Origin of the sequence: Barnesiella sp. ET7 (assembly GCF_024733785.1) — a bacterium.
Classification (GTDB): Bacteria; Bacteroidota; Bacteroidia; order Bacteroidales; family Barnesiellaceae; genus Barnesiella; species Barnesiella merdigallinarum.
Genome location: NZ_JANRHM010000002.1, coordinates 173,015 through 230,685, shown reverse-complemented (window position 1 = coordinate 230,685; position 57,671 = coordinate 173,015). Strand labels below are relative to the sequence as shown.

The following is a 57,671-nucleotide window of genomic DNA, read 5'->3' as shown; positions in this document are numbered from 1 at the left end:
TTTTGTCGCTCTCGCGTTTGATGTCGGCAAAGGTAAAGTCGATGCGTTCGCCCCGGTCGTTGGTCCAGAGCAGGGCCTGCTTGTCGGGCTCGATGCGGGCCCATTCGTCTACGACGTCATACCCGAAGTTGAAATTCTCGGGTACCTTTACCTTGAAATTCTGCATGAAGTCTTCCTGCGATGAGAAAGAGGTCTTATCTAAAAAGCGTTCTAACATAATCGTGTATATGAGAGAGGAATGTCCCCTTCGATTTCGTTTTGATGTTTATAAATAAATAGGTCGTTTCGTGGACCGTCAGAAGATGATGGCCAGAAACTTGACCGGCTTTTCGCCAATAGCTTTCATGCCGTGTGGCCGGGTGGAGTCGAAAATAATGCTGTCGCCCTCGTGGAGTACCAGCTCTTTTTCACCGATGCGCAGGTGCATGCTCCCCTCCATCACGATGTTGAACTCCTGTCCCGGGTGGGTGTTGAGGGTGAAAGGCGCTTCGGGAGCCGTAGGCTCTACGGTCACCATGAAGGGGTCGGCCTTGCGGTTGGCAAACCCGGCTGCCAGCGACTGGTACTTGTAGGCTTTGGTGCGCTCGATGGCTACCCCTTTGTCTTTACGGGTGAGGAAATAGGCGTTCATGCGGGGCTCGTATCCAAACATGAGTGCCGGCAATTCCACGCCGTAGTGGCGGGCTATCTGGTGCAGAAAACTCACGGGAATATCTTTTTCGCCCGACTCGTAACCGCGGTAGGTCTCCACGTCGACGTGGCAGGCGGCGGCTATCTCTTCGGGCGTGAGGTCGAGTGCATCTCGCAGCCCTACCAGCCGTTCGGCTATCTGTTTTATCTCTTCGCTCATAGTGCAAATGTTTAAAAGAGGATTAAATAACTCTTACAAAATTAGCAAAATGAGAGAGCAAAAAAGAAAAATGCAACAAAAAATAGAAAAGACGATTCTATTTTGTAACTTTTATTAAGAAAAGGTATACAAGGTAATAACCCGGGTTGCGCATTTGCAAAACCGGTGTGCAGGTTCTACTCCTGAGGCTCGGCCTGGGGTACATACTGGTAGGCTCCGATGTCGACCCGGTCGGTACGAAGGTTGCCATACATGTCTTTGTCGAGGGGGGGTACGGCAAATGCCGGGTCGCCCTTGCCGATAGCCTGCGACTCTTCGGAGCCCAGCTCGTAGTTGTAGTAGTAATGCTCTTCGCCGGTGGCCTTGAAGAGAGGCATGCCGCCCCACACGGTGTTGATGAAGTTGTCGTCGTCGGTACCCATGGAGTTGAAGAGGCACGAGCGGAAGAAGACGTGGCTGCCCATGAAGTCGATGCCCGACACCTCGGAGGTCTTGCCGCAGAGAATCGAGTTGTTGAAGCTGGCCCGCAGCAGGGGCAGACCGCCGTCGATTGAGTCGGCTGCGGCGCAGTAGTTCACCGTGACGATGGGCGAGGAGATGACGTCGTAGAAGTAGTAGTTGACGATGGTGCAGTGGGTGAAGTCGGCTATGCCGCCCGTGAGCGAGAGTACAGCCCCGGCAGCATCGGACAGCTCGCTGTTCCAGCAGTAGAGGCGGCTGTAGTTCGAGGTGATGAGGTTGCCCGACGAGTTGCGTATGCGCGAGTTGGCAATCTCGAGGCGCATCTCTTCAGTGGCACACGAGTCGAGCACGATGCCCGAACTCATGCCCCTCACATAGGCATGGGAGATGACATTGCCCGTGCTTTCGGGGTAGAAGTGTATGCCGCCCCACTGTCCGCCCAGATTGTCGTAGGGCAGGTCGGCAAAGAGGCGGTCGAGCCGGTCGCCCCGTATCTGTATGGGAGCCTGCTGAGTACCCTCGGCCTGCAGGCGTCCCTGCACCAGCAGCGAGGCCCGGTTGTGGAAGTGCAGCCGGGTGCCCGGGTCGAGTTGCAGCGTGGCACCGGGAGCCACCACCAGACTGTCGTAGATGAGGTAGGGGCGGTCGGCCGTGAGCCGGGTGTCGGTAGTGAGGGTCTCACCCCGCTTGATGATGACGTCCTGTCCGTAGGCGGTGAGCTTCACATCCTGCTGCACGCCGTTGGTGAGGAAGACGATGGAGTCGACGATAAAGATGGGGTTGTCCTGGTTGGTGGGGTCAATGTTGGCCTCGACAAAGACATAGAGGCTGTCCTTGCCTCGGATTTCGACATCGGTAAAGTAGTCGCCCGACATGCCGTCGACATTGATGTGGAATCCCGAGTGTTCGGCGTCGGCCAGCTTGATGCTCGAGATGTTGAGCGATTTCTTGTTGGGGTTGTAGATGCGGAACGAGCGGGTCGAGGTACCTATCGTGGTGAATACGGTGTCGAAGGCGACCGTGTCGGTCGAGAACGCAAGCACGTGCGACGGGCTCGTGGTGAAGTCGTCGTCGATGCAGCCGGTCAGCAGCATGGCCGCCAGCAGGCATAACGAAGTGATGGCAACGGTTATCGCTCTCATAGTATTATAAAAACGGGCTTTGTGCGGCTTTATTGCAGGGGCCGGCCTATTTCTTTGAATGGCTCCTGTTTTCGGCCGCAGGCAAAATTCAAATTCGGAAACTTGGTTTCCTGCTGTTTTTTCGCTATATTTACCACATGGATATTTCTGTTTCGAAACAGAGGGGATAAGGGAAAAATCATTTCTATTTTACGGACTGGTTGCACAAGGAGCATAGGAGATAACAGGCTTTGGTAAGAAGGGGCGCGAGACGCTCCGCTGTGGCATTCGGTGTGTGGCTGCAAGGGGGAATCGGGGAGAGGACGAAACGGATAGCCAGTGTAAAATGTAAAACGAATATGTGATGAAAAGTGTATGTTATGGAGCGACCGATGTGGGGCGTTGTCGACAGAATAACGAGGATACCTATCTTCTTCAGCCTGTGGGTGACGACAGTCATCTGTTGGCTGTCGTGGTCGATGGCCTGGGTGGGCACGAAGGGGGCGAAATAGCCGCAGCTCTGGCCGCCAAGTGTATGGTAGACTATCTGGAGGGGCTGTCGGTCGAGGAGTTGGGACTCGATGCATTGAAGCAATCGGTGATATATGCCAATAATTCGATTGTGTCGCAACAGGTCAATCCCCGGTGGTATAACATGGGGTGTGTGCTTACGGCCCTCCTGTTCGACTTCGGGCAGGCGGTCGCCTACCTGTGCCATGTGGGGGATACTCGTTGTTACCAATTCAGAGAGGGGGCATTGACCAAACTGTCGCGTGACCATTCGCTGGTGGGTATCGAGGAGGACGAGGGCCGTCTGACCGAAGAGGAGGCCATGCACCACCCCCGGCGCAATGTGATTACGCGGGCCTTGGGACAGGGGCGGCTGGACTGGACGACCGACTACTTCTGGACCTCCACTATTCCCGTAGAGCCGGACGCGCAATATCTGCTCTGTTCCGACGGGCTGTACGACATGCTCCCTACCAGGGCCATCGCACAGGTGCTTGCCGAACAGCCCACCGCGAAGCAGCGGGTCGAGACCCTGATACGGCAGGCCAACGAGGCCGGCGGGAAGGACAACGTCACCGTGGTTCTGGTAGAGACTCGCCCGTGAGGCGAGGATGGATGCTTGCCGAAACTTGTACATTGTATATCCATGTTCCCGCAATCAGATAACCGGCACGTCCTGCCCGAGAGTTCTCTTTTTCATATCTGCGGGTGTTTTGTTTGTGTTGTTGCAAAAGAGCACTATTTTTGTAGAAGATAATTCTAAAAACAGAGATTATGCTACTGACGACAACGCCCACGGTAGAGGGGCGGCGAATTGTGACCTATTACGGGGTGGTAACCGGCGAGACCATTATCGGTGCCAATGTGATGCGTGACTTCCTGGCCGGCATACGCGACTTTTTCGGCGGCCGCTCGGGCGCCTATGAAGAGGTGCTGCGCGAGGCCAAGAACACGGCGCTCGAGGAGATGTCGCGCGAGGCGCAGAGACTGGGAGCCAATGCCGTGGTGGGTATCGACCTCGACTACGAAACGGTGGGCGGTTCGGGCAGCATGCTGATGGTGACGTGCAGCGGTACGGCCGTGCGCATCGAGTAGAAACAATTATGCTATCGGTTTGTCTATGAAATACTATCTGATTGCCGGTGAGGCTTCGGGCGACTTGCATGCCTCGAACTTGATGAAGGCGTTGAAGCGGGAGGACCCCGCCGCCGAGTTCCGTTACTTCGGGGGCGACCTCATGGCCGCTTGCGGGGGTACGCTGGTGAAGCACTACCGCGACATGGCCTACATGGGTTTTATCCCGGTGCTGATGAATCTCGACAAGGTACTGGCCAACATGCGCCTGTGCAAACAGGATATTGCCGCCTGGCGTCCCGATGTGGTGATTCTGGTCGACTACCCGGGTTTCAACCTGAAGATTGCCAAGTATGTAAAGACTCACTTGAATATCCCTGTCTATTACTATATCTCACCCAAGATATGGGCCTGGAAGGAGTGGCGGGTGAAGAGCATCCGCCGCTATGTCGACCGGCTCTACTCCATCTTGCCCTTCGAGGTCGATTTCTATGCCCGCCACCACTATGCGGTGGAGTATGTGGGCAACCCCACGGTCGACGAGCTGGCGGCTCGTCCTCAGGCCGACGAGACGTTCGACGACTTTGTGACCGAGTGCGGGCTGGAGCGCAAACCCATTATCGCCTTGCTGGCCGGTAGTCGGGTCTCTGAAATCAAGGACAACCTGCCTATGATGATCGAGGCGGCCGAGGCTTATCCCGAATACCAGCTGGTGGTGGCGGGGGCTCCCGGTATCGCACCCGAGCTGTATGCGCCCTATGTGCAGGGTCATCGGGTGAAGGTGGTGCAGGGCAAGACCTACCGGCTGTTGCAACAGAGCCGGGCGGCACTGGTCACCTCGGGCACGGCTACGCTCGAGACCGCCTTGCTGCGGGTGCCGCAGGTGGTCTGCTATTGGGTAGGTGGCGGCAAACTGTTCTACAAGACGTTCGAGAAGATTTTGCGGGTGCCCTACGTGTCGCTGGTCAACCTCATTGCCGATGCTCCCGTGGTGTGCGAGCTGCTGGGCTACCGGGCTACGGTCGAGAATCTGCGTCGCGAGTTGGCTTGCCTGTTCGACGAAGAGAATCGCGAGCGCATGCTGGCCGGCTACGATCTGGTGGCCCGTCGGTTGGGTGCGCCGGGTGCGCCCGAGCAGGCTGCCCGCTCCATGGTCTCGGCTCTGCGAGGCTAAATCAATCTTGTTTTTTCAGCCCTTCGATGAGGGCGTCAAAGGTGGTGAACGGCTGCACTCCGGCAGCGGTGCGCAGGGTGAGCGTGTGCGCGTCGCTTACCGTCAGGCGGGGGAGTGAAGAGGTGTCTTCGTCGGGAGCGATGCGGCAGCCGTAGCTGTTGCGGTTGAGGGCGTTGACCGTCCAGTGGAGCAGGGTCTCGTCGGATGCTTCGACCACAATCTCCTTTTCCCATTGTACCGAGGGGTAGTAACTGCCGTGCGCGCGGTCGAAGCAGATGTCGCGGCGGTCGAACAGCGTATCGAGATCGCCGTTGAGGATGAGGTCTTCGGTCACGCCGCTGCACAGGCCTTGCCCCTTGCGCAGCAGCCACAGCCGGTCGGCCAGCACAAGCGCCTGCTCGATGTCGTGGGTCGACAGCAGTATTGCCTTGTGTTGCGAGGTGGCGATGCGGTGCAGCAGGGTCATGGTCTCGATGCGGCTCACGGCGTCGAGAAAGGCGGTGGGCTCGTCGAGAATCACCAGCGGGCACTCCTGGGCCAGCACCTTGGCAATCATCGCTTTTTGTCTTTCACCGTCGGAGAGTTGCGCCATGTAGGTGTCGGCTTTGTGGGCGATGCCTGCGGCCTCGATGGCCTCGTCGACCACCTGGCGGTCGTGGCGGTCGAGCCGTCCGAAGAATCCGGTGTGAGGCTGCCGCCCCAGCGATACCATTTCGTAGACGGTGAGTCCGCCGGTCTGGGTCTTGTCGGTAAGCACCACCCCGATGAGGCGCGAGAGTTCCCGCTCCGAGAAGGTCGACAGGTCGCGCCCCTCGAGCGTTATCGTGCCGGCGAGAGGCGGTTGTGCCGCGGCCAGGGTGCGCAGCAGCGTCGACTTGCCCGACCCGTTGGCTCCCAGCAGGCAGGTGAGTTCGCCCCGATACAGCGCGAAGGAGAGGTCGTGGTGAATCTGCTTCACCCCGCGGTGTCCCGTTCGGTAGCCGATGCTCAACGCTTGAGCCGATAGTATGGCGGTCGTGCTCTCCATCAGTTGAAATATTGTATTTTACGTTGGTTGATAATCACATAGATGATGACCGGGGCCCCCAGCACCGGCGTAATGGCGTTGATGGGCAGGATGCCCGACTCGCCGGGCAGGATGCAGATGAGGTTGCACAGCAGCGTGGTGACGGCCCCGCAGAGCAGCGTGACGGGCAGCAGGGTGTTGTGGTTCGAGGTGCCCAGCAGCAGGCGGGCGATGTGCGGCACGGCCAGCCCGATGAACGAGATGGGCCCGCAGAAGGCGGTGGTCGATGCTGTGAGCAGTCCCGTGACGATGAGCAGCAGGTTGCGGGTGAGCTTGATGTTCACCCCCAGGTTGGCGGCGTAGCGGTCGCCCAGCAGCAGGGCGTTGAGCGGTTTGATGAGTAGGATGGCGATGGCCAGCCCCACCCCCACCGAGAGGGCGAAGTAGGGCAGTTGTTCGCCGGTGACGCCGCTGAAGTTGCCCATGCCCCAGATGGTGTAGGAGTGTACCCCCTCGGCTGTGGAGAAGTAGTTGAGCAGCGAGATGACCGACGAGGTGACGTATCCCACCATGATGCCCACGATGAGCAGCATGATGTTGTTTTTGACCAGAGTCGAAAAGAAGAGTATCGTGCCCAGCACGATGATGGAACCGACGAAGGCCCCCGCGATGATGGCGGTAAAGCCCGTGAGGGTAGTCGATTGGGTGAGCCCCAGGCTTCCTCCGAAGAGGAGCATGACCAGTGCCACGCCCAGACTGGCCCCCGTGTCGATGCCCAGTATCGAGGGCCCCGCCAGCGGGTTGTTGAAGGCCGTTTGCAGCAGCAGGCCCGCCACGGCCAGCGCGGCTCCCGAGAGCAGGGCGGCCACCATTTGCGGCAGGCGCGACTCGAGTACGATGAAGCGCCACACCTCTTTTTCGCTCTCCCGGCCGCAGAGAATATCCCACACCGCCGAGGCCGGTATCTGCACCGACCCGAACCACAGGTTGGCGGCACACAGGACGACCAGCAGTACGATGAGCAGCCCGATGAGGCGCTTGGCACGTGAGGTATGGCGAGGCTTGTTCATTCGGCTAAGGGTTGGAAGTAACGAAGTTGATAGTGGGGGAAGCGGTCGGGGTGGAAGAGGGCCGCCAGCTCCTGCAAAAGCAGGTCGGGACGGAAGGGTGTCTCTTCGTAGTAGTTGCATTCGGCCGTGTTGCACCCGTAGATATTATGATTGCGGAAGGCCTTGAAACGGGCATAGGGGGCATACTCCTTCTGCAGGGCGCGGTAGGAGAGTTGTCCCACGTTGAACGACTTGATGAGCCAGAAGTCGGCCTCGCCCGCCCGGTTGAATACCGTTTCGAACGAGAGGGGGATGGAGCCCGACTCGCCGTTGTCGCTCCAGGGGTACGCGCCGCCGGCGTCGGCAAAGAGGCGCGCCATGTAGCTTTTGCCGCCCGGCATGTACCAGGCCGAGCCGCTTTTCAGTTCGCTGATGACCATCGGTCTCGAGCCGCTTTGTTCCAGTTGCTCCTTCAGGGCGTTGTATCGCTGTTCGATTTGGGCAAAGAGCGAATCGGCCTCGGCCTCTTTTCCGTAGAGCAGCCCCAGCAGCTTTATCCACTCGGCGCGGCCCAGCGGAGAAGTTTCCAGATAGTCGGCACACTCGATGATGGGGATGCCCATCTTGCCGATGCGTCCATAGCCCGCATTTTCGAAGGGCGAGAGCAGAATGGCGTCGGGCGAGAGTTCCATCACCCGCTCGATGTCGGGGCTCATGGAGTTGCCGGCGTCGACCAGTTTGCCCTGGCTGGTCCGGTCGAGCAGGGCCGGAGTCTTGATGTAGGCGAGGTCGCACACACCGCCTATCCGGTCGAGCGCACCCAGCAGCTCGAGGGCACTGGCGTGAACCGACGAGTAGACCAGTGTCTTTTCGAGGGGAGTCCTCACCACCGTACCTTGCGGCAGGTTGGCGGGCAGGGCCCTGTCGCGGGGCACGAGCAGATAGCGGTGCAGCAGCCGGGTGGTGTCCCAGGGGTTGGCCACGGCCACGTCGGTAAAGCCGTTGTGACGGGTAATCGACAGCAGGTCGGCGTAGTGGACGAGAGTATCGTTGGCCGCCTCCCCGCCCGACTTTTGAGTCTTGGGGTTGTGGCACTGCACCGTGAGGAGCAGCAGGGTGGCGAGAGAAATCAGTCGAAACAGTCGGTTCATGGCGGGTATCGGTTTTTAACGGGGTTGATAACCTATGTATTTGCCGGTAAGGCCGTTGCTCATCAGGTATTGAGCCGTTTGCAATATCGAGAAGGAGTAGTCGCGCAGCGATTGGCGGGCCGCCGGGTCGGCTATGTCGCCGCTCTGTTCGATGGCCTGTTTGTGGGCGAGCAGCCACTCCTGGTTATCCTTGGGTTTATAGATGTAGAAGAGCGAATCGTTCACGCAGCCTACGGCATCGTCGGAGGTGAAGACCACCGCCGGACGCTTCTCGCGCAGCAGGTCTACGCCGAAACCGTTGTTGACGTAGTCGATTTGCAGCAGCCCCAGCAGCGTAGGAGCTATGTCGGTCTGTCCGCCCAGGTCGTCGATCTGGCGCGGCTCGATGGTCGAGGGGGCATAGATGAGCAGCGGCACGTGGTTGAAACTGAGGGGCATGTCGCTGCGAGGTGTCCCTACCAGCTTCCCGTGGTCGCCCACAAAGACAAAGATGGTGTTGTCGAACCACTCCTCCCGGCTGGCCTGGGTGATGAACTGCTCCAGAGCGTGGTCGGCAAACTCGACGATGCGCAGCTCGTCGGTGTTGTTGCGGGCCTTGAAATCTTTGGGCACCACATAGGGCGGGTGGTTGCTGATGCTCAGCAGGGCGGCAAAGAAGGGTTTACCCTCGCGGGCCGTCTGGGTGAGTACCGGCAGGGCATACTGGTAGAGGAAGTCGTCCTGCACGCCGAAGCTGTTGACCACCTTCTCCTTGGGATAATCTTCCTGGGCAAAGATGCGGTCGAAGCCGTTGGTGCGCAGGTAGCCGTTCATGTTGTCGTATTGCGACTCGTGCGTCATGAAGAAGAGGGTGCTGTATCCGTTGTCCTGCAGGATGGTGGGCAATCCGGCAAAGAAGGGGATGACGGCCCCCTTCATCGAGTTGCGTTTCATCAGAGCCGGGTAGGAGTACAGCGTGGAGTGGATGGCGTGGTTGGTGTGCGTGCCGGCCGAGAAAAATCGGTTGAAGCAGAGCGATTTCGTAGCGATGGTGTCGAGGAAGGGGGTCAGCTGCCACGGATTGCCGAAGTGCCCCATCAGCTCGGCCGACATCGATTCCATGAAGATGAGCACCACATTCTGGCGGGTCGGTTCGCCCGGGTTCTCTACCCGGCGGGCGATGGGCGACACCTCGGGCAGCGAGTCGGCGATGTGGTATTCCCGGCGCACGCGGGCGATGGCCTCCTGGTCGTCCATGAGCTCAATCTCGCGGTTCTCCGATTTCGAAGCCTCCAGCGAGCTGCGCAGCAGATTGAAGGCCGGGCTCACACCCAACTGATTCAAAAACGTATTGTTGCAATAGTAGGCCGCACTCACCTTGATGGGGTTGTAGCCCACCCGGCCCCGGATGCCGAACATGCAGCCGCCTATCAGCACGATAGAGCCCAGCAGCATGAGCAGCTCGTTGGGCCAGTGAAATTTCTCGTCCGATACCCGATGGATGTCGAGGCAGGTGCGTTGCCGCAACCAGCGGAGCAGAAAGACAAAGAGAATCGAGAGGGCGAGGAAGAGCACGAAGGCGACGATGTAGGAAAACTCGCCGAACATCAGCCCCAACGTGGTACCCGCGTAGCCGAACCAGTTGAATATCGAGGCGTTAATATGCTTGAAGAAGTAGGCAAAGTAGGGTATGTCGGCCGCCGATATGGCAAAGGCCAGCACGTAGAAGAGGGAGAAGAAGATGCCCACGCCCCGGAACAGCGCCTTCCCGTAGTACCCCAGCAGGGCACATATCGATACCACCGTGAGCGGCAGTATCATGATGTAGCAGGCCACCACGTTGTCGAGCCACACGCCCCGGGCGAAAGCCTCGGCACGGGTGAGTACCGACAGGTTTTCACCCGCCAGGTAGTCGTAGCCTTGCATGAACAATATCAGGCGGAACGCGGCAAAGAAAAGAAGCCCCAGCAGATGTATCGAAACCAGATAGCGCAGGGCGTACAAATATCGTTTCATCGGTCGTATTGCTTAAACAACGCTGTAAAGATAGTGAAAGGAGAAAGCCGAGGCAAATGAAAACGGAAATTCCTGTGGTTTGTGCCGCCCCCGCACTGGCTGCAGAGCCAGCTTGGGGCGTGGGGAGAAGTCTCTTTTGTTGGCACGATTCCGCATCGTAGCGTGGAACAACCGCCCCCACATCCGCGTGGAATATTCGGGCAGCGGAGTCCGGCTCGGAGAGATATGCCGGTCTTACCGGGCCGTAATGTGGAAACAGCCCTGCCGAACCTCGTACTTTACATAGCACTTGTGGTTTTTGCGCAGATCGTAGAGCACCTCGCCCAGCAGCAGGCGCAGGCGGTCGGAGGGGACGAAGCAGGTCGAGTCGGTCACGTTGTAGCGGTTGTAGGCAATGTCGAAGGTGGTGCCGTAGCGGTGGGCCGAGTTTTCGCTGGCGTTGGTGTTGCGCCGGCGCAGCGAGCGGATGGACTCGTCGGAGCGGAGGGCACTGGTGAGGATGATTTGCCGTCCGCCGGCACCGCGGCTCTCGAGCGAATCGTTGAAGTTCTTCCCGATGGTCATCAGCAGCCACTTGGTTCTGGGGGTGAGGTAGGGAATCGAGTGGGTGAGCTTGTCGACCGAGTAGTATTCGCAACTGTCTATTTTGGCCAGCTTCCAGAAGCCCATGCTGCGGGCCTCGTCGAGCGACTCGAGCGGGGCGATGCCGTTTTTGCGGGCAATGGCCAGGTGCTGGTCGTTGAGGTCGTTGAAGAGTTTGCGGAAACTGGTGTACTGGATGGGGCTCTTCGGCCAACCGGTGGGGCGGGGCTGGGTCTGCTGCTTCACCTCGAAGGTGTCGATAAAGGAACTGTCGGGGTAGTCGGGCTCGACCTGCTTGCCTTTGCAGCCGGTGATGAGGAGGGCGAAGATGACGAATATCGGTAGTAAGGTGTGACGCATGAGGTGAGGCTTTTCCGGGGGATTATCGAGCCGGATAGCCGACTGTCTGTGTCAATATTACTTTCTGGCGTTCATTCAGTTTCAGTACCTGGGCCAGTTCGGCGGCATCGAACGAGCCGCGCACCACGCTGCCCAGTCCGGCCGAGGCACAATAGAGATAGATGTTCTGGGCTATGAAACCGCAATCGACAAACATCATGTCGTTGCCCGGAGCCTTGTCGAGGTCGGCCACAAAAACGATGTTGAGCGGAGCCGTCTGGGCAAAAGGCTGTTTGCCGGCACTCTTGCGGAAGTCGCCGGCGGCTACCTGAGTCAGCACGTTTTGACGGGCATCGTAGCAGTAAGCCCCCTGGGCGGTGATGACATAGAGCGAAATCTCCTGCCGGTTGAGGGCCGAAGGTGCCGTGCGTTTATCCTCCCGGTTGTATCCCCAGGCGGCCCACAGGAGGTCGGCCATGGTTTGCGGCTCGATGGCCCGGGTGGTATCGAACTGGCGGGTAGAGGCCCGTTGGGCGAGTACCTGCATGAGCGGTTGGCCTCCCTGTTTCTGGGGGGCGGGGAGCTCGATGTTCTGGGCCATGGCCATCATCGGGCTCGCTATGAGGAGCGACAAAAGTAAACCTTTGATTTTCATACTGCTTGGTTTTGAGTGCGACGAACAAAGATAACGATTTATTCGGTAGAGCCCTAAAATAAAAATGTAAAAATTATCAAAGTCGAAGAAAATAAAAGAGTTACCCTTCGGGTGAATCGAGCGGAAAGTTGTACTTTTACACCACATTTTTTCAGGCGATGAAATCGAGCATGTTGATAAAGGTACGATTATTCGTGGCTGCGCTGGTGGCCGCGCTGGCAATGAGTGTACAGGCCCAGGTCGAGAACCGCGACTCCCTGCAGGTGAGTCTGCTCACGTGCGGCCCCGGTACCGAGGTGTACGAGCTTTTCGGGCACACGGCCTTGCGGGTCAGGCAGTTGACTCCCGGCGGATTTGACTATGTGTTCAACTATGGCATGTTCGACTTCAATGCCCCGGCCTTTGTGTGGCGGTTTACCAAGGGCGAGACCGACTATTGCCTGGGTGTGAACGACTTCCGCACCTTCCTGTTCAACTATGTGATGCGCGAGTCGCGGGTCGACGAGCAGATTCTCAACCTCACGCCCGAGCAGAGCCAGGCACTCTTCTACGCCCTGCTGGAGAATGCCCAGCCCCAGAACCGCGTCTACCGCTATAACTTCCTCTTCGACAACTGCGCCACCCGGCCCCGCAACATGGTCGAGGCGACCCTCGGCAATCGGGTGCGCTACCACGAACCCGAGGGCGAGTTGCCCACCTTCCGCGAGGAGATCGACAGCTACGCCGAGCGTTGCCCCTGGCTCATCTTCGGCATCGACCTGGCCCTGGGTGGCAGTCTGGACCGCCCCATGACTTACCGCGAACAGATGTTCGGCCCCGAAGTGCTGAAAGAGGCCTTTGCCCGGGCCGAGATTCAACTCGCACCCGACTCGGCCGCGGTGCCGCTGGTGAGCCGTACCGAGGTGCTCTACGACCCCGAAGTCCCGGCCCGTCCCGGTGTGACCCCCTTCTATCTCACCCCCCTCTTCGTGGCCTGGTTGCTGGCGGCGATTGTGGCGGTGTGGTCGCTCTGCGACATCCGGCGGGGACGTTGCTCGCGGGTACTCGATACCGTGCTCTTTACCGCCTACGGATTGGGAGGAGTGATTGTCTTTTTCCTCATGTTCGTCTCGGTGCATCCGGCCACCTGGCCCAACTATTCGGCCTTTTGGCTTCATCCCCTGTGGTTGTTGATGGCCCTCTTCATTTGGTTTAAATCTCTTAAAAATATCGTTAGATACTATCATTTTGCTAACTTTGCGGGGCTGTTGATTTTTCTGGTGCTGTGGCACTGGATTCCCCAGCAGTTCAACCCGGCATTCATTCCGCTGGTGCTGGTGTTGATGATGCGTTCGCTCACCTGGCTGTGGGTGGAGCACGGCAAGAAGCGGAATTGAACAGATATGAAAAAAAAGGTATTAGCAACACTTCTGCTCTCTTTGCTGGTTGTACCGCTGGTACAGTCGGCCGACCAGGCACCGCGTCTGGTGGTGGGTATTACGGTCGACCAGTTGCGCACCGACTACCTGATGGCCTTGCAGCATCTTTTCGGAGAGAAGGGCTTCAAGCGATTGATGAAGGAGGGGGTGGTTTGCGAAAACTTGGTCTACGACTATCCCAATGTCGACAAAGCCTCGGCTACGGCCACGCTCTACACGGGCACGATGCCCTTTTTCCATGGCATCCCCTCGGAGCGGTTTTTCAATACTACATTCCAGCGCGAAGAGTTTATTCTGAACGACCCTTCCAAGATAGGCAACTATACGCAAGAGACCTTTTCGCCCGAACGGCTCAAGACCTCGACCATCAGCGACGAGGTAAAGATTGTGAGCGGCGGCCTGGGGCGCGTCTATGCCGTGGCTCCCGATGCCCAGCAGGCCATCATCAGTGCGGGTCATGCTGGTAACTGTGCTTTCTGGATAAACGACCGTAACGGCAAGTGGGCCACCACGACCTACTATCGCGATGTGCCGGCCTATATCGAGCAGTTCAACTACGGACGTTCGCTGTCGGCCCGCATCGATACGCTGGCCTGGACGCCGGTCTATACCCCCGACCTCTATACGGCCATACCCTACCTGACCAACGATTTTTCGTTCAAGCGCACCTTCTCGCACGACAACCGCGACCGCTTTGCCCAGTTCAAGACAACGGCGCTGGTCAACCGCGAGATTACCGATGTGGCCGTGGAGTTCCTCGACAAGGGGCTTCTGGGACGCCGGGGCGTGCTCGACATGCTCAACGTCGGCTATACGGCCGGGGTCTACCTGAACAAGACCGTGCAGGAGTACGGCCTGGAGTTGCAGGACACCTACGTGCGCCTCGATCGTGATCTGGCCCGGCTGCTCGACGAGATAGACAAGAAGGTGGGGCTCGACCATACCGTCATCTTCGTGGCCTCGACCGGCTACTTCAAGGGCGAAGCCAAGGAGTCGCCCATCTACAACATACCCTCGGGCGAGTTCTATCCGCGCCGTGCCGTGTCGCTGCTGAATGTCTACCTGATGGCTCTTTATGGCCAGGGCGACTGGGTCATCGGATACCAGAACCGACAGATATTTCTGAATCGCAAACTCATCAAGGAGCGCGACCTCGATGCCGACGAGATGCGCGACAAGGCCGCTTCGTTCCTGATACAGATGGCCGGTGTACAGGATGTGTACACCATGCAACGGCTGTTGCTGAGCTACGGTACCGACCGGCTTGCCGCCATGCGCAACGGCTACTGCCCCAAGCTGTCGGGCGACCTCGTGCTCAATCTTTGCCCCGGGTGGGAGGTGGTGTATGAGGACAATGCCGACACCCGCGAGTATGTGCGCATCAATGCCATACCGGCCCCCTGCTTTATCCTCGCTCCCGATGTGAAGCCGGTACACATTGCCACGCCGGTGCGGGCTACGGCCATTGCACCCTCCGTTTCGCGCCTGCTGCGCATCCGTTCGCCCAACGGTTCTTCGTCCACTCCGCTCTCCGAAATTCAATACTAATTTCTTCCTTTTTGCGGAGTTAGCAAAATTTGCATTATTTTTGCAGGGTTCTATAAGGTTCCCTGCGGGGAAGAACCTTTTATTAACGAATAAAACAGACACTTTATATGGGATTTAACGATTTATTGAAAAAGCTGTTCGGCAACAAGTCGCAGCGCGACTTGAAAGAGATAGAGCCTTATATCCAGAAGATTAAGGCCATATCGCCCGAACTCGAAAAACTGACGAACGACGAGTTGCGTCATCGCGTCGATGTGGTGAAGCAGCATATCCAGGATACGGTTGCTCCCGACCGTCAACGCATTGCCGAGCTCAAGGAGCATGTCGAGACGCTCGACTACGACAAGCGTGAATCGACTTGGGAAGAGATTGACAAAATCGAGAAAAACATTCTGAAGAAAATCGAAGATGTGCTCGACGAGTCGCTCCCCGAGGTTTTTGCCATCGTGAAGGAGACCGCCCGCCGTTTCTGCAACAACGAGACTATCGAGGTGACCGCCAACGACTTCGACCGCAACCTGGCCGTAGACCACGACTTCGTGCATATCGAGGGCGACAAGGCCATCTATGTGAACCACTGGATGGCCGGTGGCAACGAAGTGGTGTGGGACATGGTACACTACGACGTGCAGCTCATCGGTGGTGTGGTACTGCACAAGGGTAAGATTGCCGAGATGGCTACCGGTGAAGGTAAAACGCTGGTGGCCACGCTGCCGGTATTCCTCAACGCCCTGCCGGGCAACGGCGTGCACGTGGTGACGGTCAACGACTACCTGTCGAAACGTGACTCGGAGTGGATGGGCCCGCTCTACATGTTCCACGGCCTGTCGGTCGACTGTATCGACAAGCACGAGCCCAACTCCGAAGCTCGACGCAACGCCTACAATGCCGATATTACCTTCGGTACCAACAACGAATTCGGTTTCGACTACCTGCGTGACAACATGGCCAGCTCGCCCCTCGACCTGGTACAGCGCATGCACAACTACGCCATTGTCGACGAGGTCGACTCGGTGTTGATCGACGATGCCCGTACGCCGTTGATCATTTCGGGTCCCACCCCCAAGGGCGACGACCAGATGTTCGAGCAGTTCCAGCCCAAAGTCGAGGAGCTGGTGAAGATGCAGCGTACCCTGGTAACCAAGCTGCTGGCCGAGGCCAAGACCAAAATCGCCTCGGACGACAAGAAGACCCGCGACGAGGGTGCCGTGCTGCTCTACCGCTGCTTCAAGGGTCTGCCCAAGAACGGAGCTTTGATTAAATACCTCAGTGAGCCCGGTATCAAACCCCTGATGCTCGAGACCGAGGCTATCTATATGGCCGACAACAACCGCCGTATGCCCGAGATTACCGACGACCTCTACTTCGTAATCGACGAGAAGAACAACAGCATCGACCTTACCGATAAGGGTATCGATGTGATGACCGGCAAGTCGGACGACCCCAACTTCTTCGTGCTGCCCAACATCAGCGAAGAGCTCTCGGACCTCGAGAATCAAAACCTTACGCCCGAGGAGAAACAGAACCGCAAGGACGAGCTGCTGCAAAACTACGCCATCAAGGCCGAGCGGGTTCACACCGTGCATCAGTTGTTGAAAGCCTATACCCTCTTCGAGCTCAACGACCAGTATGTGGTCATCGACAACAAGGTGAAAATCGTCGACGAGCAGACCGGCCGTATCATGGAGGGGCGTCGCTACTCCGACGGTCTGCACCAGGCCATCGAGGCCAAGGAGCACGTGAAGGTCGAGGCCGCCACGCAAACCTTTGCCACCATCACGTTGCAGAACTACTTCCGCATGTATCACAAGCTGGCCGGTATGACCGGTACCGCCGAGACCGAAGCCGGTGAGTTCTGGGACATCTATAAGCTCGATGTGGTGACTATCCCCACCAACAAGCCGGTAGCCCGTATCGATATGGACGACCGGGTATACAAGACCAAGCGTGCCAAGTACAACGCCGTAATCGAAGAGATTGTGAAGATGGTCGAGGCCGGACGCCCGGTACTGGTAGGTACCACGTCGGTCGAGATTTCGGAGTTGTTGAGCCGTATGCTCACCATGCGCAAGATCAAGCACAATGTGTTGAATGCCAAATATCACCAGCGCGAGGCCGAAATCGTGGCCCAGGCCGGACAGACGGGTACCGTGACCATCGCTACCAACATGGCCGGTCGTGGTACCGATATCAAGCTGTCGCCCGCCGTGCGCGAGGCCGGAGGTTTGGCCATCATCGGTACCGAGCGTCACGAGTCGCGTCGTGTCGACCGTCAGTTGCGTGGTCGTGCCGGACGTCAGGGCGACCCGGGTTCGTCGGTATTCTTCGTATCGTTCGAAGATACGGTGATGCGTCTGTTTGCCACCGACCGCGTGGTGAAGATGCTCGACCGTCTGGGTCTCAAGGAAGACGAGATGATCGAACACCGCATGGTATCCAAGTCGATTGAGAACGCCCAGCGTCGCGTCGAAGAGAACAACTACGGTATCCGCAAGCGGTTGCTCGAATACGACGACGTGATGAACGCCCAGCGTAACGTTATCTACACCAAGCGTCACCACGCCTTGATGGGCGAGCGTATCGGTATCGACATCATGAACATGTTCTACGATACCATCGAGTCGCTGGTCGAGGCCTACAACGGCTCCAACGACTACGAACCGCTGTCGATGGAGATGTTCAAGATATTTGCCGTAGAGATGCCCTTCGACGAGGACAAGTTCCGCTCGATGCGCAAGAACGAGATTATCGACAGCCTTTACGAGGCCGTGGTCGCCACCTTCAAGCGCAAGGGCGAACGCATGGCCGAGATTGCTCACATGAATATCAAGCCCTTCGTAGAGATGCGCGGTCTGTCGACCGGCATGATACGGGTGCCCATCACCGATGGCAAACGGGTGTTTGGTATCGCCTGCGACATCAACGAGGCCTACAAGAGCGAATCGCAGTCGGTGGTTAAGCAGTTCCAGAAAGCCGTATTGCTGATGACTATCGACGAGGCTTGGAAAGAGCACTTGCGCGAACTCGACCAGTTGCGCCAGTCGGTACAGAATGCCAGCTACGAGCAGAAAGACCCGCTGTTGATCTACAAGCTCGAGTCGTTCAACCTCTTCAAGTCGATGGTCGAGGCGATGAACCGCAAGGCTATCGCCATCCTCATGCGGGGTCAGATATACATCCAGGAGCCGCAGGATGTGCGCGAGGCCGCTCCCGAACGTCGCGAGGATTACAGCAAGTACCGCACCCAGAAGGACGACTACCCCGGTCAGGCCCAACAGCCGGCCCAGCAGGGTCAAGCCCAAGCTCAGGCACAGGCCGCCGCTGCACCGCAACAGCCGCGGGTTACCGAGCCTATCAAGGCTGCTCCCCGCGTAGGCCGCAACGATCCCTGTCCTTGCGGTAGCGGCAAGAAATACAAAAACTGTCACGGGAGAGGACTTTAATCTCCCTTTTGCCATACGCACGCAGCAGGCGACTCTCTTCGGAGAGCCGCCTGTTGTATTTTTGTTGAATAGCTTTTAAGGTCGGGGGGGAATACCTTAGAAGGGGTAGCCGATAGCCAGGTGGAAGGCGAGGCTGTTTTTGAATGAGGTCATGTTGTAGTACCCTTTGCGGCCGGTCTCGTAGGGGGCGTGGATGCCGATACCCAGATCGCCGCGTATCACCAGCATCCCGATGTCGTAGCGCAGCCCCACGCCGGTACCCAGGGCGATGTCTTTGAGGAAGGTGCGACCGTCCAGCTCGCCACCCGGGCGGTTGGGGTCGCGCTTCAGCAGCCAGATGTTGCCGGCATCGACAAAGGCGGCACCGTGCAGGTCGCCCCAGATGGGGAAGCGGTATTCGAGGTTGGCCTCGAGCTTGAAGGTACCCGTCTGGTCGAAGTATCCGTCTGCATCGTCCTGCGGCGGCAGGTAGCTGCCGGGTCCCAGCGAGCGGATGGTGAAGGCGCGTATGCTGTTGGCTCCACCGATGTAGAACTGTTCGCTGTACGGAACCTCCTGCGAGTTGCCGTAGGCATGTTCGGCCCCGATGAACAGGCGGCCTACCAGCCAGTGGTCGGGGCGGAAACGGTGGTAGTAGACCATCTCGGCGCTCCCCTTGACAAACTGGGAGAAGCTGCTGCCGAAGATGCGTTTCTCGCCGTGTTGTCCCAGCAGCGAGGTGATGCCGCTCAGGATATTGCCGGCCGACATGCCCATCAGTTGCCATACGAAGCGGTTGTCGACCTCGCGGCCGTAGGAGGTGTCGTAGGTATAGGTGTAGCTCGACGAGGGGATGAACTGGTCGCGGAAGCTGAGGGCGATGGCGGGGTTCTCCTCCATGGTCTTGTCGAACGACTCGGTGGTATTGAGCAGTTTGGTATAGACCAGTTTGAAGGGGGTGACCGAATGGCCGGCCCGTAGCGAGGTGCGGTACTCGTAACTCATCGACCCGTTGAACGACACCATGCGGAAGTAGTGCGGCCGATTCATCAGGTTGGCACCCAACTGGAACCGCGTGTAGGCGGGGTATCGGCGGGTGCGGGGCATCTGCGGCAGGAAACCGGGCACGATGCGGGGGAAGGAGAGCGACGAGTTCAAGCCGAATTCATAGGAGTTGAAGAGCGATGCCTTGCCGTGTTGCGAGCCGCCGCCCGTCTGCCACTCGTAGCTGCCGTTGAGTTTCACCGAGAGCTTCTCGCCGCCCCCGAAAAGGTTGTTGTGGTTGATTCCGAAAATCAGGCCCGGGCCTATGTAACTGTTTGACTTGGACGACACGTTGGCCTCGATGGTGGCCTCGAGCGGCACGTCGAACGCCGCCTGTATCGTAACGTCGAGCGAGTCTCGTTGCGCAAGCGAGTCGAGCGGGGTCACCTCGACGGCTACCGAGCGGAATATGCCCAGCCGTCCCAGATTCGACTGGGTGGTGTTCTGCGTGGCTACCGAATAGATGGTGCCCGGTCTGAAGGTGATGTTGCGGGGCAATATCCACTGCTTCAGGTGGACAGGCTTGCGGTAGACTACCGTCAGGTGGGGATACCGGATGGTGTCGGGCGTGCCGCCGCCGTCGGCCCGTTGCAGGTTCACGTGGATGTGCCCCACGTAGTAGGGTTTGAGTGCCTGGGTAGGGATACCCTTCTTGAGGGTCATGCGCAGCGCCACTTTGCCGGGCGAGAGGGTCGTATCGGCCAGATACTCGATATACTCGGGACGGAAGTAGAAATAGCCGTTGTTGCGCAGGGCGCTGGTGATGCGGTCGCGTTCGGCCGAGAGCGAGTCGAGGCAGTAGCGGTCGCCGGGTTGCAGCAGCGTGGCACTGTTGATGCTGTCGATAAACCGGGTGAGGGGGGTGGTAGGCGCCGGCAGCTCGATGGTGTCGAGGGTATAGGCCGGCGGCACCTCGACCTTGTACGAGATGCGGGCCTTGCGGGGGTTGCGCTTGTTGTAGATGAGTTCGTAGTCGGCCTCGGCCCCGAAGTAGCCGTTGTTTGCCAGAATGTCCTTGATTACGCTCATGCGCAGCTCGGGCTGCACGCTCGAGACGAGTACCGGCTCCTTGGCCAGTTTTTCGTAAATCCAGTGTTTCAACCCTTTGTCGCTTTTGGGTTCCAGATAGTTCCATACCCAAAGGCCCAGAGGGAAGGGGGTGCGCACGTAGGGCGAGAAGAGGGGATTGTTGGGAGCCACCGAGAGGGAGGTCTTGATTTCGGACTTCACGTTGTCGGCAATCTTCACCCCCGAGTCGGGGATAATCTCCATCTTCTTCACGCCGGTATAGAGCACCTCGTCGTCGGTGAGGCGACGGGTGGTGGAACACCCGATGAGTATCGCCGTGGCCAGCAGGGCGACAAAGAGGTAGGCAAGGGTCTGTTTCATGGTGCGGCCTCCTTTCGGCTTTTGCGGGAACGGAAGAGCTCCCAGAGGTTGACCAGCCGTTTCTTCACGACGAAGCCCACGCCGGTCTGAGTGATTTCGCCCTCGAGAATACTCTCGTAACCCGTGTGGCGGAATACCTTGATATACATGTTGTCGCGCTGGTTGAGGTAATATTCCAGCGAAATATCGTCGATAAAGTTCTCCTTGAAATTGACGTCGGCATTGTCGTCGGGGCTGAGGCTACCCCCGATGACCACCTTCACCCGGTTGTTGAAGAGGCTCTTGGCCGCCCGGTAGGAGTAGTCGGTGCGGGTGTTGATGCCCGAGGCGTCGGTGTAGGAGTCGATGCCGAACGAGAGGTCGATGCCCTTCAGCCCCTGGGCCCACTGGTTGAGCTCCTTCTCGAGGAACGAGTTGAGCGGGTTGCCCAGCAGGTCGCTCCGCGTGGTCGAGGTGCCCGGCCCGGTGTAGGTATTGTAGATGAGCAGACTCATGGCTTGCGAGGCCCGCTGCTCGGCCGTGAGCGAGGTGAGCTGGTTTTGCAGGGTGAGGTCTTCGGGGGCCGAGAGGTCGAACGAGACCGAGAGGTTTTCGAGCGAGTTCTTGATGAGGATGCTGATGTCGAAGTTGACCTGCCGCGAGTTCTTGTCGTCTTCGGTAATGGTGGTGCGCACCGTCTCGACGGCGGTAATAGACATTTGCGGGTCGGCAATGTCGCCGTTCCACGAGACGAAGCTGCCGTCCTGTATCTTGAACAGCTTCTCCGAGATGATGGGCGGGTTGTAGCGCACGAATCCGCCCGAGAGGTTGTAGCGGCCCGAGAACCGGCTGTCGCCCAGGGTATTCATCGTGTAGGTGAGGTTGCCGCCACCCTGAAGATCGATGCGGTTTTTGCCGTCGACCGAGAGGTTTACCCCCATCTTCACGGTGGGCGATATGTTGATGTTGACCAGGATGTCCATGCCCATCATGTTGCTTTTGGGCAAAGTATCGGCCTCGATTACTTCGGTGCTGTCGTTGAACGAGACGAAAGTGACGATGTTGTTCTCCTGCTGTTGCAGGGTAAAGGGCGAGTCCTGCATCACGTAGGTCACCTCGGTACCGGTGAGCAACCCCACGTTGCCGGTTATCTTCAGGCCGTCGAGGGGGCCGTTTACCCGCATGTCCATATCGGCGATGACCGAGCCGTAGAGGGTGGCCTTGGTGCTGCGGCCCGACTTCACGGGCTGGAAGGCCGAGGCGAAGATGTGCAGGTCGGTGTTGATCTTCTCCAGATTCCGGAAGTCGACGTTCCCGTCGATGTGCAGCGGGTTCTTGTTGGCACCGGCAATTTCGTAGTTGTCGAACAGCAGCACGTTCCGGTCGATGCGTATGGGGTTGGGTGAGAAGCTGAGGCTGGCCCCCATCGACTTGGAGCTGGCCGTGGCCTGCACCATCTGCAAGTAGCCGTCGAGCTGGGGGGCCGAGGTGGTGCCACCCACGGTCATCTGTCCGTTGAGGTACCCCTGCAACTGGGCCATGTCGGCCGGCAGAAAGGGGTTGACTGTGGCCAGGGGGAGGCTGTCGACCGACAGTTGCAGCGCCACGGGCGATTCAGCCTTGTCGTCGAGCTCTCCCGACAGAGTCAGTACCTGCACGCTGTCAATCTGCAGGGCGGCCTGAGCCTCCTGCCGACCGAGCGAATCGAGCCGGTAGTCGACCTTCAGGTCGAAGTCGCCCACCCGTCGCTTGCCGTAGTAGAATTGCGATACCTCCAGGTTGCCGGCTACCTGGGTGCCGCTCTGCGGGAAATCGACCAGCAGGTTGGCCGAGACGCTGCCTGCAATCTGCGGCGAGAAGGGTGACAGTGCCAGCCAGGGGGCAATCTCCATGCCGTTGATGTCGACCTTCAGAGGCTCCTGCCGGGCCAGGTCGTGGTCGGCGGGCGAGCCGTGCAGGGTGGTGACAATGAGGTGACGGTCGCCGTGGGTGAGGGCGATGTTGGCATCGAAGTGGTGCCGGTCGTAGTGGTAAGCCAGGAAGTTGTCGGGGTTCAGGGTCCAGATTTCGAAGCCGATGATGGGGTTTTTGGGGAAGAGCGAGACCTTCACGAGCGAGTCGAGGAAGTCGACTTGGCTACCGATGCGGAATCCCTCCTGTCCCTGCCGGTTTTTCTGCACGCAGAAGAATTTGGTTGTATTGCCCGACAGGAACCCGTTGAGGTTGACCGAGGCCAGTTGGTCCAGATTGCCGGGTTTGTTGCCCACCTGGAGCGAATAGTAGAGTCGCTCTTCGCGTTCGTGCCGTTCGAACAGCGAGAGCTGTATGGTGTCGATGACGATGCCGCTTGCCGAGAAGCGGTCGACCTGGCTCCTGGCGTTGAGCAGGGAGTCGTTGGCCGCCGTGAGGCTGAATTGCGAGAATCCCATGCCTGCTCCTTGGAGGTATTGTTGTACCAGATTGTTGCGCTTGGCGCTGGCCGTGAGTTCGAAAGGGGGCAACGCCTGGTGCAGTGCCTCCATGTCGAGCCGTTTCTTCTCCTGCACCGAAGCGACGATGGGCATCGCGTCGCTAAGTTTGGCCAGGAATGGCGTGAGCCCCGTAGCCGAGGTGAAGTTCACCGCCAGGTCGCCGCTTTGCAGCGAGGCCTGTATGCGGGTCGAGTCGGTTTGAGCCGCGAGCGACAGCTTGTCGGTCTGCAGTCGCCCGGTGGGCAGCAGGAGCGACAGCTTGCTGAGGTCCAGGGTCGCCTGGTATTGCTCCTTCTCTGGTTCTACCTGCCCCGACAGCGCTATCGAGGTCGACATCTGGCAGGTCTCGGTGGTGAGTCGCAGCGCGTGGAGGTCGGTATGGATGTCGCCCGAGAGGGCTACGAGGTACTGTTGTGGAGAGATCGAGCCCGACAGGCTGAGGCCGACGAGCAGGTTGGGGTCGGTGCAGGCGATGTGGCCCGTGGCCCTCCCGCGGTTCACGCGGGCGTCGACGGTCAGTCCCGAGTAGAGATACCCCGCATATTGGGCGGTGTCTACCTCGAGGTGGGCCGTGAGTCGGGCCAGCGAGTCGAGCGGATTGTATCGCTCCCCTTCGATTCGAGCCGAAGCCGAGAGTACACCCAGCGAATCGTGCGGCAGGAAGGCCGAGAGGGGGAAGCGGTCGATGTGCAGACGCCCCCGGTATTGCTGGCTGCGGGTATCGAGTCGGGCTCGCAGTGCGATGCTGCCGTCGCCCGTTGAGAGTCGGGCCCGCGATTGGATGGTTGGGCCGGCCAGGGTGGCCCTGCCCGAGAATCGGGTAGGGGGAAGATGGAGGCGATGGCGCAGCGAGTCGGGTATGAATTGGGCGATGAGCGGCGACTCCCTGAGGGCGATGCCCCATTGCAGTTCGCCGGCCAGACGCTCGGTATCGGGCAGGTGTTGCACGCGCCCGGTGGTGCGGGCATTGAATGTGCCGGGCAGCGACAGGTCGCCCCGGGTGAGGAGCAGGTCGCCCAGCGTGCCGCCCACGGTTATGTCGGTGTGCAGCGTGCTCGAGAGGAGCACTCCCCGGGTATAGGAGTCGTATTGGGGAAAGAGTCGGATGAGGTCGCCCACGGCAATGCGGGCTTGCAGCTCGGCCTCGACGGGAGCCTGGGGCGACTGGGTGAAGATGTCGCTCCCCGCCTGCAGTTGGGCCGAAATTTCGGAAAGGGCGGTTTGCAGGAGGAAGTCGTGCAGGGCGATGCCGGTCGAGTCCATCGCAAAGACGCCTTGCGTGTGGGTGACGGCCAGCCCCGAGCGTTCGACAAAGGCAAGCTGTTTGATAGGTACCCGTATGGCACTGCCCTGGTTGTAGAGCGAGTCGATGGCAATCTCGATGCCGTTGAGCGACAGGTAACCCGGGTCGAGCCCCTTTTGTGGAATCTTCGTCGGCAGGGCATAGAGGGCGCTGTTTTGGTGCAGCCGCAGTTGTGCTATCCGCACGGTCCACGGTGGCGAGACCACCGTGTCGGCAGCCTCTTCGGAGGGAGTGGTAGTTTCGCCGGTCTCGCCGCTGCCCGGGTAGTAGCGGTAGTCGCCCCGGTCGATGGTCGCCTCGGCCACATCGACCTGCTGACGATAGAGGTCGATGTATCCCTTCCGCAGGGTCGCTGTCTCAATCGAGGCGTCGAGCTGCTGGATGGTGGGCTGCATCTGCATGGCGTAGTGTATCTGCGACAAGCCTATCTCGCCGACCGAGATGCGCCAGTCGAGCGGGGCGCTGGCGGTATCGGTGGTGTCGGTCGACTCGCCCGCGATGTCGAGGGCAATGTCGCCACCCTGGAGCTGGAGCGAGGGCAGCTCGATGAGCGAACCTTTCAGGTCGACGCGGGCCTCTTGGGTAGCAAACCGTTCGACGCGAGCTGAGAAGGTGAGGGTCGAGTCGGCATTTGCAAAGCGGAAACGGGTGGCGTGCAGGGCGATTTCGGTGACATCGACCTCGCCCTTCAGCAGCCGGGCCGGGGCGATGCCTACCTGTACGTTGCCACTTTGCAGCAGGGTGTCGCCCGGAGCGGTGAGCAGCAGGATGTCGTCGATTTGCAGTTTGAAGGGGAAGCGCAGCGACAGGTCGCCGATGGTCAGTTGCATGCCGGTCGACTGGTTCACGTAGCGGCATATTTCGGTTTTCCCCCATCGTTGCACGGCCGGTATGTAGATACACAGCGGCAGGGCAAGCAGCAGCACGAAAAGCGAGGCAAGGGTGATGGCAATATATTTCAGTGCTCTTTTCATGAGGGAGGAATCTTTTTCAAGTCTCTGTATTTACACCCTATTTAACGGTTTTCCAGTGACTGGATTATAAACATTGGCTTCGAGGAATTTGTTTTGAGAATATACCGAAAACCTAAAAACCGAGGTAAATATATGAAAAATTATTTGTATCTTATCGTTTTGTTCACAACGATTGCATTAGGCATAGGGCCGAGCCGAGGCGAAAACAAAACGACCAATCGGAAAATCTCGCTGTCGGAGCTTCCACAATCGGCGCGTCAGTTGTTGCAAACCTATTTTCCAGGGGCTCGGGTATTGCAGTGTGTACACTCGCGCACGTGGGACGAATACGGGGTGAAGGTCTCGGGTGGTTACGACCTGGAGTTCGACCGCAAGGGACGTTGGGAGGAGATCGATTCGCACGACAACCCGTTGGCTCCCGAGCTGGTGAAATTGCTTCCCGCACCCGTGGGCGAATATCTCGAGCAGCATTACCCCGGTGCGAAAGTCGAGAGTATGGAGCAGCGCAAGAATCTCTATAAGCTCACACTTGTCCATCCCGAGACCCATCTCTATTTTTCGAAAGCGGGCGAGTTTGTCAAGGCCCGGAACGATTGACGATTATCGGCCCGAGTAGGTCATGCCTATCCCGATGAGCTTGTCGTAGCGTTCGCCCGGTGCGCGGTGGTATACCTTCACCAGATACTCGTTGACCGTCTGGTAATAGTTGCCCTCGACAGGAGCTGCCGTGGCCGAGCTTGCGCCGTCGGGCAGGAACAGATACTGGTAGTTGTAGGAACCCTGTTTCAGAAGCAGGGTTTTCTCGTATTGGCCCGTTTCCGGGTTATAGACCATCTCGTTGTAGGGGGTGTAGAGATGGTTGGTCATCTCGCCGTCGATATAGATTTTGCCGCCTGGTATGGGGTCGGAGTCGAGGGTGAAGTGCACCACGAAGTAGTCGGCCTCGGTGTCGCTGTCGTTGGCACCGCTCTGGCGGATGACGAAGCGTCCGTTTTGAGTCTTGTCGTAGAGGTAGCTCGTCTCGGCCCGGGGCTCCGTGGTAGTCAGAACCACGTGGTAGTAGGGGTCGAAGTGGTAAATTTTCGAGACACCCAGCCCGGCGTAGCGGGTGGCTACCATTTCGAACCGGCGGAACTCGTTGCCCGCCTCGAAGATGAGGTTGCGGTCATGGTCGAATATGACCTGGTTGCCCTGTACGCGCAACGGCCGGGTTACAATCACCTCCTGGTCGCGCCGTCCGTTGGGGGTGACGCTCACCTTCAGTTCGTTGTAGGGGTTTTGTATGCGGTAGTTGTTGGCATTGAGACTGACGCTCACCTGCTGGTGCTCGCTGTTGTAGTCGATGTCGGTACGCGAGGTGACGCTGGGGGCTACCAGAATATCGTTTTCGTAGACCGAGAAGCAGACCTGCAGCAATATCTGTTCGGGTTCGTTCTCGGGGTAGACCAGCAACACGTAGTTGCCCGATGCCTTGAACTGCACATCCTCGTTGGGGAGGGTGAGGCTGTAATGCACATAGTGAACAAAGGTGGCGATGGAGTAGTCGAAGGTTTCGATGGGGTTGGTGTTGAAGCCGTCGAGGTATTCGAGCTCCGACAGGGCCGAGGGTCGCCAGTCGGCATTGCAGTGTATGAGACTGTATTGCAGGTACGAGGCCTCCTCGGTCATCTCGTCGAACGAGATGGTGATGTGCTCGTTGCTGTTCAACTCGATAATCGGGGGGAAGAGGTCGCGCCCCTCGACGTCGGTGCGGATGGTCTTGAAGCGGTCGCTGAAGGCGCGGGTTTCGTAGACCTCGTTCGAGAAGTTCTGGGCCAGAACGGTCAGCGGACTCCACAGGGCAATCGCGGCGAGCAGGGCGTACAGTCTGTATTTCGGTTTCATAAAGTGTCGGTTTGAAAGTTCTTAGTGGCAAATGTACGAAATTTTATGCCGGTTTCCTAATAACTGTTACACAAATGGAGCAATTATCGCGTAATATGAAAATATTGGCTATATTTGCGCGCAACTTGACATGAGAATTGAATAAGAAAGACGATATATGAATTGTAAACATTTGACTATTGCCTGCGCATTGTCCGTGGTTTCGGTGTGCGCTTGGGCCGGAGAAAACAAGAAAGATTCCGTAGGGTATCAGTTTACCGTTACGAAAGAGTTGAAAACCAATTCGGTGAAAGACCAGAGCCGCTCGGGCACGTGCTGGAGCTTCTCGACGCTGTCGTTTATCGAGGATGACCTCTTGCGCCAGGGCAAGCCGGCGGTCGACCTCTCCGAGATGTTTATCGTTCGCAACGACTATATCGAGAAGGCCATCAAGTATGTACGCATGCACGGCAGCATCTCGTTCTCGGCCGGAGGTAGCGCCTACGACGTGCTCTACATTATCGATAAATACGGTGTGGTTCCCGAGGAGGTCTATACCGGCCTGAACTACGGTACCGACAAACACCAGCACGGTGAGCTCGATGCCATTCTCAAAGGCTATGTCGATGCCGTTATCGCCAACCCCAACAAGAAGCTGTCGTCGGCCTGGCTCGACGGATTCAAGGCGGTGCTCGATACCTACCTGGGCAAGGTGCCCGAGAAGTTTACCTACAACGGGGTAGAGTACACGCCCAAGTCGTTTGCCGAGTCGCTGGGTATCAAGTCGAGCGACTACATTCCGTTGACTTCGTTTACACACCACGACTTCTACAAACCTTTTGCCATCGAGGTGCCCGACAACTGGTTGTGGTCGCAGTACTACAACATACCCCTCAACGAGCTGATGGAGACCATCGACTACTCGATTGACAAGGGGTATACGGTGATGTGGGCGTCGGACGTGAGCGAAAAGGGATTCCAATACCTCAAGGGCTTTGCCGTAGTTCCCGTCGAGAAGAAAAACGACAACCTCTCGGGTACCGAGCTGGCCCGCTGGGTGAAACTGTCGAAGGCCGAGAAAGAGGGCGAACTCTACAAATTCGAGGAGCCCGAGGAGGAGATGGTCATCGACCAGAAGGTGCGCCAGGAGGCTTTTGACAACTACGAGACAACCGACGACCACGGCATGGTGTTCGTGGGTACGGCTGTCGACCAGAACGGTACGAAGTACTACAAGGTGAAAAACTCGTGGGGGACCGAGCAGGTGTATGGCGGATTCTTCTATGCGTCGGAGGCCTTTGTCAAATACAAGACGATGGATATTCTGGTGCACAAGGATGCCGTCCCAGCCAAGATTCTGAAGAAATTGCATTTGCAGTAAAGATATGAAACGGCGCTTAGGTGCCGTTTTTCTGTTGGTGTTGTGCCTGCCGTTATTGACTATCCCCCTTTGTAACGACAAAGTGGTGGACCATTATATCGATAAGATATGGTTGCACCGGACCAATACGATAGAGAAGCTGCACGAGTTTGAAGGAGAGTATAAGAATTTCGAGTGCGATGTGCTGTTTGTACCCGAGCTGTCCGATTTCAGAACCGGGCACGACACCCCATCGTCCGAGTCGCTCGGCCTCTATCTCGATTTTCTGGGCAAGAATCCCGGTCGGGAGTTGTGGATAGACCTGAAGAATCTGAACGAAGCCAACAGCCGGCAGGCCGAGTCGCTTCTGACTGCCATGCTGGCCCGCTCGGGTGCCAGCAAGGAGCAGCTCATTGTCGAGTCGCGCGACTGGAAGGCCCTGCGCCATTTCACACAAGAGGGGTATTATACCTCGTGTTACCTCGATATACCACATCTCGACGAGATGAGCGACCGCGAGCGAGGCGAACGGCTCGACTCGATTCAGCAGATAGCCCGAAGCGGAGCCGTCGAGGCTCTGTCGTTCCCCGCATCGTATTATGGATTTTTGAGAGATCTCGATTTCTCGGTCGACCTGCTCACATGGGAGCATCGCCGCTGGGCATGGCAATTACCTTTCTTTTCCCGATCGAGGGCTATTCTCAAAGACAATCGGGTGAAAGTGGTTTTGGTCAAGGAGAAAGGCCATTATCACCAGTGAACACGCTTGTAAAACGATGACAGTACCCACCGATACACCCAGGCTACCGCAAGACTGGCAGCCAAATATAGCAACCCCGACCACGCGACAGGAAGCGTTTCGGCATAGATGAGCACCTGCTGGCGCACAAAGGCATGGGTAATAAACAGCGCCGCCGATAAGCTTCCCAGTTCAAGAGCGATGCTTCGGGCTGCCCCTTTTCGAAACAGGGGAAGCAGGGCTGCGAAAGGAAACAACACCAGTACCGAACTGAATATCCACAGGTAGGGATTGAAAAGGCTCAACACGAAGAGTATGCAACCGAGCGATACCCATTTCCACGACAGGCTAAGGGGGTGTCGGGCTGCGAGTATGCCGATGCAGAATACCGGCAGCCACCCCACAAAGTTGTAACGGAGGGTAAAGACGAGGTCGTTGCAGCCCAACCCTTGAAGCACAAGCAGCAGTGCCCAGGCGACGGCCGAGGCAATCCACACCGCCCGGTCACCGGCCCGGCGCAGAAACAGCACATAGATAACATAGAGTTGAAAGGCCATGCCGAAGTACCACCACGGACCGGCAATGACGAAGCGGCCGACCAGGAAGTTGGCGGTAAAGGTAAGCATCGCCAGCAGGTCGGTCCATATCTTTTGATTCTCCAGATACTGATAGGTAATGTGGGTGTGGCCCGAGTAGCGGTCGAGCAGGAGCAACAGGGCCATGGGGACTATCCACTTCCACAGTTGCGTGGCCCGGTGCAGCAGAATGCGCCACCCCGCATCGGGGCTCTGTCCGTATCGCTTGGCCAGTCCGTAACCGCTCACGAAGACAAAAACCGATACTCCGTAATGCCCTAGAAAAGAGAAAAGCGACAGCACGATGGTGCGCAGGTTGCCCCTGCCCAGGGTGTCGACAAACCGTCCCACGTTATCGGGGATATATTCAAACTCGCACTCGGGCGGGAACTCGGGGAAGGTGTGGAAAAAGTTGTGTAGGACAATGAGTAAAATGCCTATACCCTTGAGTACCTGAGAGTCGGAGCGGTCGTATTGCAGCGTGGGCATGGCGGCATCATGCTTTATCCAGCTCTTCGTTGAGCTTTTCGCCGATGAGGCGGGCTGCCGAGGCTACGTAGTTGGCACAGGGTCGGCGCTTGTAGTAGGCTTCGGTGCGAGGTTCGGGTGTAGGTTCGTCGCTCTTGTGGTCGAGCCCGAGCAATTCGCGGCAGATGATGGAGCCGTTGAGTGCTTTGGAGCGCGCCGCCAGATCCTGCACGGCCGTGTAGACCACTTTCCGTTTGGCCAGATCGCCCGGCTTGTCGTTTTTGTAGTAGAGTCCGGCAATCATGAACATGCCGCTCACGGCACCGCACACCTCGCGTAACCGGCCCATGCCGCCGCCCAGCGGGGCGCTTATCGAGGCAGCCAGTTGCTGGTCTACGTCAAACAGGTCGTTATAAGCCAGTACGACCGATTGGGCACAATTGTAGCCCTCGCAAAAAAGTTGGCGAGCCTTCTCGGCTCTCTGTTCTACATCTATCTTTTCCATGCTTGTTTTTATGATTTACCATTGAATAGGCTCGATGCCGTGGGCCACCAGATATTGGTTGGCCTGGCTGAAGTGATGGTTCCCGAAGAACCCCCGGTGAGCCGACAGGGGCGAGGGGTGGGGCGATTGCAGCACCAGGTGCCGGCTGCGGTCTATGAATTCGCCCTTGCGTTGGGCATAGGCTCCCCACAAGATGAAGACCAAGTGTTCGCGCTCCTCGGCCAGTTTGTGGATAACGGCATCGGTAAAGGTCTCCCACCCTTTGCCCTGGTGCGAAGCGGCCCGATGCGCCTCGACCGTGAGCGTGGCGTTGAGCAGCAATACCCCCTGGCGTGCCCAGCGGGTGAGGTTGCCGCTTTGAGGTACGGGAATACCCAGGTCGCTCTCGATCTCCTTGAAAATATTCTGGAGCGAAGGGGGGAAGGGCACGTGGTCGTTGACCGAGAAGCAGAGTCCGTGAGCCTGATTGGGTTCGTGGTAGGGGTCTTGTCCCAGAATCACCACCTTCACCCGGTCGAAGGGGCAGGCATCGAACGCCGCGAATATCTGGCTGCCGGGCGGGTAGACCGTTTTGGTGGCATACTCGTGACGAACGAAAGAGGTCAGTTGTTCGAAATAAGGCTTGTCAAATTCGGGTTGTAACCGCTGTTGCCAACTGGGTTCGATGCGAACATTCATAATCTTTTTTATATAAGATTTTAACCGTAACTGTTTGCAAAGCTACAAATATTTCTTACTTTTGCCACGCAATTAGGGGGAGATTCTCACCGACGAGGCGTACTTTTCCCTCGAATCGTTTAGCGGCACCCGTAGTTCAATGGATAGAATAAAGGATTCCGGTTCCTTCGATTGGGGTTCGACTCCCCACGGGTGTACAAGATGTTCCATCGGGCTCTTCCGGTGGAACATTTTTTAATATCTCTCCCTCAAGTTTGTATTGCGAGCTTCCCGATAAAATCCATACCTTTGCGGCATGGAAAGAAAGCATGTAGATTGGAGCCGTACCGACGCTCTTATTTTCGATATGGACGGCACGCTGTGGGATGCGGTCGACACCTATGCCCGCATCTGGAACGAGGTCTTTGTCCGGGCGGGCCGCGAGGTCCACGTCACCCGCGAGACACTCATCGGCAACATCGGGAAACCGATTCCTCGCATTATGGAAAATCTTTTCCCCGATATTACTCCCGGCGAGGCGGCCCGCTTCTCGGCCGAGCTGGCGCAGGAGGAACCCGCCTTGCTGTCGCGCTACGGAGGCACGCCCTATCCCGGGGTGGTCGAGGGGCTGGAACGGCTGTCGCACAAGTACAAGCTGTTTCTGGTGAGCAACTGCGACTCGCACACCCTGCCCGTGTTTATGGCTTGCATAGGCATTACGCCCTACATTACCGAGGGGCTCGCCTTTGGCAACACGCACAAGCCGAAGGGCGACAACATGCTGCTGCTCAAAGAGAAATACGGATTGCAACAACCGCTCTACATGGGCGACATCGACGCCGACGGGCAGGAGACCCACCGCGTGGGTCTGCCCTTTGTCTATGCGCGTTACGGCTTTGGACAGACCGACGACTACGAACTGGCCTTCGACTCGTTTACCGATTTTACCGAATTCTTTTTAAATTGTAAATAAGCTATGTTCTCGAGTGAATTTCATGCCGAGATTTTGCGGCGTTGTCAAAAAATACAGGCGGGCTTGCAGGCCGTGGGGGCCGATGCTGCCTTGATTCACACCAATGCAAACCTCTATTACACGTCGGGTCGGGTGTTCAACGGTTACACCTATATCCCGGCCAAGGGTGAGCCGCACTATTTCGTGCGTCGTCCCGTGGGGTTGAAAGGCGACAGCGTGCACTATATCCACAAGCCCGAGCAGATACCTGCCCTGTTGACCGAACTGGGTATGCCGCAACCCCGGCGTATCGCGCTGGAGTGGGATGGCTCACATGGCGATTATGTGCGTCTGGCTGCCGTATTCCCCGAGGCCGAGGTGGCGAACGCGTCGGCTGTGATGCGTGGGGCGCGGGCCGTGAAGACCGAGTATGAACTGGCCCGGTTGCGCGAGTCGGCCGTGAAGCATGCCGAGGTGTACCACCGCATCGAGTCGATTTATCGCGACGGCATGACCGACATCGAACTCCAGATCGAAATCGAGCGTCTGTTGCGTCTGCACGGCAACCTGGGGCTCTTCCGCATCAACGGGCAGAGCATGGAGATATTCATGGGCAATGTGCTTTGCGGCGACAATGCCGACACTCCTACACCTTACGATTTTGCCATGGGCGGAGCCGGCATGAGCTGCTCGATACCGGTGGGTGCCAACGGTACCCTCATGCGTCCGGGCATGGCGGTGATGGTCGACATGTGCGGCAACTTCACCGGTTACATGACCGATATGACCCGGGTCTATTCGATAGGCGAACTGCCTCAGAAAGCACTCGATGCACACTGCTGCTCTATCGAGATACACCGCCAGATGAGCCAGATGGGCAAGCCCGGCGTGGCTGCGTCCGACCTCTACCACAAGGCGGTCGAGATAGCGCACGAGGCGGGGCTGGACGACTACTTCATGGGTCACACCCAGAAGGCAGGTTTCATCGGTCACGGCGTGGGCATCGAGGTGAACGAGGCCCCGGTGCTGGCTCCCCGCTCGAAAGAGGTGCTGGCCGAGAACCAGGTGATTGCCATCGAGCCCAAGTTCGTGATTCCGCACGTGGGGGCCGTAGGCATCGAAGATACCTATGTGGTTACTCCCGACGGTTTGCAGGCCATCACACAGGCCCCGGTCGACATCTTCCCGCTCTTCTGATTCCTTCCCCCCCCCTCTCTGGGGGTGAGCGAAACGATATTTTCCCTTTTGGAGATTCCTGTCCCGGCAGAGTTGTCTGCCGGGACAGCTTTTTCAGGAGCGGGCCGGTGTGTATAAGTTGTTCAAAAAACATCGGCCGGCGGCTTCGTTCTCTGCGAATATCTTTGTACCTTTAAGCCCACGAATCTAAATCCAGTCTCATATATGCAACCCTTTGTTCATCTGCACGTTCACTCCCAGTACTCTATTCTCGACGGACAGGCTTCCATACCGGCGCTGGTCGACAAGGCCATGAAAGACGGCATGAAGGGCCTGGCCCTGACCGACCACGGCAACATGTTCGGGATAAAAGAGTTTTTCAATCTGGTGAAGAAGAAAAACGGTGCGGTGAAGGATGACATCAAAAAGATACAGAAACGCATCGATGCCATCGAGAAGGGCGACGAAACGGTCGACGACAAGGAGGCCGAGCTGGCCTCGTTGCGCCAGCAGGTAGCCGACCTCGAAGCCAAGATATTCAAGCCCATCCTGGGTTGCGAGGTGTATGTGGCCCGCCGTCGGCTCACCGACAAGGAGGCCACTCCGCGCGAGGTGCGCAGTGCCGTGGTCAACGAGGTGAACGGCATCTCCATCCGCAAGGGTGCCATCGATGATGGCGGTTATCACTTGATTGTGCTGGCCAAGAATCTGAAGGGGTATCACAACCTCATCAAGCTGGTGTCGAAAGGGTGGACCGAGGGTTTCTACTCGCGTCCCCGTACCGACAAGTACGAACTCGAGAAATATCACGAAGGGCTCATCGTCTGCTCGGCCTGTTTGGGTGGCGAGATTCCCCGCAAAATACTGACGGGCGACCTGGCGGGAGCCGAGGAGGCCATCCTGTGGTTCAAGCGGATTTTCGGCGACGACTACTACCTGGAGTTGCAACGCCACAAGGCCACCGTGCCGCGGGCCAACCACGAGACCTTCGTCTTGCAAAACGAGGTGAATGCCCACCTTATCGAGATGTCGCGCAAGCACGGCATCAAGCTGGTATGTACCAACGACGTCCATTTTGTCGAAGAGGAGAATGCCGAGGCGCACGACCGCCTCATCTGCCTGAGCACGGGCAAGGATCTCGACGACCCCACCCGCATGCTCTATTCCAAACAGGAGTGGCTGAAGACCCAGCAGGAGATGAACGACCTCTTTGCCGATGTGCCCGAGGCGCTCGCCAATACGCTCGAGATTCTCGACAAGGTCGAGTTCTACTCGATAGACCACGCCCCGCTTATGCCTACCTTCCCCATTCCCGAGAGCTTCGGTACCGAGGAGGAGTATCGCCGCAAGTTTACCGACGAGGATATTTTCAACGAGTTTACCCGCGACGAGAACGGCAATGTAGTGATGGACGAGGAGTCGGCCCGCAAGAAAATCGAGAAGCTGGGCGGTTATGAGAAACTCTACCGTATCAAGCTCGAGGCCGACTATCTGAAGGAGCTCACCTTCAAGGGGGCACACGAGCGCTATGGCGAGGAGCTCTCGCCCGAGGTGCTGGAGCGCATCACCTTCGAGCTGCACATCATGAAAACGATGGGTTTCCCGGGTTACTTCCTCATTGTGCAGGACTTTATCAACGCCGCCCGCACCGAGCTCGACGTGTCGGTAGGCCCCGGCCGTGGTTCGGCCGCCGGTTCGGTGGTGGCCTACTGCCTGAAGATTACCCAGATAGACCCCATGAAGTACGACCTGCTGTTCGAGCGGTTCCTCAACCCCGACCGTATTTCGTTGCCCGATATCGATGTCGACTTCGATGACGATGGTCGCGGACGGGTGCTGCAGTGGGTGACCGAGAAGTATGGGGCCGAGAAGGTGGCCCACATCATCACCTACGGTACCATGGCCACCAAGTTGGCTATCAAGGATGTGGCGCGGGTGCAGAAGTTGCCGCTCTCCGAGTCGGACCGCCTGACCCGCCTCATTCCCGACCGCCTGCCCGAGAAGAACGGCAAGGCTCAAAAAATCAATCTGAAAAACTGTATCGAAAATGTTCAGGAGTTGAAAGATGCTTGCAACTCGAGCGACCAGCTCCTGGCCGATACGATGAAATATGCCCAGATGCTCGAAGGCAACGTGCGCAATACCGGCGTGCATGCCTGCGGTGTCATTATCGGCCGTGATGCCATTACCGACTGGGTGCCTGTGAGCACGGCCGATGACAAGGAGACCGGCGAGAAGATGCTCGTGACCCAGTACGAAGGGAGCGTGATCGAGGATACCGGCCTCATCAAGATGGACTTTCTGGGGCTGAAAACCCTCTCGATTATCAAGGAGGCGGTCGAGAACATCCGGCAGACCCGACATATCGACCTCGACATCGATTCGATTCCCATCGACGACCCCAAGACCTACGAGCTGTACAGCGCCGGCCGCACGACCGGTACCTTCCAGTTCGAGTCGGCCGGTATGCAGAAGTACCTGCGCGAGCTGCATCCCACCACCTTCGAAGACCTCATCGCCATGAATGCCCTCTACCGGCCGGGACCTATGGAGTATATCCCCCAGTTCATCGCCCGTAAGCAGGGCAAGGAGCCTATCGTCTACGACATCCCCATCATGGAGAAGTATCTGAAGGATACCTACGGCATCACCGTCTATCAGGAGCAGGTGATGTTGCTCTCGCGTCTGTTGGCCAACTTCACCCGCGGTCAGTCCGACGGTCTGCGTAAGGCCATGGGTAAGAAGTTGAAAGACAAGCTCGACGCCTTGAAGCCCCTCTTCATTTCGGGCGGCGAGAAGAACGGTCACAAGAAGGAGGTGCTCGAGAAGATTTGGGCCGACTGGGAGAAGTTTGCCTCCTACGCCTTCAACAAGAGCCACGCTACCTGTTACTCGTGGGTGGCTTTCCAGACCGCCTACCTCAAGGCCAATTACCCCTCGGAGTACATGGCGGCCGTGCTCAGCCGAAACCTCAACAACATCACCGAAATCACCAAATTCATGGACGAGTGCAAGGCCATGAAGATTCAGGTGCTGGGCCCCGATGTCAACGAGAGCCAGTACAAGTTCTCGGTCAACAAGAAGGGAAACATCCGCTTCGGTCTGGGGGCCATCAAGGGGGTGGGCGACTCGGCCGTGCAGGCCATCGTGCGGGAGCGCGAGGCCAACGGTCCGTACAAGGGCATTTTCGATTTCGTCGAGCGGGTCAACCTCTCGGCCTGTGGCAAGAAGACCATCGAGTCGCTGGCCATTTCGGGGGCCTTCGATTCGTTCAAGGAGATTCACCGCGAGGACTTTTCGGCCATGACCAGCAAGGGCGAGCCCTTCCTCGATACGCTGGTACGCTACGGAGTGAAGGTACAGAGCGACAAGCTGTCGCAGGTGGCTTCGCTTTTCGGCAGCGACTCCTCTATCGTGACGACTCCGCCCGAGATACCGCGGGGTGTACCTCTCTCCGACATCGAGCGGCTCGACAAGGAGCGCGAGCTCGTGGGCATGTATCTCTCGGCTCACCCTCTCGATGCCTATAAACTGGAACTGCTCTACGGTTGCAACACCCGTATGACCGACTTGAAGAACCGCGAGGCGCTGCTCGACAAGGAGCTCACTTTCGGCGGCGTGGTGGTCGACTACCGCACCGGCATCGGCAAGCGCGGCGGGCAGTATGGATTCATCAAGATCGAAGACTATTCGGGGGCCGACGACATCCCTCTCTTCGGGCAGGATTTCATCGACTACGGCAAGTTCGGTGCCAACAACGGCACCTTCGTGTGGGTGCGGGCCCGCTGTGTCCCCTCGAAGTATACCCCCGGACGCATCGACCTGAAGATACTCGAAATGAAACTGCTCTCGGAGCTGAAGGGCACGATGCTCAACTCCATCACCATCGAGATGCCGGCCCGCCTCGTGAAGAACGGTTTCATCCAGACCCTCTCCGACTTTATGCCGCCGGCTCATCAGCACAAGGCCGAACTCAACTTCAAGATTTACGATTCGGAGCTGGGCAAGTCGGTGCGGTTGCGCTCGCGGCGTCGTCCCATGATTACCGAGGAGCTCATCGATTTCCTCAACGAGAACGAAGAGGTGACCTTCAAAATAAATGAATAATCGTTTGCGACTCAACCACAGAATACCTAATTTTGTTCCGTAATACGTGATAACGATAAATTATAAACAGATAGAACTATGGCATTGAAAATCAATGATGAAAATGCAAAGGAGCTGATTGCTTCGGGCAAACCCGTGGTAATCGATTTCTGGGCAGAATGGTGTGGCCCTTGCCGGGCTATCGCCCCCTCGGTCGACGAACTCGCCGAAGAGTATGAAGGCAAAGTGATTATCGGTAAATATAACGTCGACGACGATTCCGATATCAGCGCCGAGTATAGCATCCGCAATATCCCCACGTTGCTCTTCTTCAAGGAGGGTAAACTGGTAGATAAGCACGTAGGTTCTGCCTCGAAGGCCGACCTCGAAGCTAAGGTGAAGGCTCTGCTCTAAGCGTGGCAGAAAAAGCTAACACGGGCCGACTCGAAATCAATCGAGCCGGCCCGTGGTGTATTTGTGCGCGTCACTCCATACCCCGATGCGCATTGTGTTACCCCACACTCGATGCGGGGTCCAGCTTTGGAGGTGGTAGTGGGTAGAGTAGGGACGCGCGGCTCGTGCGTCCTGAGTTATACCATGCCCGGGTATTTCTGGATTCCGCGTCGTGGCGCGGAATGACGAGAGGGTCACCCCGCACCTTGATGCGGGGTCCAGCTTCGGAGGTGGCAGTGGGTGGAGTAGGGACGCACGGCTTGTGCGTCCTGAATTCTTACCCGGGTAATTCTGGATTCCGCGTCGTGGCGCGGAATGACACAGACGTCGCTACTTCTGGCTACCGCATGATGCCTCGCTTACAGTTTCAGATACTCCTTGAGCGCCTCGACATACTGTTCGAACGCATCGCGGCCCCGTTCGGTAATCTGGCAGGTCGTGCGGGTCTTTTTCCCTACAAACTCTTTCTTCACCCCAATGTATCCGGCCGACGCCAGTTTGTCTATCTGCACGCTCAGGTTGCCCGCCGTGGCGCCCGTCTGCTCTTTCAGGTAGACGAAGTCGGCTTCGTCTACCGAGAGGAGTATCGACACGATGGCCAGTCGCAGTTGCGAGTGTAGCAGGGGATTCAGTTCGCGCAGCATCACTTACGACATTTAGCGTTCAGGTTATGCCCGGGGATAACCATCATAATCAGAAACGAAATACCAAAGTAGAGGTGCCAGGTGGCAGGTACGTGCTGCAAGGCAGGCAGGGTCATCAGCATGTAGATGGCAAAGACCAGTCCGAAGAGCGGCAGGTAGGCCAGCACCGAGTCTTTAATCACCAGCCCCGTAATCGAGGTTCCTATGCCGCAGTAGATAAGAGCCAACGGCATCATCAGCCCGAAGTTGACACTCCCCAGGGCATAACCCAGAATCATCATCGTCAGTACGGTGATGACGAAGAGGGTGCCTATCACCTTCCACGTCTCGTCGATCATGCGGTCGGTATAGGTAATCACCGTGGGGCGGTGCTTGCGGTCATGTACCGTTGTATAGATAAAGGGGGCAAACATGAGGAACCAGGCGGCGGCCCATACCGAGCTGCCGGTTGTGCTGACCAGCGCAAAGACCACGACAGCAAGCACTACGGCCAGGTAACCGTAGAGCAGGAACCGGTTACCGCTTCCGGTCCCGATATTCTTCCGGCTCTGCCTAATCATTTGGGTGATGAGCTCCAGGCTCTCCTTTTCGTTCAGTTTTTTCTCTTTCATACGTTCAAATTTTAAGGTTTACAAATTGGTTTATTTTATAAACTATATAGCTATATGGTCTCTCCTTGGAAAGTATTGATGCTGCAAATATAAATCGATTTATAATATAAACCAAATATTTCGGAATATTTTTTTAGTGAGTGGGTGTATTTTTTTTGAGGGAGAGGGGCGCTCTGCATTCGATGGGGGCTTTGTGTCACCCCACACTCGATGCGGGGTCCAGCTTCTGGAGGTGGCAGTGGGTGGAGTAGTGCCGCACGGTTCGTGCGTCCTGAGTTATACCGTGCCCGGGTATTTCTGGATTCCGCGTCGCAGCGCGGAATGACGAGATAGGCCGGTATATCTTTGGATATCGTACTGCGAAATGTCCGGGACATTTTCTGTGTAGAGTAGCGATACCCCCGCCTTTATCGGGCCGGGAGGAGGCCAGCCGACCGAGGAGTGAGGGCGAGGACTGTCTGAGCGCAGCGAGTTCCGCAGCCCCCGAGGGCGGCGCCAGTCTCCGAACGAGATAGCCCGATAACAGCGGCGGCGCTTCTTGGTTCGTTCTTCTCGCTGTAGAGAAGAATGAACATAGTGTGTCACTCGCCCCCGATGCGGGGTCCAGCTTCTGGGTGGCAGAGGGTGGAGTAGGGACGCACGGCTCGTGCGTCCTGAGTTATGCCATGCCCGGGTATTCCTGGATTCCGCGTCGTGGCGCGGAATGACCGAGTGTCGCCGTGCAAAATGCCACGGGGAGCACAAGTGGCGAGAGGAGTATAGGCAGAAAGGTGATGCCGATTTTGTTTTTTTAAGAAAAAGCACTACTTTTGTTTCGTTCGCCCGAGGGGCGGGCAGACATATTACGACATAAAAAGCGCATTGGCTTTTCTTTCTTACTGATGAAACTTGGCGGTTTTAAGAGAAAAGGAAGAGCAAAGTTGATGTTCGCGCTGTTCATACGGCGTGGGCGTTTGCATCATCTCTTTTCTCGGGTACGCCAAGACCTCATCAGTGGATAGTGCAAATTGTCCACGTTTTTTTTGTCTGGAGTAGCACTAAGTTTAATCCTTAATATTTACTGTTATGAAGACAAAATTTTTTATGATGATGGCGTTGGTTGCCCTGCTGATAGGGGGTAATGCCTGTACGGAGGAGGATAAGGGGCTCGTTCCGGATGATGGTACCTCATTGGGGAATGGAGGTGATGCAGTTCCCGATCCAGAGGGAACTGTCCTTGTTTCGGTTCGCAATGAGAATAATGGACGGACGGTTGTCAATCTGCCTGAGGTGGGTGATTTTTATATTGATAAAGGGGATAATTTTGTTCCGAATTATTCTGGCCTTGAATTTTGTTCGGTAGGAGCGGTCAATGGTTTGGGTAATGTGCGAGAGGCTCCCTCAGGAGGGTGGGCTCCCAAGGTTGCCGTACAAGAGGGCACGGGCTACTTCGTTCGATATAAAAGGGATAGCTATTATGTCTATGCACGTTTGTATGTGGAGAAATATATTTTGTCGGCAGCCAACACGATATTGGGGGCCTATGTCAAATACCAGTCGCCGTATGAACCTGAAAATATAGAAGATATTCTCGTGGGTATTCCTGATGCGCAATTCAGGGCATATCTTGCTGCAGAGTTCGATACAAATTCCGATGGTATATTGACACCGCAGGAGGCCGCTTCGGTTACGTCTATCTGGTGTTCCAGTCGTCAAATATCTTCTTTACAGGGGATAGAGCTATTTACAAATTTGACAATATTGGATTGCTCGTATAATAAGCTAACAGAATTGCCCAATTTGCCTGAAGCTCTGATAACATTGAAATGCGCTGCTAATGACTTGTCTTCTTTTGATTTTTCGAGATTGGCAAATTTGAAGAATTTGAAAGAATTGGATTGTTCGTTCAATGAGATGAAAGAATTGACTAATCTACCTACTACACTGACGACGTTGAGATGTGCATATAATGATTTGTCTTCTTTTGATTTCTCAAAGCTGACAACTTTGAAAAATTTGGAAGAGCTGGATTGTTCGTCTAATAACTTAGTAGAGTTTAATGTACCTGATTTAGATAACTTGAAGATATTGAAGCTTTCGGGTAATCAACTCACACAATTATCTGTATCTCTCTCAAATTTGGAAGAATTGAACTGTAATGATAACCAATTGACCAATTTGGATGTTTCATCTTGTAGTCGGTTGGATGATCTTAGGTGTAATAATAATCTTTTGACTCAGCTATCTCTTCAAAACAATCGGGCTCTTTCATTCCTTCATTGCGAATCGAACCGATTGACGGAATTGGATTTGAGCCAATGTGGGTTGATTTTTTACAGTAATATGGGTGTTTTGGATAAAAATCAACAGCAGATATATGCATATTGTACAGGAAATCCCGATTTGGCTGTTATCTATCTGTCGGCCAGTACGCCTCAATATTCGACGGATATGATAAAAAAAGACGATTTTACGCAGATTGCCTATAAGTAAACACACAACAGGCGAGAGACTCTTTGGAGAACCTCCCGCCTGTTTGGCTTATTCAACAATAACTAACTGTCTGTTTGTTACAAGATGCCTTGTGCCATCATGGCCTTGGCCACTTTCATGAAGCCGGCGATGTTGGCGCCCTTCACGTAGTTGGTGTAGGTGTCGCTCTCTTTGCCGTAGCGGGTACACTGCTCGTGAATGTCGTGCATGATTTGTTTCAGTTTCTGGTCCACCTCTTCGGCTGTCCAGCTTATCTTCATGGAGTTTTGTGTCATCTCCAGTCCGCTCACCGATACACCGCCGGCGTTGGCAGCCTTGCCCGGAGCGTAGAGAATCTTGGCAGCGAGGAACTGCTCGATGGCCTCGGGGGTCGAGGGCATGTTGGCGCCTTCCGACACGGCGAAGCAGCCGTTGGCCAGCAGGGTGCGGGCGTCGTCGCCGTCGAGTTCGTTCTGGGTGGCGCTGGGCATGGCGATGTCGCACTTCTCGCCCCAGGGACGTCCGCCCTCGACATATTTGCAGCCATACTCCTCGGCATATTCGCGGATGCGGCCGCGATAGAGGTTCTTGAGTTCAAAGATATAGGCCAGTTTCTTCTCGTCGATACCGTCGGGATCGTAGATGTAGCCGTCGCTGTCGGACATGGTCACCACCTTGGCACCCAGTGCGATGAGCTTCTGCACGGTGTATTGGGCCACGTTGCCCGAGCCCGATACCGTAACCACTTTCCCTTTGAGGTCGATGCCGCGGGTCTTGAGCATCTCGAGCAGGAAGTACACGTTGCCGTAGCCGGTAGCCTCGGGGCGAATGAGCGAGCCGCCAAATTCGAGCCCCTTGCCCGTGAAGGTTCCCGTGTTTTCGCGGGCCAGCTTCTTGTACATGCCATACATGTAGCTTACCTCGCGGCCGCCCACGCCTATATCGCCGGCAGGCACGTCGGTATCGGGGCCGATGTAGCGCCACAGCTCGGTGACGAAGGCCTGGCAGAAGCGCATGATTTCCATGTCGGATTTACCCTTGGGGTTGAAGTCCGACCCTCCTTTTCCGCCACCCATGGGCAGCGTGGTGAGGGCGTTTTTGAAGGTCTGCTCGAAGGCGAGGAACTTGAGGATAGAAGGATTGACCGACGAGTGGAAACGGATACCTCCCTTGTATGGGCCGATGGCGTTGTTGTGCTGTACGCGATAGCCCATGTTAGTTTGCACGCGGCCCTGGTCGTCGACCCAGGTGACCCGGAACGAGAAGATGCGGTCGGGGATACACAGGCGTTCGATCAGGTTGTAGCGGTCGAACTCGGGGTGTTGGTTGTAGACCTCTTCGATCGTCGACAATACCTCTTCGACGGCCTGGTGGTACTCCGGCTCGTTGGGGAACCGGCGTTTCAATTCGTTCAATACTTCTGTTGTTTTCATCGATAAGTATGTTTTTTGGTTTGATGGAATGCTATTCCTGGTGTAACACGTTGCAAGCGTGATGCTTTCTTATGGTGACATCGTGTTGTGCAGTGCCTCGATTCCGTAACAAATTGTGCTGTAGAATAGCGGCTCGGCTTTATTTGTGCCGACAAAGATAGTAAAAATAAATAAAGTGAAAGCCTTTTTGGATAAAAACTTTCACTTTACAAAGAAAATTGACGGAATAATATCTTTTTGAGCGAATTATCGCTCGAAATGTGAGAAATCTCTCATAATTATACTATTTCTCGACCGGTTGCAATCCCATGGCGGCTGCGGTCTCGAGCATGAATTGGCGGGCCGGCTCGTGTTCGTTGGGAATTTTGCCGTCGAGTATGGCCTCTTTGATGGCCGAAAGCAGTTCGCCTACCGGGCGCGAGGGGGGCAGCCCGAAGGTCTCCATAATCTCTTCGCCGCGGATGGGCAGCTTCATGTTGCGGATGCTGTCCTTCTCTTCGATTTCGCGCAGTTTGGTGCGCACGAGTTCGAAGTTGTCGAGAAACCGTTTCACCTTCTCGCGATTTTTCGAGGTGATGTCCGACTCGCACAGCAGCATCAGGTCGTCTATGTCGTCGCCCGCGTCGAAGAGCAGCCGGCGCACGGCCGAGTCGGTAACCACCTCTTCGGCCAGGACGATGGGCCGCATGTGCAACCCCACGAGCTTCTGTACATACTTCATCTTGTCGTTGAGGGGCAGTTTCATACGGCGGAAGATACCGGGTATCATCTTCTCGCCCACGTAGTTGTGGTTGTGGAAGGTCCATCCCAGCCGGGCATCGTAGCGTTTGGTGCGGGGTTTGCCTATGTCGTGCAGCAGAGCGGCCCACCGCAGCCACTCGTTGCGGCTGCGCAGCGCTACGTTGTCGAGCACGGCGAGCGAGTGGTAGAAGTTGTCTTTGTGTCCGCGACCCTTGACGGTCTCTACCCCTTTGAGGGCGGCCACCTCGGGGAAGATGAGGGGCAGCAGCTTGCAGTCGTCGAGCAGGATGAATCCCTTGGAGGGGATGTCGGAGCGGATGATTTTGCCCAGTTCGTCGATGATGCGCTCTTTCGAGATGATTTCGATACGCGAGCGGTTGCGCTCGATGGCGGCGAAGGTCTCGGTCTCGATGCGGAAGTTGAGCTGTGTGGCGAACCGTATGGCCCGCATCATGCGCAGGGGGTCGTCGCTGAAGGTGATGTCGGGGTCGAGCGGGGTGCGGATAATCCCTTTTTCGAGGTCGTCCATACCGCCGAAGGGGTCGACCAGTTCGCCCCAGCGGTCGCGGTTCAGACACAGGGCCAGGGCGTTGATGGTGAAGTCGCGCCGGTTCTGGTCGTCCTGCAGGGTGCCGTCCTCGACTACCGGCTTGCGCGAGTCGTGGCTGTACGACTCCTTGCGGGCGCCGACGAACTCGATTTCGAAATTCTCGCCCCGGCGGTTATATTTCACCTGAGCCGTGCCGAAGTTGCGGAAGGTCGAGAGGTGAGCCCGTTTGCCCAGCCGAGCGGTGAGGGCCTCGGCCAGTTCGATGCCGCTGCCCAGGGTGACGATGTCGATGTCCTTGGAGGGGCGGTTCAGAAAGATGTCGCGCACATAGCCGCCGATGACGAAGCAGGGGCGGTTCATCGCGTCGGCCACCTCGCCGATGAGGTGGAATATGGGTTGATCGAGATGATCGAGTATAAGCTGATTGTCGGCTTGCATAATTGTGGGGTTGAATCGTCGGTAAAAGTACGATTTTTTTGCCATTGTGGCAAATGCCGCCCGCCGTTAATACCAGTCGAGGCGGTCGTAGGAGTTGCCCCGCTTGTCGTACTTGAGGTCTTGCAGCAGCGACGACTTGACGCTGATGTGGAAGTTGTACGACTTGTAGGGGCCCACGGGCACGAAGCTGGCACTCATCGACCAGCAGTGCAGGTCGCGGGTGATGTTACAGTTCATGTAGGCAATCTTCTTGGCCTCGAAGTCGTAGCTGGCCGAGAAGTTGAACGACCAGTTTTTCGTGAGGTTGATGTTGCCCGAGAGGCTGAGGTTCTGGGTGAACTTGCCGTTGTACTCCATCTTCTTTTTGTTGAAGGTGCCGTAGCCGTAGTTGACCGAGTAGTTGATCGAGAGGCTCCACGGCACTTCCCAGATGGCATATCCGTCGGGGCCGAACTGCACATCGTCGTCGCCCGACGAGCTCTCCTCCTCGTCGTTGCTCATGTTGGGGTCGGGTGGCATGTTGTTCTGTGGCAGGTTTTGCTGCGTCTTCTTGGTGTCGGAGCCCTTGTCCTTCTTCTTGAACGTATCGTTGTTGAAGGTGTAGGAGAACGAGGTACCGGTGCTCGAGAGTCGTCCCAGTCCCTTGCCTACGGTCCAGCGGGGCTTGTTCACCCGCACGGGGTTGCCGTAGCTGTCGAGCTGGTAGGTATAGGTATCCCACGTGGCGCTCATCTGCAGGTTGAAGTTCTTGGTGAGCTTGATGAGAATCGAGGTATTCAGGTTACTCCACTTCATTGAGTCGGCAGCCATGTTGTAGCTCATGTTGGCCGAGAGGTTCTCGATGAGCGATATTTTGCGCACGCCGGTCGAGTCGCGGTCCGACTTGACCTTCATCTCCAGGTTGTTCGATACGGCAAACGAAACGGTTCCCTGCTTGCCCTGCGACACGGTGCCGTAGATGCCGTTCGAGAAGGGGGAGTATTTGGTGGTTACCGTTTCGCCCAGCGAGTTGACGTAGGAGTAGGAGTCCCAGAATCCGTAGCGGGGCGAACTGAAGTCGGGCGCTGCGCTGAACGATACCGAGGGGGTGAAGATGTGGCGGATGGCCTGCACCTTGTCGCCGAAGATTTTCCACGGGGTGTAGAAACCGTAGAGTTTGGTATCGGCGCTCAACGAACCGTAGTAGTTGTAGACGTTGTAGAAGCCGTAGACCGTGTCCTGCACGACGCGGGCCTGCTGGGTGTCCCACGACTGCATCACCTTGTTGGAGTACATGCGGTCGGTAAAGTTGAAGCTGGCGGTGAGGTTGAGGTATTTGAATACGTTGAACGTGGCCGAGATAGGTATGTTGTGATACATGCCGTTGCGCCAGTCCTTGATGAGGTTCGATTTGAGTATCTGGTCCTGCTTGGTGAGAATCGAGTTCTGGAACCGGCCGCTGTACGACATCTGTATCTTTTCGTACCAGCGCTCGTTGCCTACCACGGTTTTACGCTTGAAGGGGTAGATCTGGCCCATCGAGATGGTGAGGTTGGGGAACGAGACATTCAGCGTAGAGTCCTGTGTACGCTGGGTGACGTTGGCCGTAGCCGAGAAACTCCACACCGAGTTGGGGATGCGGTAGGTCATGTTTACCGTCGAACTCTTGGTGTTCTCGGTGAAGCTGTTGGCGTTGTAGTAGCTGTTCAGGTCGTTGCGGGTGTAGCCGCTGGTGGTGTAGTTCACACTGGCCGAGAGCGACATGTTGGGGTTGTTCTTGGTGTCCTGGGTGTGGGTCCAGGCCACTTTGAAGTTCTTCATCTTGGTGTAGTCGGGCAATCCCTTGTCGCCCGTGATGGTGGTGATGAAGCTCAGGTCTACGTTACCCGAGTATTTGTATCGCTTGATATAGGCCGACTTGGCATTGACACCCCACGAGCCTTTGGTGTAGATTTCGCCCGTGAGAGCCAGGTCGACGTAGTCGTTGATGGCAAAGTAGTAACCGCCGTCGCGCAGGTAGTAACCGCGCGCCAGCTCGTCGCCGAAGGTGGGCATGATGATACCCGACGAATACTTCTCGGTGAAGGGGAAGAAGCCGAAGGGGATAGCCAGCGGCAGGGGCACGTCGGCCAGCACCATGTAGGCGGGGCCGGTGACGATGTTCTTTTTGGGGCGCACCTTGGCCTGGGTCAGTTGCAGGTAGAAGTGGGGGTGTTCGTGGTTGTCGCAGGTGGTGTATTTACCGTCCTTCATGTAGAACTCGTCGTTCTCCATTTTCTTGGTCTTGCCGCCGGTGAGGTAGCCTTCGCCCTGCTGGGTGACGATGTTGGTGATGTATCCCTTCTTGGTCTTGAAGTTGTAGTGCATGGTCTCCGACTCGTATTCGCCGCTCTTGTCCTTGAACACGGGGCGACCCACGATGTCGCCTACCGAGTCGGGGCGGCCTACGGCATAGACCAGGCTGCTGTCCATGTTCATCTCTATCTGGTCGGCGTTCAGTTCCATGCCGTCGAACTGTACCACGCCTTGGCCATACATGTACACTTCGTTGCCGTGGGTGAATACAATCGAGTCGTTGGCCTTGTAGTCGACGACCGAGGTAAGTCCGGCTTTCTTCTTTTTGGGAGCTACCGAATCGGTAGCCAGCGAATCGGCCGCCAATGAGTCGGTGAGCAGCGAGTCGACCCCGAGCGAGTCGATGCCGAGGCTGTCGGGCAGTGCCGGTAAGGTGAGTCGGGCTGCCCCGGTGCTGTCGCCGCCGGGTGTAGTGTCGGATGCAGCCGGTTGATTATAAGAGGGATGCCTGTCTTGCGCTATGAGCGACACAAACAGGGAAGAGAATAGCAGCGATAGAAGTATGGCGTATTTCTTGCTCACTTTCGGCATCGGGGTGTCCATCTGTAATCAACGTGCAAAAATACACATTTTCTACGACTTATCGGCTTTTGGACTTTATTTAATATATTTTATTCTCTGTTGGGTAGAGCGGCCGGCGGGCTTGAACGACAGTCGGTCAGAGAAACAGGGCGGCCATCTCTTCGAACCGACGCAGTGAATCTTCGCCATACCGGGCTACGCTTTTGCGTACCTTGTCGAGTGGTTTTTCGCGATCGGGGTTCGACTTGGAGTAGAACTTGTCGGCAAAGCAGACGAGCTTCTCCTCGAGGCTCACGGGGCACATGTCGCGGTGGGGCAGCGGCAGGTTCTGGGCGATGATGTCGGCCACGGTGAGGCCCGTGCCGGTGTGGCGTTCGCACACGAGGGCGTGGCGGGGATAGCCGTCGGCCCGCATGAGTTCGGCCCCCAGTACGCCGTGGCAGATGTAGGGCTGGTCGCCCGTGCAGTAGATGGAGGGGGCGTTGGTGAGGAATACCCCGATGTCGTGAATCATGGCGGCCTCGTAGACGAAGTCGAGGTCTATCTCGAGCTCGGGATGAGCCTGGGCCAGCTGCAGGGCCTTGTCGGCCACCAGGCGGCTGTGCGACCACACGCTGTTGTATAGCGGGGTGCCGGGTTGGTAGTATTTGTTGAAAACGGCTTGAACGTCCATGGTGATGTGTGGTTATAAAAGCAGCAGCCCGAAGCGGATGCCTTCGAGCTGCCTGAATATGAAGCGGGTTTGTAATTACTCGACGATGGTTACCCAGTTGTGGGTATCGGGCTCGTCGCCATATTGGATGGCGCGCAGCTTGTGATAGAGCTTCTCGCAGATGGGGCCGGGTTTGCCGTCTTTGGAAAACACATACGACTTGTTCTCGTCGAGGTCGTCGATGCGGGCGATGGGGCTGATGACAGCAGCCGTACCGCAAGCACCGGCTTCGTCGAACGTGGCGAGTTCTTCCTCGGGTACCTGACGTACTTCGACCGTCATGCCCAGGTCTTCGGCCAGTTGCATGAGGCTCTTGTTGGTTATCGAGGGGAGAATCGAGCTCGATTTCGGCGTGATGTAGCTGTTGCCCCGGATGCCGAAGAAGTTGGCCGGACCGCATTCGTCGATATATTTCTTCTCTTTGGCGTCGAGGTAGAGCACGGCCGAGTAGCCCATGGCGTGAGCCTTTTCGCCCGATACCAGGCTGGCTGCATAGTTACCGCCCACTTTGTAGCGGCCGGTACCGAGCGGTGCGGCACGGTCGTATTGACGCAAGATGACCATCGGGGTGGGTTTGAATCCCTCTTTGAAGTAGGGACCTACCGGCGAAACGAAAACGATGAAGAGGTACTCTTTGGCCGGTTTCACACCTACCTGAGCCGATGTACCGATGAGCAGCGGGCGGATGTAGAGCGAAGCGCCGCTTTCGTAGGGAGGCACGAAGCGCTCGTTTTTCTTGACAACCGTCAGGATAGCCTCGTTAAATTTTTCGGTGGGCAACTCGGGCATCATGATGCCGCGGCACGAGCTTTGCAGGCGGGCGGCATTCTCGTCCATGCGGAAGATGCGGATTTTGCCGTCTTTCCCCCGGAAGGCCTTCATACCCTCGAAAGCCTCTTGTCCATAGTGCAGACAGGTGGCTGCCATGTGTATTTCGAATGTTTGAGAGCTGGTAACCGTGATGTCGCCCCATTTTCCGTCCTTGTAGGTGCATCGTACGTTGTAGTCAGTGGGCATATAGCCGAATGACAGGTTTGACCAATCGATACTTTCCATAGTTTCGTTGTTTTTGTGTTTGACTTTATAGGGACAAAGATAACGATAAAAGCCGAAAATTAAAATTTGAGACCGATTAGTTTGGTCTGACTTTTCAGCTATTTTTCAACGAAACTCAGACTCTTCATGCCGGGCGTGGAGCTGGTTGGTGTTTACAGGGGGGCAGGGGCTGCGCAGTCGGGGGGACAATTACAAGGCCACTTTCTGGGTCTTGCCTTCGATCTTGACCAGATAGATGCCGCGGGTACCGATTTTCAGCTCCGATATGCCGGGGTTGATGGTGCGCTCGGTAACAATCTGTCCCAGAATGGTATATACCGTTACTTTTACCCGGCGAGGTGTGCGTATGTAGATATTCCCCTCTTTGCTCGAGACTTCGATTTCGGGGGCTCGGCTGGAGCCGTCGGTGCGGTCGTCGTCGCTGAGGGCCCATGCCGATTGGCTCGTCCAATCTTGAGCGAATGCCTGTGGAGCGGCCGAGCAACCGAGTGCCAATGCAATGAGAATAGCGTATAGATGTTTCATGACGACAATATCTTTTGCAAAGATAACCTTTTTTTGCGGAATGGTGCAGGATAAGTCGTTAAATGTGGCCCCTTTGTCCCTAAAATTTGTAGGTACGCTTGGGATTTTTGGGGAACCACCCCTTTTGCACCCGCTTCTCCTGGTCGAAGAGCTCTTTGATGGTCCAGAACGACGAGAAGGCAAACACCCCCGACAGCGACGAGAACATGACGTTTTCGAGGTACAGCGAGGCGGCGATACCGGCCAGTCCCAGCAGCAGGAATATCCACCAGCAGCGGGTGCCCCAGTGGTACTCGGCTTTGACTACAATCGGGTGAAACAGCCCGATGATGAGAAAGGTGCAGACTCCGATAACGAGTCCTTGCAGGTGGTTGTCGATGATGAAGTCCATAACGAAACGGTAAAAAGGTTGTCTACGGTTTTTGTAGCCTCGCAAGTTGTGCCGGTCGTGCCGGGGTATTTGTTTGCGGGGTGTGCAAAAATAAAAATTCCCGTTGAAAGTAAAAACTCTCGAACGGGAATTTAGTTCGCTTAAAATCTATAATTCTTTGAAACAGCTCCGGGGTGCCTGGCATACCGGGCATTTGTAGTCGTCGGGCAATTCTCCTTCGTGTATGTATCCGCACACTTCGCACACATACCGTTTGGTCGAGATTGTGGTTTGGGGTGCTTCGGTAGCGGGGGCTTTCTCCTCCTCCTCGACATAGGTGGGGGCGTTTTTGGGAGCCCGACCTTTAATCACCTGGTGATAGTAGGCATAGGTCATGGGGGTGCCGTCGTCGGGCAGGGTGTCGATTACGCGGGCAAAGAAGACGTCGTGTGTCTCGTTGTCGGCCACATGCAGCAGCTCGCATACGATGTGGCCCGAGAATTTACCCTTGAGGATGGGCACGTCGTGTTGCCACGTGTAGTCGCGTCCGTCGTATTTGTTGCGGTCGCGTCCGCTCTGGAACCCGAAGGTGGTGATGAGGCTCGTGTCGCTCTCTTCGGCCAGGATGGCCAGGCTGAACCGGCGGTGGCTTACGATGGCATCGTGGGTATAGTTGTTTTTGTTCATCGAGATGGCCACGATGGGATTTTCGCTGGTCACCTGAAAGCAGGTGTTGATGATGCAGCCGGTGGGCCGACCCTTGTCGCTGGTCCCCACTACGTAGAGGCCGTAAGTTATTTTTTGCAGGGGTGTTATGTTCATAGGAGGTAGCGTGGTGGTAAACAGTATCGGCCTGCCCCGACAGAGCAGGCCGATGGTAGTTTACGGGGGATTGATACTGAATTAGTAGTTGTTCTTTTTACGTTCGAAATAGGCGCGCGGGTGTGCACAGGCGGGGCAGGCTTCGGGAGCCGTTTTGCCGCGGTACACATATCCGCAGTTGCGGCATTGCCATTCGATCTCTTCGCTGTCGGAGAATACGGTGCCGTTCTCGACATTCTCGAGCAGTTTGCGGTAACGCTTCTCGTGCTCGGCCTCTACCTTGGCCACGTTGCGGAAGGTGAGGGCAACGGCGGGGAAGCCTTCCTGTTCGGCCACGTCGGCAAAGTGGGGATAGAGGTCTACCCACTCTTCGTTCTCACCCTCGGCGGCAGCCTTCAGGTTTTCGGCTGTAGTGCCGATGACACCGGCGGGGAACGATGCGGTAATCTCGACCATACCGCCTTCGAGGTATTTGAAGAATTTCTTGGCGTGCTCCTTCTCCTGTTCGGCCGTCTCCATGAAGATGGCACTAATCTGTTCAAAACCCTCTTTCTTGGCCACGCTGGCAAAGAAGGTGTAGCGAGTGCGGGCTTGAGATTCGCCGGCAAAAGATTTCAGCAGGTTCTGCTCGGTTTGGGTTCCTTTGATACTTTTCATGACGTTTCGTTTTTGTTGATGTGTTTGTTATTTCTGGTGCAAATATAATTAGAATGATTCTAAAACTAAAATTATTATAGATAAAAATGGCCAGATTTAAGATAATTTCAGATTCGGGGGTAAAGATAGTCGCTTTGTGGAAAGAAAAAAATAGTTGGAGCAATTTAACAAATTCTTACTATCGTTCTCGGGCGGTAAGGATAGCGGTGTGCTGCTCAACTTGTGCCTCGACTATATCCGTCGCCGGCAGCCGGGGCGTCGACTGGGAGTGTTTCATATCGATTACGAGGTGCAGTATCGCGAGACAATCGACTATGTAGACCGGGTATTGGCCTCCAATGCCGATGTATTGGATGTCTATCGGGTGTGTGTGCCTTGCAAGGTCTCTACCTGTACTTCGATGTTTCAGAACTACTGGCGGCCCTGGGAGCCGTCGAAACGGGAGTTGTGGGTGCGCCCGTTACCCGCGGAGGCTTATACTCAGGACGATTTCGATTTCTTCGACGATACCCTGTGGGACTATGAGTTTCAAATCAGGTTTACCGAGTGGCTGCACAGGCGCAACCGGGCCGGTCGCACTTGTTGCCTGATAGGCATACGTTCCCAGGAGAGTCTGAACCGATGGCGCACCGTGCACAGCGACCGCAACTACAAAAAGTATAAAGGGCTCCAGTGGATTCGCGAGATGAAGCATGGCATTTTCAATGCCTACCCCATACACGACTGGCTCACGACCGATATTTGGGTGGCCAACGGACGTTTCGGCTGGGATTACAACCGCCTTTACGATCTCTACTATCGGGCGGGTGTACCTCTCGAGAAGCAGCGGGTGGCCAGCCCCTTCATTTCGCAGGCGCTCTCGAGCCTGCATCTCTACCGGGCTATCGACCCCGACATGTGGGGCAAGATGGTGAGCCGGGTCAACGGGGTCAATTTCGCCGGGCTGTACGGCCGGTCGTCGATGATGGGCTGGTATTCCATCAAGCTGCCGCCCGGCATGACGTGGGAGGGGTATCTCGACTTCCTGCTGAAGACGTTGCCCGAGCCGACTCGCCGTAACTACCAGCGCAAACTGGCGGTGAGTGTCAACTTCTGGCGGGAGAAAGGGGGGTGTCTCTCCGATGAGACCATCAAGAAGTTGGAGGCGCTGGGTATCCCTATTGTCGTGGGCGACCACTCCAACTACAAGACCAACAAGCGGCCGGTGCGGATGGAGTATCTCGACGACATAGACCTGCCCGAGTTCAAAGAGCTGCCTACCTTCAAGCGCATGTGCATCTGCATACTCAAGAACGATCATACCTGCAAGTACATGGGTTTCTCGCTCAACAAGGTCGAGAAGAAGCTGAAAGATCAAGTGATGGAAAAATATAAAGCGTTGAAGTAGAAAATGAAAGAGTATAAAAGTCCGGTGTATCAGGTCCGGGCGGTACCTGTAGAAAAGGTGGTGGCCAATACCTATAATCCCAATGTGGTGGCTCCGCCCGAGATGAAACTGCTCGAGCTCTCGATTTGGGAAGATGGCTATACGATGCCCTGTGTCTGCTACTATTTGCCCGAGACCGACCAGTACGAACTGGTGGACGGGTTTCACCGCTACAAGGTGATGCTCACCTCGCCGCGCATCTACGAGCGGGAGAAGGGGATGCTGCCGGTGGTGGTCATCGACAAGGATATTTCGAACCGCATGGCCTCGACCATACGCCACAACCGGGCACGGGGTACGCATTGTGTCGAACTCATGTGCAAGATTGTCTCCGAGCTGACCAAGGCGGGCATGTCGGATGGCTGGATTATGAAGAATATCGGGATGGACAAGGACGAGCTGCTGCGCTATAAACAGATTTCGGGTCTGGCCGAGCTCTTTGCCGACAAGGAGTTCAGCCTTACGAAAGAGATATAGAGCAGAGCGCAACATACAACAAAGGGAGCTCCGTCTGGGGCTCCCTTCGTTGTATGTAAACCGGTTGAGGTGTCATTTCGCATGACCTGCCGGCTGGTGCATGCCGGCCAACAGCAGGTGGTTCTGGCGGGCATAGTCGAGGTAATAGCGGCGTTGCTTGATGGCCGATTGCGGGTCCATGTCGTAGGCGGCGCAAATCTCGGGGTGGGCCAACTGCAGGGCGGCGCCATGCACAAGGTCGCCCACGATGAGGAACTTGCCGGCCCGGTAGGCGGTGTGTCCCGGGGTGTGCCCCACGCAGTCGAGGGCTACCACGCCGCAGGGCAGCGTGTCGCCGTAGGCCACGAGGTGAAGCCGGTCTTTATAGGCCTCCATCGTAGCGGCTACTTGAGTCTTTTTGTCGTCGGGCATCTGCATCCAGGCGTCGTACTCCTGTTGGGCGGCATAGACTTCGGCCTTGGGGAAGACGACCGTATCGCCCTTCATCATGCCGCCGATGTGGTCGCCGTGGAAGTGGGTCAGGTAGAGGTAGTCGATGTCGGCGGGAGTGACTCCGGTGGCCGACAGGTTGGTGAGCAGACGGCTGTCGGGTGCTCCCATACCGGTGTCGAACAAGATGCGTTTACCGTCGATCTCCAGCAGGAAGGCACTCACCGAGGCGGGCACTCCCTGGCCGATGTTCAGGCTGTCGATGAGCGTTTGCGGCAGTTCGCCGAAGAGGCTCAACTGCATCAGCCGCTCCTGGGCATTGTCTCTGATTTGGGTTAGTTTCACTCCGTCACACTCGGTGGTGACGCTGTCGGTACAGGCAAATACGGCCTCCGTTTCGTCGGTAGCCGATGCCTGCTTTTGCGAAGAGCTGCAACCGGCTCCGCACAGCGAAGCCACCAGCATGCTCGAAAGCAGGAATATACTTTTTCTCATCATCGTATGATTGGTTTTGTGGGTTGTCGATGAGGCAAAAATAAAACATTCCGTGCGGTTTGTTAAGAGAAATTTCTCTCGTTTTTTGTCGAGGGCAAGAGCCGTGACACAACGAAGCGGTTGGTCAGGGGGGGCGTGCCTGTCGCTACGAAACAAAAGCAAAGCGAGACCGGCCGGAGCCCGTCTCGCTTTGTATGGGATTGTCGCAAGGAGGCCGATTACATGATGCCTCTTTCGCGCAGTTTCAGTTGCCATTTCCACGCCGAAGCCAGCGTATCTTCGATGCTCTCTTGAGCCGTCCAGCCCAGCACCTTGTTGGCCTTTTCGGGGTTGGCCCACACCTGCTCGATGTCGCCTTCGCGGCGGCCTACGATCTTGTGGGGAACTTTCACACCCGTAGCCTTTTCGAAGGCAGCGATGAGTTCGAGCACCGATACGCCGCGGCCCGTGCCCAGGTTGAAGATTTCGATAGCCTCGGGCGATTTCTTTTCGAGCATGCGGTTCATGGCGATGACGTGAGCCTTGGCCAGGTCGACTACGTTGATGTAGTCGCGGATGCACGAACCGTCGGGCGTGTTGTAGTCGTCGCCGAATACACTCAACTCCTTGCGGATACCCATAGCCGTCTGGGTGAGGTAGGGGATGAGGTTTTGAGGCACGCCGTTGGGCAGTTCGCCGATTTCGGCACTGGGGTGAGCACCGATGGGGTTGAAGTAGCGGAGGATAATCGATTTGAACGGAGCGTTGGCATGAATCGTATCCTTGATAATCTCTTCGCTTATCTGTTTGGTATTGCCATAGGGCGACAGAGCCGGTTTGATAGGAGCCGTTTCGTCGACCGGCAGCACGTCGGGCTGACCGTAGACGGTGCACGACGACGAGAATACGATACCCTCTACACCATACTCGGGCATGAGTGTGAGCAGGTTGATGAGCGACAACAGGTTGTTGCGGTAGTAGAGCAGCGGTTTCTGTACCGATTCGCCCACGGCCTTGCTGGCGGCAAAGTGGATGATACCCTTGATACCCGGATTCTCCTCGAAGAGTTTACGCAACGCCGCGATGTCGGTACAGTCGGCCTGTACGAAGGTGGGGCGTACACCCGTGATGCGTTCGATACCGTCGAGAACCTCGATATTCGAGTTAGACAGATTGTCGATGATAACAACTTCGTAGCCTGCATTCTGCAGCTCTACGGTCGAGTGGGAGCCGATATAACCCGTCCCCCCGGTAACCAAAATTTTTCCCTTCATGACGATTGGTCTGTTATTAAGTTTCTTACTGAGCTACAAAGATAGTGAAAGGCGAGAGCAAAAAAAATCAAGTTTGCTTGAATTTTTTTTGCCAAGCCGCATCCTCTCTTCTGGAAAGAAGTGAAAGGCGAGAGCAAAAAAAATCAAGTTTGCTTGAATTTTTTCCCGGGGAGAGAAGAAAACTTCTTTTTCAGTGAACGCGTATCATCTCCTTAGAACTGCGAATAGATGAAGGGCACCAGTTCGCTCGAACGCACCTGCAACACAAAGAAGAGCACCAGGGCCAGGATGGCGGCCTTGACCACCAGCGGCGACCACGAGAGCTCGCGTTGCAGCCATTGCGACCAGCGGTGCGGGGCAAAGTGCAGCAGGTATCCGGCTACGAGGGCGACGAAGATAACGGCATATCCCGAGACGAAGGCGGGGATGGCATCGGGGCGGAAGTTGGTGAATATCTGGGTTAGTATCTGTCCGGCGATGTCGAGCGAAGGGGCGCGGAAGAATATCCACCCGGCGGCTACCACATGGAAGGTGAGCAGCACGTTGAGGAAGTGGCGGAAGTGCCCGGCCCGATAGTTCTTGGCCACGGGGAAGATACGCCGGTAGAGTTTGTGGATGATGAGCATCAGGCCGTGCCAGGCTCCCCAGATGACAAAGAGCCACGAGGCACCGTGCCACAGACCGCCCAGCACCATGGTGATGAAGAGGTTGAGATAGGTGCGCACCGTACCCCGCCGGTTGCCGCCCAGCGAGATGTAGAGGTAGTCGCGCAGCCAGCTCGACAGGGAGATGTGCCACCGCCGCCAGAACTCGGTGATGGAGCCCGACTTGTAGGGCGAGTCGAAGTTGATTTTGAACCGGTAGCCCATGAGCAGGGCGATGCCGATGGCCATATCGGAGTAGCCCGAGAAGTCGCAATAGATTTGCAGCGTGTAGCCGTAGACGCCCATCAGATTCTCGAACCCGGTATAGAGCATGGGGTTGTCGAAGATGCGGTCGACGAAGTTGACGCTGATGTAGTCGGAGATGACTACCTTCTTAATCAATCCGCACATGACCAGGAAGAGCCCTTCGCCCAACAGCGCCGGGGTGATGTCGAGCGGCCGGTGTATCTGCGGCACGAAGTCCTTGGCCCGCACCACGGGGCCGGCGGCCAACGGCGGGAAGAACGAGAGGTAGAAGAGGTAGTCGCGGAAGCTGGTGACCGGAGCCATCTGCCGGCGATAGAGGTCGATGATGTAGCTCAGCGAACGGAATGTGAAGAACGAGATACCGATGGGCAGCACGATGTCGAGCGGTTCGAACGGCTGGTGCGTCAGGTCGGCAAAAGTCCCCAGCAGCAGATTGGTATACTTGAAGTAGCAGAGCATGCCCA

General features: G+C 56.7%; 45 protein-coding genes and 1 tRNA gene (2 of these 46 running past the window's edge). 17 read left to right on the top strand and 29 right to left on the bottom strand.

Annotation, left to right across the window (positions count from 1 at the left end; all coding sequences use genetic code 11):
* The 3 genes from NW211_RS02365 to NW211_RS02355 form a co-directional block, all read right to left on the bottom strand.
* A protein-coding gene (locus NW211_RS02365; RefSeq protein WP_258326793.1) for an AMP-binding protein crosses the window boundary here: on the bottom strand, positions 1–217 show its beginning. Its footprint begins 1,451 nt before the window's first position; only the first 217 of its 1,668 coding nucleotides appear in the window; the start codon lies at positions 215–217; its stop codon lies beyond the left edge, outside the window.
* Positions 218–295: 78 nt separating this feature from the next.
* Positions 296–850 carry a helix-turn-helix domain-containing protein gene (locus NW211_RS02360; RefSeq protein ID WP_087409109.1) on the bottom strand — a complete coding sequence of 185 codons (555 nt, stop codon included), beginning with the start codon at positions 848–850 and terminating at the stop codon, positions 296–298.
* Positions 851–1,026: 176 nt separating this feature from the next.
* Positions 1,027–2,454 carry a hypothetical protein gene (locus NW211_RS02355; protein WP_258326792.1) on the bottom strand — a complete coding sequence of 476 codons (1,428 nt, stop codon included), beginning with the start codon at positions 2,452–2,454 and terminating at the stop codon, positions 1,027–1,029.
* A 343-nt stretch (positions 2,455–2,797) separates the two neighbouring features.
* Here NW211_RS02355 and NW211_RS02350 point away from each other — a divergent pair, with 343 nt between their 5' ends.
* The 3 genes from NW211_RS02350 (at position 2,798) to lpxB (ending at position 5,191) form a co-directional block, all read left to right on the top strand.
* Positions 2,798–3,547, top strand: coding sequence for a PP2C family serine/threonine-protein phosphatase (locus NW211_RS02350; protein WP_258326791.1), 750 nt, complete (start codon positions 2,798–2,800; stop codon positions 3,545–3,547).
* A gap of 170 nt (positions 3,548–3,717) precedes the next feature.
* Positions 3,718–4,038: a heavy metal-binding domain-containing protein gene (locus tag NW211_RS02345; protein ID WP_087409106.1), complete on the top strand. Its 321-nt coding sequence runs from the start codon at positions 3,718–3,720 to the stop codon at positions 4,036–4,038.
* Positions 4,039–4,063: 25 nt separating this feature from the next.
* Positions 4,064–5,191 carry a lipid-A-disaccharide synthase gene (gene lpxB, locus NW211_RS02340; RefSeq protein ID WP_258326790.1) on the top strand — a complete coding sequence of 376 codons (1,128 nt, stop codon included), beginning with the start codon at positions 4,064–4,066 and terminating at the stop codon, positions 5,189–5,191.
* Position 5,192: 1 nt separating this feature from the next.
* On the opposite strand, the gene NW211_RS02335 is transcribed toward lpxB, so the two are convergent.
* From NW211_RS02335 to NW211_RS02310, 6 genes are all read right to left on the bottom strand, one after another.
* Positions 5,193–6,218 carry an ABC transporter ATP-binding protein gene (locus NW211_RS02335; RefSeq protein ID WP_258326789.1) on the bottom strand — a complete coding sequence of 342 codons (1,026 nt, stop codon included), beginning with the start codon at positions 6,216–6,218 and terminating at the stop codon, positions 5,193–5,195.
* The gene (locus NW211_RS02330) at positions 6,218–7,267 is read right to left on the bottom strand and encodes an iron ABC transporter permease (protein WP_258326788.1); all 1,050 of its coding nucleotides are present in this window, start codon (positions 7,265–7,267) and stop codon (positions 6,218–6,220) included. The genes NW211_RS02335 and NW211_RS02330 overlap by 1 nt, the downstream gene beginning before the upstream one ends.
* On the bottom strand, positions 7,264–8,397 hold the full coding sequence (locus NW211_RS02325; RefSeq protein WP_258326787.1) for an ABC transporter substrate-binding protein: 1,134 nt from the start codon (positions 8,395–8,397) through the stop codon (positions 7,264–7,266). Before NW211_RS02325 ends, NW211_RS02330 begins: the two co-directional genes overlap by 4 nt.
* Positions 8,398–8,412: 15 nt before the next feature.
* Positions 8,413–10,392 carry an LTA synthase family protein gene (locus NW211_RS02320; protein WP_258326786.1) on the bottom strand — a complete coding sequence of 660 codons (1,980 nt, stop codon included), beginning with the start codon at positions 10,390–10,392 and terminating at the stop codon, positions 8,413–8,415.
* Between the two features lie 234 nt (positions 10,393–10,626).
* A complete protein-coding gene (locus NW211_RS02315; RefSeq protein WP_258326785.1) occupies positions 10,627–11,334 on the bottom strand; it encodes a DUF5715 family protein in 708 nt (235 codons plus the stop codon).
* A gap of 22 nt (positions 11,335–11,356) precedes the next feature.
* Entirely contained in the window at positions 11,357–11,968 is a 612-nt protein-coding gene (locus NW211_RS02310) for a SagB/ThcOx family dehydrogenase (protein WP_087409099.1), read from the bottom strand.
* A 170-nt stretch (positions 11,969–12,138) separates the two neighbouring features.
* Here NW211_RS02310 and NW211_RS02305 point away from each other — a divergent pair, with 170 nt between their 5' ends.
* The 3 genes from NW211_RS02305 (at position 12,139) to secA (ending at position 18,377) form a co-directional block, all read left to right on the top strand.
* Entirely contained in the window at positions 12,139–13,344 is a 1,206-nt protein-coding gene (locus tag NW211_RS02305; RefSeq protein ID WP_158096870.1) for a DUF4105 domain-containing protein, read from the top strand.
* A 6-nt stretch (positions 13,345–13,350) separates the two neighbouring features.
* Positions 13,351–14,934, top strand: coding sequence for an alkaline phosphatase family protein (locus NW211_RS02300; RefSeq protein ID WP_258326784.1), 1,584 nt, complete (start codon positions 13,351–13,353; stop codon positions 14,932–14,934).
* A gap of 107 nt (positions 14,935–15,041) precedes the next feature.
* Entirely contained in the window at positions 15,042–18,377 is a 3,336-nt protein-coding gene (gene secA / locus NW211_RS02295) for a preprotein translocase subunit SecA (RefSeq protein WP_258326783.1), read from the top strand.
* A gap of 96 nt (positions 18,378–18,473) precedes the next feature.
* On the opposite strand, the gene NW211_RS02290 is transcribed toward secA, so the two are convergent.
* Together NW211_RS02290 and NW211_RS02285 are read right to left on the bottom strand one after the other, a co-directional pair.
* Positions 18,474–20,789, bottom strand: coding sequence for a BamA/TamA family outer membrane protein (locus tag NW211_RS02290; protein ID WP_258326782.1), 2,316 nt, complete (start codon positions 20,787–20,789; stop codon positions 18,474–18,476).
* Positions 20,786–25,516 carry a translocation/assembly module TamB gene (locus NW211_RS02285; RefSeq protein ID WP_258326781.1) on the bottom strand — a complete coding sequence of 1,577 codons (4,731 nt, stop codon included), beginning with the start codon at positions 25,514–25,516 and terminating at the stop codon, positions 20,786–20,788. The genes NW211_RS02290 and NW211_RS02285 overlap by 4 nt, the downstream gene beginning before the upstream one ends.
* Before the next feature lie 132 nt (positions 25,517–25,648).
* On the opposite strand from NW211_RS02285, the gene NW211_RS02280 reads away from it, so the two are divergent.
* Entirely contained in the window at positions 25,649–26,113 is a 465-nt protein-coding gene (locus NW211_RS02280; RefSeq protein ID WP_258326780.1) for a PepSY-like domain-containing protein, read from the top strand.
* A 3-nt stretch (positions 26,114–26,116) separates the two neighbouring features.
* Here the strand turns inward: NW211_RS02280 and NW211_RS02275 are convergent, their stop codons facing one another.
* Entirely contained in the window at positions 26,117–27,400 is a 1,284-nt protein-coding gene (locus NW211_RS02275; RefSeq protein WP_258326779.1) for a DUF5103 domain-containing protein, read from the bottom strand.
* 157 nt (positions 27,401–27,557) lie between these two features.
* Here NW211_RS02275 and NW211_RS02270 point away from each other — a divergent pair, with 157 nt between their 5' ends.
* Both NW211_RS02270 and NW211_RS02265 read left to right on the top strand, forming a co-directional pair.
* Entirely contained in the window at positions 27,558–28,760 is a 1,203-nt protein-coding gene (locus NW211_RS02270; RefSeq protein WP_087409091.1) for an aminopeptidase C, read from the top strand.
* Between the two features lie 4 nt (positions 28,761–28,764).
* On the top strand, positions 28,765–29,499 hold the full coding sequence (locus NW211_RS02265) for a gluconate 2-dehydrogenase subunit 3 family protein (protein WP_258326777.1): 735 nt from the start codon (positions 28,765–28,767) through the stop codon (positions 29,497–29,499).
* Here NW211_RS02265 and NW211_RS02260 read toward each other — a convergent pair.
* Genes NW211_RS02260 through ung form a run of 3 tightly spaced genes read right to left on the bottom strand, consistent with a single transcriptional unit; the run spans position 29,490 to position 31,704 of the window.
* On the bottom strand, positions 29,490–30,542 hold the full coding sequence (locus NW211_RS02260) for an acyltransferase family protein (protein WP_258326776.1): 1,053 nt from the start codon (positions 30,540–30,542) through the stop codon (positions 29,490–29,492). The genes NW211_RS02265 and NW211_RS02260 overlap by 10 nt on opposite strands.
* Positions 30,543–30,549: 7 nt before the next feature.
* Positions 30,550–31,026, bottom strand: a complete 477-nt coding sequence (locus tag NW211_RS02255) for a C-GCAxxG-C-C family protein (RefSeq protein WP_087409088.1) — start codon at positions 31,024–31,026, stop codon at positions 30,550–30,552.
* A 15-nt stretch (positions 31,027–31,041) separates the two neighbouring features.
* The gene (gene ung, locus NW211_RS02250) at positions 31,042–31,704 is read right to left on the bottom strand and encodes a uracil-DNA glycosylase (RefSeq protein ID WP_087409087.1); all 663 of its coding nucleotides are present in this window, start codon (positions 31,702–31,704) and stop codon (positions 31,042–31,044) included.
* A 125-nt stretch (positions 31,705–31,829) separates the two neighbouring features.
* Here ung and NW211_RS02245 point away from each other — a divergent pair.
* From NW211_RS02245 to trxA, 5 genes are all read left to right on the top strand, one after another.
* A tRNA-Arg gene (locus NW211_RS02245) sits at positions 31,830–31,901 on the top strand.
* Between the two features lie 98 nt (positions 31,902–31,999).
* Positions 32,000–32,656 (top strand): HAD family hydrolase, encoded by a 657-nt coding sequence (locus NW211_RS02240; RefSeq protein WP_258326775.1) that lies wholly within the window; start codon positions 32,000–32,002, stop codon positions 32,654–32,656.
* A gap of 3 nt (positions 32,657–32,659) precedes the next feature.
* On the top strand, positions 32,660–33,832 hold the full coding sequence (locus NW211_RS02235; protein WP_258326774.1) for a Xaa-Pro peptidase family protein: 1,173 nt from the start codon (positions 32,660–32,662) through the stop codon (positions 33,830–33,832).
* A gap of 204 nt (positions 33,833–34,036) precedes the next feature.
* Positions 34,037–37,918 carry a DNA polymerase III subunit alpha gene (gene dnaE / locus NW211_RS02230; RefSeq protein ID WP_258326773.1) on the top strand — a complete coding sequence of 1,294 codons (3,882 nt, stop codon included), beginning with the start codon at positions 34,037–34,039 and terminating at the stop codon, positions 37,916–37,918.
* A 78-nt stretch (positions 37,919–37,996) separates the two neighbouring features.
* Positions 37,997–38,311, top strand: coding sequence for a thioredoxin (gene trxA, locus NW211_RS02225; protein WP_087409083.1), 315 nt, complete (start codon positions 37,997–37,999; stop codon positions 38,309–38,311).
* Positions 38,312–38,709: 398 nt separating this feature from the next.
* On the opposite strand, the gene NW211_RS02220 is transcribed toward trxA, so the two are convergent.
* Positions 38,710–38,994 carry a transcriptional regulator gene (locus NW211_RS02220; protein WP_087409082.1) on the bottom strand — a complete coding sequence of 95 codons (285 nt, stop codon included), beginning with the start codon at positions 38,992–38,994 and terminating at the stop codon, positions 38,710–38,712.
* On the bottom strand, positions 38,994–39,605 hold the full coding sequence (locus tag NW211_RS02215; RefSeq protein ID WP_258326772.1) for a hypothetical protein: 612 nt from the start codon (positions 39,603–39,605) through the stop codon (positions 38,994–38,996). Before NW211_RS02215 ends, NW211_RS02220 begins: the two co-directional genes overlap by 1 nt.
* Before the next feature lie 1,065 nt (positions 39,606–40,670).
* Here NW211_RS02215 and NW211_RS02210 point away from each other — a divergent pair.
* On the top strand, positions 40,671–42,077 hold the full coding sequence (locus NW211_RS02210) for a DUF5036 family protein (RefSeq protein WP_258326771.1): 1,407 nt from the start codon (positions 40,671–40,673) through the stop codon (positions 42,075–42,077).
* 77 nt (positions 42,078–42,154) lie between these two features.
* Here the strand turns inward: NW211_RS02210 and NW211_RS02205 are convergent, their stop codons facing one another.
* The 9 genes from NW211_RS02205 to rbr all read right to left on the bottom strand — a co-directional run bounded on the left by NW211_RS02205 (position 42,155) and on the right by rbr (position 52,216).
* Positions 42,155–43,489: an NADP-specific glutamate dehydrogenase gene (locus NW211_RS02205; RefSeq protein ID WP_087409078.1), complete on the bottom strand. Its 1,335-nt coding sequence runs from the start codon at positions 43,487–43,489 to the stop codon at positions 42,155–42,157.
* Positions 43,490–43,772: 283 nt separating this feature from the next.
* The gene (locus NW211_RS02200) at positions 43,773–45,218 is read right to left on the bottom strand and encodes a CCA tRNA nucleotidyltransferase (protein ID WP_087409077.1); all 1,446 of its coding nucleotides are present in this window, start codon (positions 45,216–45,218) and stop codon (positions 43,773–43,775) included.
* A gap of 66 nt (positions 45,219–45,284) precedes the next feature.
* Entirely contained in the window at positions 45,285–48,095 is a 2,811-nt protein-coding gene (locus NW211_RS02195; RefSeq protein ID WP_241147847.1) for a putative LPS assembly protein LptD, read from the bottom strand.
* Between the two features lie 115 nt (positions 48,096–48,210).
* A complete protein-coding gene (locus NW211_RS02190; RefSeq protein ID WP_087409076.1) occupies positions 48,211–48,747 on the bottom strand; it encodes an HD domain-containing protein in 537 nt (178 codons plus the stop codon).
* 75 nt (positions 48,748–48,822) lie between these two features.
* Positions 48,823–49,902 carry a branched-chain amino acid aminotransferase gene (locus NW211_RS02185; RefSeq protein WP_255376520.1) on the bottom strand — a complete coding sequence of 360 codons (1,080 nt, stop codon included), beginning with the start codon at positions 49,900–49,902 and terminating at the stop codon, positions 48,823–48,825.
* Positions 49,903–50,031: 129 nt separating this feature from the next.
* Positions 50,032–50,367 (bottom strand): T9SS type A sorting domain-containing protein, encoded by a 336-nt coding sequence (locus tag NW211_RS02180; RefSeq protein ID WP_087409074.1) that lies wholly within the window; start codon positions 50,365–50,367, stop codon positions 50,032–50,034.
* Positions 50,368–50,446: 79 nt separating this feature from the next.
* The gene (locus tag NW211_RS02175) at positions 50,447–50,758 is read right to left on the bottom strand and encodes a DUF4491 family protein (RefSeq protein WP_087409073.1); all 312 of its coding nucleotides are present in this window, start codon (positions 50,756–50,758) and stop codon (positions 50,447–50,449) included.
* Between the two features lie 147 nt (positions 50,759–50,905).
* Positions 50,906–51,559, bottom strand: a complete 654-nt coding sequence (locus NW211_RS02170; RefSeq protein ID WP_258326770.1) for a flavin reductase — start codon at positions 51,557–51,559, stop codon at positions 50,906–50,908.
* Positions 51,560–51,640: 81 nt separating this feature from the next.
* Complete coding sequence (rbr, locus tag NW211_RS02165; protein ID WP_087409072.1) at positions 51,641–52,216, bottom strand: rubrerythrin; 576 nt, start codon at positions 52,214–52,216, stop codon at positions 51,641–51,643.
* A 154-nt stretch (positions 52,217–52,370) separates the two neighbouring features.
* Between rbr and NW211_RS02160 the strand changes: the two genes are divergently transcribed.
* Both NW211_RS02160 and NW211_RS02155 read left to right on the top strand, forming a co-directional pair.
* Positions 52,371–53,603 carry a DUF3440 domain-containing protein gene (locus tag NW211_RS02160; protein WP_258326768.1) on the top strand — a complete coding sequence of 411 codons (1,233 nt, stop codon included), beginning with the start codon at positions 52,371–52,373 and terminating at the stop codon, positions 53,601–53,603.
* 3 nt (positions 53,604–53,606) lie between these two features.
* Positions 53,607–54,119 carry a ParB/RepB/Spo0J family partition protein gene (locus NW211_RS02155; RefSeq protein ID WP_258326767.1) on the top strand — a complete coding sequence of 171 codons (513 nt, stop codon included), beginning with the start codon at positions 53,607–53,609 and terminating at the stop codon, positions 54,117–54,119.
* Positions 54,120–54,191: 72 nt separating this feature from the next.
* Here NW211_RS02155 and NW211_RS02150 read toward each other — a convergent pair whose 3' ends face one another.
* The 3 genes from NW211_RS02150 to NW211_RS02140 all read right to left on the bottom strand — a co-directional run.
* Entirely contained in the window at positions 54,192–55,043 is an 852-nt protein-coding gene (locus NW211_RS02150) for an MBL fold metallo-hydrolase (protein WP_375379565.1), read from the bottom strand.
* A 218-nt stretch (positions 55,044–55,261) separates the two neighbouring features.
* A complete protein-coding gene (galE, locus tag NW211_RS02145) occupies positions 55,262–56,296 on the bottom strand; it encodes a UDP-glucose 4-epimerase GalE (RefSeq protein ID WP_087409070.1) in 1,035 nt (344 codons plus the stop codon).
* Positions 56,297–56,508: 212 nt separating this feature from the next.
* A protein-coding gene (locus tag NW211_RS02140; RefSeq protein ID WP_258326805.1) for an MBOAT family protein crosses the window boundary here: on the bottom strand, positions 56,509–57,671 show its 3' portion. The gene runs 370 nt beyond the window's last position; 1,163 of the gene's 1,533 nt are visible here — the last part of the coding sequence; the start codon falls outside the window, past its right edge; the stop codon is at positions 56,509–56,511.

Bases quoted from the DNA above. Each gene is read 5' to 3' on its own strand.
- NW211_RS02360 (WP_087409109.1), bottom strand. From the start codon at position 850: ATGAGCGAAGAGATAAAACAGATAGCCGAACGGCTGGTAGGGCTGCGA.
- NW211_RS02355 (WP_258326792.1), bottom strand. From the start codon at position 2,454: ATGAGAGCGATAACCGTTGCCATCACTTCGTTATGCCTGCTGGCGGCC.
- NW211_RS02350 (WP_258326791.1), top strand. From the start codon at position 2,798: ATGAAAAGTGTATGTTATGGAGCGACCGATGTGGGGCGTTGTCGACAG.
- NW211_RS02345 (WP_087409106.1), top strand. From the start codon at position 3,718: ATGCTACTGACGACAACGCCCACGGTAGAGGGGCGGCGAATTGTGACC.
- lpxB (WP_258326790.1), top strand. From the start codon at position 4,064: ATGAAATACTATCTGATTGCCGGTGAGGCTTCGGGCGACTTGCATGCC.
- NW211_RS02335 (WP_258326789.1), bottom strand. From the start codon at position 6,218: ATGGAGAGCACGACCGCCATACTATCGGCTCAAGCGTTGAGCATCGGC.
- NW211_RS02330 (WP_258326788.1), bottom strand. From the start codon at position 7,267: ATGAACAAGCCTCGCCATACCTCACGTGCCAAGCGCCTCATCGGGCTG.
- NW211_RS02325 (WP_258326787.1), bottom strand. From the start codon at position 8,397: ATGAACCGACTGTTTCGACTGATTTCTCTCGCCACCCTGCTGCTCCTC.
- NW211_RS02320 (WP_258326786.1), bottom strand. From the start codon at position 10,392: ATGAAACGATATTTGTACGCCCTGCGCTATCTGGTTTCGATACATCTG.
- NW211_RS02315 (WP_258326785.1), bottom strand. From the start codon at position 11,334: ATGCGTCACACCTTACTACCGATATTCGTCATCTTCGCCCTCCTCATC.
- NW211_RS02310 (WP_087409099.1), bottom strand. From the start codon at position 11,968: ATGAAAATCAAAGGTTTACTTTTGTCGCTCCTCATAGCGAGCCCGATG.
- NW211_RS02305 (WP_158096870.1), top strand. From the start codon at position 12,139: ATGTTGATAAAGGTACGATTATTCGTGGCTGCGCTGGTGGCCGCGCTG.
- NW211_RS02300 (WP_258326784.1), top strand. From the start codon at position 13,351: ATGAAAAAAAAGGTATTAGCAACACTTCTGCTCTCTTTGCTGGTTGTA.
- secA (WP_258326783.1), top strand. From the start codon at position 15,042: ATGGGATTTAACGATTTATTGAAAAAGCTGTTCGGCAACAAGTCGCAG.
- NW211_RS02290 (WP_258326782.1), bottom strand. From the start codon at position 20,789: ATGAAACAGACCCTTGCCTACCTCTTTGTCGCCCTGCTGGCCACGGCG.
- NW211_RS02285 (WP_258326781.1), bottom strand. From the start codon at position 25,516: ATGAAAAGAGCACTGAAATATATTGCCATCACCCTTGCCTCGCTTTTC.
- NW211_RS02280 (WP_258326780.1), top strand. From the start codon at position 25,649: ATGAAAAATTATTTGTATCTTATCGTTTTGTTCACAACGATTGCATTA.
- NW211_RS02275 (WP_258326779.1), bottom strand. From the start codon at position 27,400: ATGAAACCGAAATACAGACTGTACGCCCTGCTCGCCGCGATTGCCCTG.
- NW211_RS02270 (WP_087409091.1), top strand. From the start codon at position 27,558: ATGAATTGTAAACATTTGACTATTGCCTGCGCATTGTCCGTGGTTTCG.
- NW211_RS02265 (WP_258326777.1), top strand. From the start codon at position 28,765: ATGAAACGGCGCTTAGGTGCCGTTTTTCTGTTGGTGTTGTGCCTGCCG.
- NW211_RS02260 (WP_258326776.1), bottom strand. From the start codon at position 30,542: ATGCCCACGCTGCAATACGACCGCTCCGACTCTCAGGTACTCAAGGGT.
- NW211_RS02255 (WP_087409088.1), bottom strand. From the start codon at position 31,026: ATGGAAAAGATAGATGTAGAACAGAGAGCCGAGAAGGCTCGCCAACTT.
- ung (WP_087409087.1), bottom strand. From the start codon at position 31,704: ATGAATGTTCGCATCGAACCCAGTTGGCAACAGCGGTTACAACCCGAA.
- NW211_RS02240 (WP_258326775.1), top strand. From the start codon at position 32,000: ATGGAAAGAAAGCATGTAGATTGGAGCCGTACCGACGCTCTTATTTTC.
- NW211_RS02235 (WP_258326774.1), top strand. From the start codon at position 32,660: ATGTTCTCGAGTGAATTTCATGCCGAGATTTTGCGGCGTTGTCAAAAA.
- dnaE (WP_258326773.1), top strand. From the start codon at position 34,037: ATGCAACCCTTTGTTCATCTGCACGTTCACTCCCAGTACTCTATTCTC.
- trxA (WP_087409083.1), top strand. From the start codon at position 37,997: ATGGCATTGAAAATCAATGATGAAAATGCAAAGGAGCTGATTGCTTCG.
- NW211_RS02220 (WP_087409082.1), bottom strand. From the start codon at position 38,994: ATGCTGCGCGAACTGAATCCCCTGCTACACTCGCAACTGCGACTGGCC.
- NW211_RS02215 (WP_258326772.1), bottom strand. From the start codon at position 39,605: ATGAAAGAGAAAAAACTGAACGAAAAGGAGAGCCTGGAGCTCATCACC.
- NW211_RS02210 (WP_258326771.1), top strand. From the start codon at position 40,671: ATGAAGACAAAATTTTTTATGATGATGGCGTTGGTTGCCCTGCTGATA.
- NW211_RS02205 (WP_087409078.1), bottom strand. From the start codon at position 43,489: ATGAAAACAACAGAAGTATTGAACGAATTGAAACGCCGGTTCCCCAAC.
- NW211_RS02200 (WP_087409077.1), bottom strand. From the start codon at position 45,218: ATGCAAGCCGACAATCAGCTTATACTCGATCATCTCGATCAACCCATA.
- NW211_RS02195 (WP_241147847.1), bottom strand. From the start codon at position 48,095: ATGGACACCCCGATGCCGAAAGTGAGCAAGAAATACGCCATACTTCTA.
- NW211_RS02190 (WP_087409076.1), bottom strand. From the start codon at position 48,747: ATGGACGTTCAAGCCGTTTTCAACAAATACTACCAACCCGGCACCCCG.
- NW211_RS02180 (WP_087409074.1), bottom strand. From the start codon at position 50,367: ATGAAACATCTATACGCTATTCTCATTGCATTGGCACTCGGTTGCTCG.
- NW211_RS02175 (WP_087409073.1), bottom strand. From the start codon at position 50,758: ATGGACTTCATCATCGACAACCACCTGCAAGGACTCGTTATCGGAGTC.
- NW211_RS02170 (WP_258326770.1), bottom strand. From the start codon at position 51,559: ATGAACATAACACCCCTGCAAAAAATAACTTACGGCCTCTACGTAGTG.
- rbr (WP_087409072.1), bottom strand. From the start codon at position 52,216: ATGAAAAGTATCAAAGGAACCCAAACCGAGCAGAACCTGCTGAAATCT.
- NW211_RS02155 (WP_258326767.1), top strand. From the start codon at position 53,607: ATGAAAGAGTATAAAAGTCCGGTGTATCAGGTCCGGGCGGTACCTGTA.
- NW211_RS02150 (WP_375379565.1), bottom strand. From the start codon at position 55,043: ATGAGAAAAAGTATATTCCTGCTTTCGAGCATGCTGGTGGCTTCGCTG.
- galE (WP_087409070.1), bottom strand. From the start codon at position 56,296: ATGAAGGGAAAAATTTTGGTTACCGGGGGGACGGGTTATATCGGCTCC.